Source organism: Nonomuraea sp. NPDC052129 (assembly GCF_040680095.1).
Classification (GTDB): Bacteria; Actinomycetota; Actinomycetes; order Streptosporangiales; family Streptosporangiaceae; genus Nonomuraea.
In genome coordinates this window covers 167,790-225,460 of record NZ_JBFAVX010000007.1, presented here as the reverse complement: position 1 = coordinate 225,460, position 57,671 = coordinate 167,790, and the positions used below count along the sequence as shown (strand labels likewise).

The 57,671-nt window shown below is 69.5% G+C and carries 47 protein-coding genes (2 of these 47 cut by a window edge); 23 read left to right on the top strand and 24 right to left on the bottom strand.

Going from position 1 to position 57,671, the window contains the following annotated elements:
• The 4 genes from AB0L53_RS19055 to AB0L53_RS19040 all read left to right on the top strand — a co-directional run.
• Nucleotides 1-752 carry the 3' portion of a S8 family serine peptidase gene (locus AB0L53_RS19055; RefSeq protein ID WP_363995123.1) on the top strand. Its footprint begins 121 nt before the window's first position, so 752 of the gene's 873 nt are visible here — the last part of the coding sequence; the start codon falls outside the window, past its left edge; the stop codon is at nucleotides 750-752.
• Nucleotides 742-1,362, top strand: a complete 621-nt coding sequence (locus tag AB0L53_RS19050) for a GAF domain-containing protein (protein ID WP_363995120.1) — start codon at nucleotides 742-744, stop codon at nucleotides 1,360-1,362. Before AB0L53_RS19055 ends, AB0L53_RS19050 begins: the two co-directional genes overlap by 11 nt.
• A gap of 258 nt (nucleotides 1,363-1,620) precedes the next feature.
• The gene (locus AB0L53_RS19045; RefSeq protein WP_363995117.1) at nucleotides 1,621-4,299 is read left to right on the top strand and encodes a LuxR C-terminal-related transcriptional regulator; all 2,679 of its coding nucleotides are present in this window, start codon (nucleotides 1,621-1,623) and stop codon (nucleotides 4,297-4,299) included.
• A gap of 84 nt (nucleotides 4,300-4,383) precedes the next feature.
• Nucleotides 4,384-4,851: a GNAT family N-acetyltransferase gene (locus AB0L53_RS19040; protein WP_363995114.1), complete on the top strand. Its 468-nt coding sequence runs from the start codon at nucleotides 4,384-4,386 to the stop codon at nucleotides 4,849-4,851.
• 128 nt (nucleotides 4,852-4,979) lie between these two features.
• Here the strand turns inward: AB0L53_RS19040 and AB0L53_RS19035 are convergent, their stop codons facing one another.
• Both AB0L53_RS19035 and AB0L53_RS19030 read right to left on the bottom strand, forming a co-directional pair.
• Entirely contained in the window at nucleotides 4,980-5,288 is a 309-nt protein-coding gene (locus AB0L53_RS19035) for a helix-turn-helix domain-containing protein (protein ID WP_363995111.1), read from the bottom strand.
• A complete protein-coding gene (locus tag AB0L53_RS19030; RefSeq protein ID WP_363995108.1) occupies nucleotides 5,285-5,629 on the bottom strand; it encodes a type II toxin-antitoxin system RelE/ParE family toxin in 345 nt (114 codons plus the stop codon). Before AB0L53_RS19030 ends, AB0L53_RS19035 begins: the two co-directional genes overlap by 4 nt.
• A gap of 32 nt (nucleotides 5,630-5,661) precedes the next feature.
• Here AB0L53_RS19030 and AB0L53_RS19025 point away from each other — a divergent pair, with 32 nt between their 5' ends.
• On the top strand, nucleotides 5,662-5,847 hold the full coding sequence (locus AB0L53_RS19025; RefSeq protein WP_363995105.1) for a hypothetical protein: 186 nt from the start codon (nucleotides 5,662-5,664) through the stop codon (nucleotides 5,845-5,847).
• A 121-nt stretch (nucleotides 5,848-5,968) separates the two neighbouring features.
• On the opposite strand, the gene AB0L53_RS19020 is transcribed toward AB0L53_RS19025, so the two are convergent.
• The 4 genes from AB0L53_RS19020 to AB0L53_RS19005 all read right to left on the bottom strand — a co-directional run bounded on the left by AB0L53_RS19020 (nucleotide 5,969) and on the right by AB0L53_RS19005 (nucleotide 11,064).
• Nucleotides 5,969-6,232: a hypothetical protein gene (locus AB0L53_RS19020; protein WP_363995102.1), complete on the bottom strand. Its 264-nt coding sequence runs from the start codon at nucleotides 6,230-6,232 to the stop codon at nucleotides 5,969-5,971.
• Nucleotides 6,233-6,893: 661 nt separating this feature from the next.
• Entirely contained in the window at nucleotides 6,894-9,731 is a 2,838-nt protein-coding gene (locus tag AB0L53_RS19015) for a vitamin B12-dependent ribonucleotide reductase (protein WP_363995099.1), read from the bottom strand.
• Entirely contained in the window at nucleotides 9,728-10,183 is a 456-nt protein-coding gene (gene nrdR, locus AB0L53_RS19010) for a transcriptional regulator NrdR (protein ID WP_214636146.1), read from the bottom strand. The genes AB0L53_RS19015 and nrdR overlap by 4 nt, the downstream gene beginning before the upstream one ends.
• A gap of 422 nt (nucleotides 10,184-10,605) precedes the next feature.
• Nucleotides 10,606-11,064 (bottom strand): LysM peptidoglycan-binding domain-containing protein, encoded by a 459-nt coding sequence (locus AB0L53_RS19005; RefSeq protein WP_363995095.1) that lies wholly within the window; start codon nucleotides 11,062-11,064, stop codon nucleotides 10,606-10,608.
• 856 nt (nucleotides 11,065-11,920) lie between these two features.
• Here AB0L53_RS19005 and AB0L53_RS19000 point away from each other — a divergent pair.
• The 3 genes from AB0L53_RS19000 to AB0L53_RS18990 all read left to right on the top strand — a co-directional run bounded on the left by AB0L53_RS19000 (nucleotide 11,921) and on the right by AB0L53_RS18990 (nucleotide 14,340).
• Nucleotides 11,921-12,175: a hypothetical protein gene (locus tag AB0L53_RS19000; RefSeq protein ID WP_358544902.1), complete on the top strand. Its 255-nt coding sequence runs from the start codon at nucleotides 11,921-11,923 to the stop codon at nucleotides 12,173-12,175.
• A 28-nt stretch (nucleotides 12,176-12,203) separates the two neighbouring features.
• A complete protein-coding gene (gene lexA, locus AB0L53_RS18995; protein ID WP_363995092.1) occupies nucleotides 12,204-12,914 on the top strand; it encodes a transcriptional repressor LexA in 711 nt (236 codons plus the stop codon).
• A gap of 316 nt (nucleotides 12,915-13,230) precedes the next feature.
• Complete coding sequence (locus AB0L53_RS18990; RefSeq protein ID WP_363995089.1) at nucleotides 13,231-14,340, top strand: aminotransferase class I/II-fold pyridoxal phosphate-dependent enzyme; 1,110 nt, start codon at nucleotides 13,231-13,233, stop codon at nucleotides 14,338-14,340.
• Here AB0L53_RS18990 and AB0L53_RS18985 read toward each other — a convergent pair.
• The gene (locus AB0L53_RS18985) at nucleotides 14,337-15,410 is read right to left on the bottom strand and encodes a hypothetical protein (RefSeq protein ID WP_363995086.1); all 1,074 of its coding nucleotides are present in this window, start codon (nucleotides 15,408-15,410) and stop codon (nucleotides 14,337-14,339) included. The two genes, AB0L53_RS18990 and AB0L53_RS18985, sit on opposite strands and share 4 nt — an antisense overlap.
• A gap of 556 nt (nucleotides 15,411-15,966) precedes the next feature.
• Nucleotides 15,967-19,149, bottom strand: a complete 3,183-nt coding sequence (locus AB0L53_RS18980) for a PDZ domain-containing protein (RefSeq protein ID WP_363995083.1) — start codon at nucleotides 19,147-19,149, stop codon at nucleotides 15,967-15,969.
• Between the two features lie 128 nt (nucleotides 19,150-19,277).
• Between AB0L53_RS18980 and AB0L53_RS18975 the strand changes: the two genes are divergently transcribed.
• Both AB0L53_RS18975 and AB0L53_RS18970 read left to right on the top strand, forming a co-directional pair.
• Nucleotides 19,278-19,697 carry a hypothetical protein gene (locus AB0L53_RS18975; protein ID WP_357940144.1) on the top strand — a complete coding sequence of 140 codons (420 nt, stop codon included), beginning with the start codon at nucleotides 19,278-19,280 and terminating at the stop codon, nucleotides 19,695-19,697.
• A 50-nt stretch (nucleotides 19,698-19,747) separates the two neighbouring features.
• Nucleotides 19,748-20,713 carry a TIGR03557 family F420-dependent LLM class oxidoreductase gene (locus tag AB0L53_RS18970; protein WP_363995080.1) on the top strand — a complete coding sequence of 322 codons (966 nt, stop codon included), beginning with the start codon at nucleotides 19,748-19,750 and terminating at the stop codon, nucleotides 20,711-20,713.
• A 47-nt stretch (nucleotides 20,714-20,760) separates the two neighbouring features.
• Here the strand turns inward: AB0L53_RS18970 and leuS are convergent, their stop codons facing one another.
• Complete coding sequence (gene leuS, locus AB0L53_RS18965) at nucleotides 20,761-23,241, bottom strand: leucine--tRNA ligase (RefSeq protein WP_363995077.1); 2,481 nt, start codon at nucleotides 23,239-23,241, stop codon at nucleotides 20,761-20,763.
• Nucleotides 23,242-24,308: 1,067 nt separating this feature from the next.
• On the opposite strand from leuS, the gene AB0L53_RS18960 reads away from it, so the two are divergent.
• Nucleotides 24,309-25,574: a hypothetical protein gene (locus AB0L53_RS18960; RefSeq protein ID WP_363995074.1), complete on the top strand. Its 1,266-nt coding sequence runs from the start codon at nucleotides 24,309-24,311 to the stop codon at nucleotides 25,572-25,574.
• Nucleotides 25,575-25,619: 45 nt separating this feature from the next.
• Here the strand turns inward: AB0L53_RS18960 and AB0L53_RS18955 are convergent, their stop codons facing one another.
• Nucleotides 25,620-26,861, bottom strand: a complete 1,242-nt coding sequence (locus tag AB0L53_RS18955; protein ID WP_363995071.1) for a cytochrome P450 — start codon at nucleotides 26,859-26,861, stop codon at nucleotides 25,620-25,622.
• 244 nt (nucleotides 26,862-27,105) lie between these two features.
• Between AB0L53_RS18955 and AB0L53_RS18950 the strand changes: the two genes are divergently transcribed.
• Entirely contained in the window at nucleotides 27,106-28,197 is a 1,092-nt protein-coding gene (locus AB0L53_RS18950) for a methyltransferase domain-containing protein (protein ID WP_363995068.1), read from the top strand.
• A 53-nt stretch (nucleotides 28,198-28,250) separates the two neighbouring features.
• Here the strand turns inward: AB0L53_RS18950 and AB0L53_RS18945 are convergent, their stop codons facing one another.
• Nucleotides 28,251-29,084, bottom strand: coding sequence for an alpha/beta hydrolase (locus tag AB0L53_RS18945; protein WP_363995065.1), 834 nt, complete (start codon nucleotides 29,082-29,084; stop codon nucleotides 28,251-28,253).
• A 124-nt stretch (nucleotides 29,085-29,208) separates the two neighbouring features.
• Nucleotides 29,209-29,895: a TetR/AcrR family transcriptional regulator gene (locus AB0L53_RS18940; protein WP_363995062.1), complete on the bottom strand. Its 687-nt coding sequence runs from the start codon at nucleotides 29,893-29,895 to the stop codon at nucleotides 29,209-29,211.
• Nucleotides 29,896-29,930: 35 nt separating this feature from the next.
• Here AB0L53_RS18940 and AB0L53_RS18935 point away from each other — a divergent pair, with 35 nt between their 5' ends.
• On the top strand, nucleotides 29,931-31,346 hold the full coding sequence (locus AB0L53_RS18935; RefSeq protein WP_363995059.1) for an FAD-dependent monooxygenase: 1,416 nt from the start codon (nucleotides 29,931-29,933) through the stop codon (nucleotides 31,344-31,346).
• Here AB0L53_RS18935 and AB0L53_RS18930 read toward each other — a convergent pair.
• Nucleotides 31,321-32,574 (bottom strand): cytochrome P450, encoded by a 1,254-nt coding sequence (locus AB0L53_RS18930; RefSeq protein WP_363995056.1) that lies wholly within the window; start codon nucleotides 32,572-32,574, stop codon nucleotides 31,321-31,323. The two genes, AB0L53_RS18935 and AB0L53_RS18930, sit on opposite strands and share 26 nt — an antisense overlap.
• Nucleotides 32,575-32,607: 33 nt before the next feature.
• Nucleotides 32,608-34,152 carry a GMC family oxidoreductase N-terminal domain-containing protein gene (locus AB0L53_RS18925; RefSeq protein WP_363995053.1) on the bottom strand — a complete coding sequence of 515 codons (1,545 nt, stop codon included), beginning with the start codon at nucleotides 34,150-34,152 and terminating at the stop codon, nucleotides 32,608-32,610.
• A gap of 175 nt (nucleotides 34,153-34,327) precedes the next feature.
• Between AB0L53_RS18925 and AB0L53_RS18920 the strand changes: the two genes are divergently transcribed.
• Complete coding sequence (locus AB0L53_RS18920; protein ID WP_363995476.1) at nucleotides 34,328-35,863, top strand: long-chain fatty acid--CoA ligase; 1,536 nt, start codon at nucleotides 34,328-34,330, stop codon at nucleotides 35,861-35,863.
• 60 nt (nucleotides 35,864-35,923) lie between these two features.
• On the opposite strand, the gene AB0L53_RS18915 is transcribed toward AB0L53_RS18920, so the two are convergent.
• A complete protein-coding gene (locus AB0L53_RS18915) occupies nucleotides 35,924-37,015 on the bottom strand; it encodes a glycerophosphodiester phosphodiesterase (protein WP_363995050.1) in 1,092 nt (363 codons plus the stop codon).
• Nucleotides 37,016-37,132: 117 nt separating this feature from the next.
• Between AB0L53_RS18915 and AB0L53_RS18910 the strand changes: the two genes are divergently transcribed.
• From AB0L53_RS18910 to AB0L53_RS18890, 5 genes are all read left to right on the top strand, one after another.
• Complete coding sequence (locus AB0L53_RS18910) at nucleotides 37,133-37,777, top strand: HAD family hydrolase (RefSeq protein ID WP_363995047.1); 645 nt, start codon at nucleotides 37,133-37,135, stop codon at nucleotides 37,775-37,777.
• Between the two features lie 51 nt (nucleotides 37,778-37,828).
• Complete coding sequence (locus AB0L53_RS18905; RefSeq protein WP_363995044.1) at nucleotides 37,829-38,239, top strand: hypothetical protein; 411 nt, start codon at nucleotides 37,829-37,831, stop codon at nucleotides 38,237-38,239.
• A 197-nt stretch (nucleotides 38,240-38,436) separates the two neighbouring features.
• Nucleotides 38,437-38,652: a GntR family transcriptional regulator gene (locus AB0L53_RS18900; RefSeq protein ID WP_363995042.1), complete on the top strand. Its 216-nt coding sequence runs from the start codon at nucleotides 38,437-38,439 to the stop codon at nucleotides 38,650-38,652.
• A 674-nt stretch (nucleotides 38,653-39,326) separates the two neighbouring features.
• Entirely contained in the window at nucleotides 39,327-40,169 is an 843-nt protein-coding gene (locus AB0L53_RS18895; protein ID WP_363995039.1) for a hypothetical protein, read from the top strand.
• Nucleotides 40,163-42,856: a PQQ-binding-like beta-propeller repeat protein gene (locus tag AB0L53_RS18890; protein WP_363995036.1), complete on the top strand. Its 2,694-nt coding sequence runs from the start codon at nucleotides 40,163-40,165 to the stop codon at nucleotides 42,854-42,856. Before AB0L53_RS18895 ends, AB0L53_RS18890 begins: the two co-directional genes overlap by 7 nt.
• Before the next feature lie 415 nt (nucleotides 42,857-43,271).
• On the opposite strand, the gene AB0L53_RS18885 is transcribed toward AB0L53_RS18890, so the two are convergent.
• Nucleotides 43,272-43,913, bottom strand: a complete 642-nt coding sequence (locus AB0L53_RS18885; RefSeq protein WP_363995034.1) for a hypothetical protein — start codon at nucleotides 43,911-43,913, stop codon at nucleotides 43,272-43,274.
• Between the two features lie 565 nt (nucleotides 43,914-44,478).
• Between AB0L53_RS18885 and AB0L53_RS18880 the strand changes: the two genes are divergently transcribed.
• Nucleotides 44,479-46,389, top strand: coding sequence for a S8 family serine peptidase (locus tag AB0L53_RS18880; RefSeq protein ID WP_363995031.1), 1,911 nt, complete (start codon nucleotides 44,479-44,481; stop codon nucleotides 46,387-46,389).
• A gap of 255 nt (nucleotides 46,390-46,644) precedes the next feature.
• Nucleotides 46,645-47,232 carry a hypothetical protein gene (locus tag AB0L53_RS18875; RefSeq protein WP_363995028.1) on the top strand — a complete coding sequence of 196 codons (588 nt, stop codon included), beginning with the start codon at nucleotides 46,645-46,647 and terminating at the stop codon, nucleotides 47,230-47,232.
• 283 nt (nucleotides 47,233-47,515) lie between these two features.
• Here AB0L53_RS18875 and AB0L53_RS18870 read toward each other — a convergent pair whose 3' ends face one another.
• From AB0L53_RS18870 to AB0L53_RS18855, 4 genes are all read right to left on the bottom strand, one after another.
• Nucleotides 47,516-48,775 carry a cyclopropane-fatty-acyl-phospholipid synthase family protein gene (locus AB0L53_RS18870; protein ID WP_363995025.1) on the bottom strand — a complete coding sequence of 420 codons (1,260 nt, stop codon included), beginning with the start codon at nucleotides 48,773-48,775 and terminating at the stop codon, nucleotides 47,516-47,518.
• A gap of 4 nt (nucleotides 48,776-48,779) precedes the next feature.
• Nucleotides 48,780-50,129: an FAD-binding oxidoreductase gene (locus AB0L53_RS18865; protein ID WP_363995473.1), complete on the bottom strand. Its 1,350-nt coding sequence runs from the start codon at nucleotides 50,127-50,129 to the stop codon at nucleotides 48,780-48,782.
• A 130-nt stretch (nucleotides 50,130-50,259) separates the two neighbouring features.
• Nucleotides 50,260-51,243 (bottom strand): NAD(P)-dependent oxidoreductase, encoded by a 984-nt coding sequence (locus tag AB0L53_RS18860; protein WP_363995022.1) that lies wholly within the window; start codon nucleotides 51,241-51,243, stop codon nucleotides 50,260-50,262.
• A complete protein-coding gene (locus AB0L53_RS18855) occupies nucleotides 51,240-52,775 on the bottom strand; it encodes a serine/threonine-protein kinase (RefSeq protein ID WP_363995019.1) in 1,536 nt (511 codons plus the stop codon). The genes AB0L53_RS18860 and AB0L53_RS18855 overlap by 4 nt, the downstream gene beginning before the upstream one ends.
• A 140-nt stretch (nucleotides 52,776-52,915) precedes the next feature.
• On the opposite strand from AB0L53_RS18855, the gene AB0L53_RS18850 reads away from it, so the two are divergent.
• Both AB0L53_RS18850 and AB0L53_RS18845 read left to right on the top strand, forming a co-directional pair.
• Nucleotides 52,916-54,037 (top strand): CaiB/BaiF CoA-transferase family protein, encoded by a 1,122-nt coding sequence (locus tag AB0L53_RS18850; RefSeq protein WP_363995016.1) that lies wholly within the window; start codon nucleotides 52,916-52,918, stop codon nucleotides 54,035-54,037.
• Between the two features lies 1 nt (nucleotide 54,038).
• A complete protein-coding gene (locus AB0L53_RS18845) occupies nucleotides 54,039-55,196 on the top strand; it encodes a cytochrome P450 (RefSeq protein WP_363995013.1) in 1,158 nt (385 codons plus the stop codon).
• Here AB0L53_RS18845 and AB0L53_RS18840 read toward each other — a convergent pair.
• The 4 genes in view from AB0L53_RS18840 to AB0L53_RS18825 are tightly spaced (each overlapping or abutting the next) and all read right to left on the bottom strand, a layout consistent with a single transcriptional unit that may run on beyond the window.
• Nucleotides 55,159-55,917 (bottom strand): hypothetical protein, encoded by a 759-nt coding sequence (locus tag AB0L53_RS18840; RefSeq protein WP_363995010.1) that lies wholly within the window; start codon nucleotides 55,915-55,917, stop codon nucleotides 55,159-55,161. The two genes, AB0L53_RS18845 and AB0L53_RS18840, sit on opposite strands and share 38 nt — an antisense overlap.
• Nucleotides 55,914-57,047: a glycosyltransferase family 4 protein gene (locus AB0L53_RS18835; RefSeq protein WP_363995007.1), complete on the bottom strand. Its 1,134-nt coding sequence runs from the start codon at nucleotides 57,045-57,047 to the stop codon at nucleotides 55,914-55,916. The genes AB0L53_RS18840 and AB0L53_RS18835 overlap by 4 nt, the downstream gene beginning before the upstream one ends.
• Nucleotides 57,047-57,391, bottom strand: coding sequence for a hypothetical protein (locus AB0L53_RS18830; RefSeq protein WP_357940089.1), 345 nt, complete (start codon nucleotides 57,389-57,391; stop codon nucleotides 57,047-57,049). The genes AB0L53_RS18835 and AB0L53_RS18830 overlap by 1 nt, the downstream gene beginning before the upstream one ends.
• A protein-coding gene (locus AB0L53_RS18825) for a hypothetical protein (protein WP_363995004.1) crosses the window boundary here: on the bottom strand, nucleotides 57,388-57,671 show its 3' end. The gene runs 427 nt beyond the window's last position; 284 of the gene's 711 nt are visible here — the last part of the coding sequence; its start codon lies beyond the right edge, outside the window; it ends in the stop codon at nucleotides 57,388-57,390. Before AB0L53_RS18825 ends, AB0L53_RS18830 begins: the two co-directional genes overlap by 4 nt.

Sequence of the window (57,671 nt, the reverse complement as noted above, 5' to 3'; positions counted from 1 at the left end):
CCAGGGAGTGGGCATGGGGTGGATCCGACGGTACCGGAGTACGCGTGTGCGTCGTGGACACGGGCGTGGCGGGCGACCACCCCAAGATCGGCGGCCTGGATCGGTCGGTCGAGGTCGTCAGCGGGGACGAGGGCAGACTGACCGTCGCCGAGTGCGCTCCCGTCGACCCGGCCGGGCACGGCACGGCCTGCGCCGGAGTGATCAGGTCGGTCGCCCCCGGAGCGGCGATCACCTCCGTGCGCGCGCTCACCGACGGAAAATCCGGCACCGGTGACGCCCTGGTGACCGGGCTGCGCTGGGCCATCGACCAGGGTTACGACCTGGTCAACCTCAGCCTGTCCAGCACGAGGTCGGGTTTGCGCGAATCCCTGCACGAGCTCGCCGACCGCGCGTACTTCCGGCGTTGCCTCCTGGTCGCCGCCGCGCACAACATGCCGGTGCTCAGCTACCCGTGGACGTTCTCCTCGGTCGTCTCGGTGGCCAGCCACGACGAGGCGGACCCGATGACGTACTACTACAACCCCGCGCCGCCGGCGGAGTTCCTCGCGCGAGGGGTCAGGGTGCCGGTCGCCTGGCCCGGCGGCCGGGAGATCCGCAGCACCGGCAACAGCTTCGCGGCGCCGCACATCACCGGCATCTGCGCGCTCATCCTGGGCAAGCATCCGTGGCTGACGCCGTTCCAGCTCAAGACGGTCCTCTACCTGGCCGCGGACAACACCATGACGCAGAACGGAGAGCCCCATGTCCGCTGACTTCCCCGACTCTCCCGATTCGCTGGACGGCACCGAGCGCAGGCTGCTGCAGTCGATCGTCGAGGTGGCCCGCCACATGTTCGGCGCCGCCGCCGCCTCCATCTTCCTCGTGGACCCCGACACCGGTGACCTGGTCTTCGAAGCCGTCTCGGGCGAAGGCGAGAAAGAGCTGGTCGGCAGCCACTTTCCGGCGGGAACCGGGATCGCCGGCTGGGTCGCGGCGAGCGGGCAGCCGATGGTCGCGGACGACGTGTCGGCTGTGACGCAGTTCGCCCAGGACGCCGCGGAATCCACCGGTTACGTCCCGCGGACCATCATGGCGGCACCGCTCATCCGGTTCGAGGAATGCGTGGGGGTTCTGGAGGTGCTGGATCGCACGGCCTCCCGCAGCGATCTGGACGACATGGAGCTCCTGGGCATGTTCGCCACGCAGGCCGCCTGCGCCCTGGAACTCCTGCTTCGCGTTCGGCGGAGTGATGGCCGGGAGCCGGAGGCCGACCCGCACGCGCTGCTGCGGCGGATCGGCGAGAGGCTGCGGGGCAGGGACCGGTCGTCGGACGCGGCAGCCGTACGCCTGCTCGCCATCGCCGACGACCTCCTCGCACCGTAACGAACAGCCCGTCCACACCACCCCTTTGGGCCTGGGCGGCCTCAAGTGGGTGGCCGTTGGCGTGGCCGGACACCATCACGCGCGGTCACCGTCCCGCTACGCCTGTTTGAAGGGTGCCAAAGGGGAGCACGCTTCACGTGGAGAAGATCAAGGACCTGCCTGAGTCTCGGGCGGGGGGACGCGGCATGAGAGTCGCCGCTGGGGGCATCTCCGGTCAGGGCACGACGTCACAGTGTGACGACATCCGGAAGGGACGACATGGCAGACAGCCGTCCGCACGACGGACGCCCCGGGAACCTTTGGCCACTCGTCGGGCGCGCCGCGGCGCTGCGCACGGTCCTGTCAGCGGCGACGCAGGCGGACGTCGGCGGCGTGGTGATCGTGGGACCGCCCGGTGTGGGCCGGACGCGCCTGGCCAAGGAGGCGGTCGCGCGGCTCGCGGCGGCCGGTCACCCGACGGCCTGGGCGACGGGGACCCGTGCCGCCGGGGCGATCCCCTTGGGACCATTGCTGCATCTCGCGCTCCCACACGACGCCGCGGGCCCCGTCACGGCGCACATCTTCGGCCAGATCGTGGAACGTTTCACCGTTCCCACCGGGAAGCGGCCGGTATTCGTCGTGGACGACACCCATCTGCTCGACGACGTCTCGGCCGCGCTCGTGTACCAGCTCGCCGTGCACACAAGGACCTTCGTGCTGCTCACCGTACGGCAGGGGCACACGGCGCCCGATGTGATGACGGCGTTATGGAAGGAAGGGGTGGCCCGCCGCGTCGAGCTGCGGCCGCTGAGCGACAGCGAGGTGGACACCCTGCTCGAGCGCGGCCTGGGCGGTCCGCTGGACGCCGTCACGCGGTACACGTTCCGCCGGCTGTCCGCCGGCAACCCGCTCGTGCTGCGCGAGCTCGCGCAGTCCGCGCTGGAGGGATCCGCGCTGCTGCGCCGCGACGGACTCTGGCATCTGAGTGGCGAGCTGCGGATCACCGGCCGGCTCGGTGACCTGATCGAGGCGCAGATGCAGGTCGACGATCCGGCCGTGCTGGCCGTACTCGAGGTGCTCGCCTGTAAGGAGCCGCTCGGCCAGCCCGTGCTCGAGGAGCTCACCGGGCACTCCGCCGTGGTGCGGGCCGAACGGCAGGGGCTGGTGGTGGTCGAACCCTCCGGAGCGCGGCACCAGGCGCGGCTCACGATACCCGCGTACGGGGAGGTCATCCGCGCACGCATGCCACGTGCCCGAGCGAACGAGATCTGGGCGCGGCTGGCCGAGTCCCTTGCCGCCTCGCCACGCCGTCGCGCGGACGACGCGTTCGAGCTGGTCATGTGGCGGCGCACCGCGGGCCTCAACTCCTCCGGCCAGGAGTTGCTGGCCGCCGCCGAACGCGCCGCCGAACGGTTGGAGCTCGAGGTCGCCGAGCGGCTGGCCACCGCGTCCGGTGCCGCCGACGGCGGGGTGGACGCGAACCTGACCCTGGCCGAGGTGCTGGCGTTGCAGGGCCGCTTCGCCGACGCGGCCGACGTACTCCCTGATCCGGGGGAATGCGACAACGAGGAACGCGCCGACCGGCGGGCGATAGTCAGGGAGAAGATCGAATACTGGCAGCACGAAGCAGCGCCGGCCCAGGGGAATCAGACCGGCGAGCGGGCAGCGGAGGCGGTGCGGGCCTGGACGATGCTGATCGAGGGACACGTCGCGGGATCTCTCGCCATCGGTACGGCGCTGCTCACCCGGCCGGGACCGCGGCTGCCGGCGGAGGCGACGGCACGGGCGGCCACGGCGGTCGTGCTCGCCGCGGGTCTCATGGGAGACATCCGCCTCGTCGAACGAGCGAGCGCCACCGGTCTGGAGGTCGCCTCGCCTTGGACAGAGGCTCAGGTCGGCGCCGCCAGATGCGTCGCCCTGGCGCTCGCGGGCGCTCTCACCACCGCGGCCAAGGACGTGGACATCGCCTATCGAGAAGCCGTCGAGACGCGGCTGGCGGCACCCATGGTCGGCATGTGGGCGATCGTACGTGGCTTCGTGGCGAAGGCTCAGGGACGCGTGAAGCCGGCCCAGCAGGCGCTGCGCGAGGCGGTGGTGTTACTCGGCGAACACGACCCGCTGCGATTACCGGCTGTCTACCTGGCCGAGCTGGCCGGCGCGTACGCGATGGCGGGAGACACCATCCAGGCGGACGCGTGGCTCTGCCGAATGGACGCCTGCCCCCCACCACGGGGCGCGCTCTTCGATGCCTGGATCGAGCGCGACCGCGCCTGGGTCGCCGCCGCCGCGCTCGATCTCTCCAGCGCCGCCGGCCACGCCCTCGGGGCCGCGAAGACCGCGGGCAAGGCCGGAGTGCCGATGATCGAGGCCCTGGCGTTGTTCGACGCCGCGCGATTCGGCGCCGCGAAGGAGGTCTGCGACAGGCTGCACCAACTCTCCAGGAACACCGCCGCACCCGCGACGGCGGCCTTCGCCACAATGGCCACCGCACTCGCCACGGACGACGCTCACCTGCTCGCGGAGGCGGCCGAGCGGCTCCATCGCCTCGGCCATCTGCTGCCCGCCGCGGAGGCGGCCGCGACAGCCCACCGGCTGCATGCCGGGGCGCGTCGGCGTACGGCGGCCAAGGCCGCGCTCGTGCTCGCCCGTGAGCTGCTCACCGAGTGCGACGGTGCCCGCACGCCGCTGACGGACCTGACGGGGACTCTCGATCTGTCGTTGACTCCTCGAGAGCTGCAGGTGGCGAAGCTGACCGCGGCGGGATTGCCCGGCCGCGCCGTCGCCGACCGCCTAGGCCTCTCGCTCCGAACCGTCAACAACCATTTGGGCCGGGTGTACGCCAAGCTCGGGGTGTCCGGGCGCGACGCACTCGCGCAGTTGCTGGGCCAGCCTGATGCGCTCGGCCAGCCGAGTCGCGAGGAACCCCACTCTCAAGAGCTCCTCCAGAATGAGGCCTGATTTTGCTGTTGAGTAGCCAGCAGCGTTTGTCAGTCCGGCAGCACGGCTTCTCTTTTGAGAGCGGTCAGGATCTAGGGTGCCTGCATGAAGATCCGCGCAGCCGCAGCAGCGGACGCCAGCAGCCTGGCCCTGCTGAATCCTCACGTTCATGCAGGCCACGCCGCCCGCCGCCCCGACATCTACCGCGTCGACCCACCCGAACAGGAACTGACCGACTACTTCGCGGTTCTCCTGGCCAAAGACGTCACGCGTGCGTTCATCGCCGAGATTGATCGTCCAGTCGGATATGCCGTGGCTGCCATCGTGCGTCGCGAGGAAAACCCGCTCCTCCACTCCGAATCCTTCATCCTCCTCAATCAGCTGGCGGTGGATCCACAAGCCGCCAGACGCGGAGTTGCGAGTCAGCTGATCGAGGCCGTGCGGGATGCGGGCCGGCTGGAGGGCTGCCGGCGGCTGCTGACCGACGTACTGGACTTCAACGAGGGCGCCAAGGCCTTCTATGCGGCGGCCGGATTCGCTGAGTTGAAACACGTGCTGGAGCAGCCGCTTTGATGCTTCTTGCCAAGCGGCCAGAGCACCAATCCACCTCCCCTCACCATCGACTGGGCGGATCCGCGGTTCTGACGACCAGGGAAGGGCGAACTCACCGAGCCCCGGCATTCGACGCCATCGGGCCCGGATCATGCCGCCCGGTGAGGAAGGAACTCGATGGTCAGGTCCGCGTCCAGCGCAGCGGCCAACCGTCTCAGGGACGCCACGGTGATGTTGCCGCCGCCCGTCTCCAAGCGGGACACCTGTGGTTGAGTCATCCCCGCGCGCTCAGCCAGCTCCGTCTGCGACAGGCCAAGAGCGACGCGCCGGTCGTAGACAAGCTGGCCAAGTCGCAGCTCGGCTTCCGCCTCTTCGTAAAGCCTGGCGTACTCAGGGTCGTTCACCTCACCGGCGAGGCGTCGATGCCGGGTCGTCTGCCACTTACTGTGCCCGCTCACAGCTCCTCCTTGAACTCTCTATGGAACATCTGGCGCGCCGGACCATGACCACTCTCACAGACGATCTGTGCCCGCTCCGCCCGGTCGATCTGCGTCGTCTCCTTGCGCCTGGTCTTGTAGAACATCGTCAGCAACACCACCCGGCGGCCAGGAGCCAGCCAGTACGTAATGCGCACCTGGCGACGTGACAGCGTCAACCGCAGCTCACGCACCTTCCCGCGCAGGTGTTTGGAATAGGGCTCGTCCAACGTCTCCGCCTCGGCGGCAAGCCTGCCGACAAGGCCGTCCACCTTGACGTAGTCGACCTTGGTCAGCGGAAGCCTGCCGCGGCCTGCGCACACTCTCCCGAGCCGCACACATAGGCGCGGCAGCGGTGCTCGGCACGGCGATCTACGGACCACCGGCCCTCGCCGAACCCATGCTGCTGTGGCTACGCGTGCTGGTCCTGCCCGCGCTCGGGCTCACCCGGGCTCGTGCTCTCGCCCATCAGGCCGCCGACGGCATCGACGAGGCCGCCGCACCGCCGATCGTCAGCGACAGGTCCGGCACTGGCCGGTGAGTGGGCCGTCGGCGTCGAGCCCGATGCCACGGGTTCACCACCGAGATCCACTTGGTGGTGAACCCGGATCAGGTGCCGTCATCGGACGTCCCCCACCAGCCATTCACGCAACTGATCGTCATTACTGAGGCTGATCAAAGGTCGCACCGTCCGCGGCGACCGGTAGCCCCGGGATGAAAATCGACCAACCGTCTGCCTCAGGAACCACCTCCGCACGAGAAGGAATGCCCATCGCGAGATTGTGACGCAGTCTTTCAACGTCCACGAGGGCCGTCAGAGCCGACTCGCGCCGCACTGTGGCCACGCAACCCCGTTCCGCCGCGTCCAACAGCGCCTTGAGATGCGTACGAGCTTCGGTGTAGCTGTCGAAGTGGATGACGGCCATGGCGGTACCTCCAGATTCCGTGATCAGTACAGCCAGATGGCGTTGCGACGGTGTCGCGCGGGGTGGACTTCGAGATCACCGATAGCCTCGGTGGCCAGAGGGCCACCGCTTGTGGCGTTGATGCTCTGACGGATGGCTTCGAGCCTGAGACGCAAGCGCTGGCGTGCCCGGCGCTCCTCGTTGCCGGCCCACTCTGATACCCACTGGTCTCGGGGATCGGCCCTGGCCCAGGAGTAGACGTCGGCCCTGTGACGGAGGGGCGTCGGACGTGGCCGGTGGCCGGCCTGCCGTGCCTGTCGCAGGCATGCGGCACTGTAACGGAGATCGACTATCGCCACCGATCGCCATGGGGCTCCCCCGTCGAGAACCGGGCGAACGATGTGATGGGCAGTGCGGGACATGAGGCTCCCTGGGTAGCACCGCCAGGTATTTCCTGGCGCGCTACTTGAAGCCGGTCGGTCCCGTTGATCGCTGTTGAGCCATGATCGGACCATAGCATCGTGGGCGGTCAGGTCCTCGGCCCGAGTCGTTGACGCGGCGGGTCAGCAGGGGCCCGCCATCACCTTGCCCAAACGCGTCGAGGGGGATCTGGAACCAAGTCCAGATCCCCCTCGCGACCAGGGCCTTAGCTGCTCAGGCCGAGTGTTGCGTCAGCCTGCTACTAGCTGCAACCGCTGGTCGAGCCGCAGCCCTCACAGACGTAGCAGCTGCCCGCCGGGCGCATCTTGGTGCCGCAGGTCATGCAGAGCGGGGCGTCGGCGGTGATGCGCTGGTGGTTCTCCAGCGTGAACTCCTGCACCGGCTCAGGCGCCGTCTCCTGCTCCGCTTCCTGCTTGGCCTCGATCGGCGCCGACTGGGCGAGCGCCTCACGGTCGACCGCCTCCTGGAGCGCGGCCGGGTCCTCACCGCGCTGCTGCGCGGCGCGCTCGGCAGCCGAGAAGATGCCCAGCGCCGCCCGCTCGTCGTAGGGCAGGTGGTCGAGGGCCAGGCGGCGGAAGATGTAATCCATCACCGAGGTGGCCATCCGGATGTCGGGGTCGTCCGTCATCCCGGCGGGCTCGAAGCGCATGTTGACGAACTTGCTCATGTACGTCTCGAGCGGCACGCCGTACTGGAGCCCTATCGAGATCGCCACCGAGAAGGCGTCCATGACGCCCGCCAGCGTCGAGCCCTGCTTGGACATCTTCAGGAAGACCTCGCCGAGCCCGTCGTCGGGGTAGGACGAGGCGGTCATGTAGCCCTTGGCACCGCCGACCGTGAAGCGGGTGGTCATGCTCGGCCGCTGGTTGGGCATCCGGCGCCTGGTGGGCCGGTTGACCTCGATGACCCGGACCTCAGGCTCGGCGACCTCGGCCGCCTTGTCGGCCTTCTCGGCTTCCTTCTTGCTGCCGCCGGCCGACAGCGGCTGGCCGACCTTGCAGTTGTCGCGGTAGACCGCCAGCGCCTTGAGGCCGAGCCGCCAGCCCTCCAGGTAGACCTGCTCGATGTCGTCGATCGTGGCCGACTCCGGCAGGTTGACCGTCTTGGAGATCGCGCCGGACAGGAACGGCTGCGCGGCGGCCATCATGCGGACGTGACCCATCGGGGCGATGGCCCGCTCGCCCATCGCGCAGTCGAACACCTCGTAGTGCTCCCTGCGCAGGCCGGGGGCGTCGACGACATGGCCGTGCTCGGCGATGTACTCGACGATGGCCTCGATCTGCTCCTGCTGGTAGTTGAGCTGCTTGAGCGCGCGCGGGATCGTCTGGTTGACGATCTGCATGGAGCCGCCGCCGACGAGCTTCTTGAACTTGACCAGCGCCAGGTCGGGCTCGATGCCGGTGGTGTCGCAGTCCATCATCAGGCCGATGGTGCCGGTGGGCGCGAGCAGGCTGGCCTGCGCGTTGCGGTAGCCGTTCTTCTCGCCGACCTTGAGGCACTCCGACCACTGACGGGAGGCCTCGGAGTGGATCTTGGCGTCCATCGAGCCGACCGTACGCAGGTCGTCGTTGGCGGCGGCGTGCTTGCGCATGATCCGCTTGTGCGGCTCGGCGTTGCGGGCATAGCCGTCGTACGGGCCGACGACCCCGGCCAGCTCGGCGCTGCGCCTGTAGGACACACCGGTCATCAGCGACGTGATCGCCCCGGCGACCGCGCGGCCGCCGTCGGAGTCGTAGGCGTGGCCGGTGGCCATGAGCAGCGCGCCCAGGTTCGCGTAGCCGATGCCGAGCTGGCGGTAGGCGCGGGTGGTCTCCCCGATCTTCTCGGTCGGGAAGTCGGCGAACGTGATCGACACGTCCATGGCCGTGATGATCAGCTCGGTCAGCTTGACGAAGTTCGCGACGTCGAAGGTGTCGTCGTCCTTCAGGAACTTCAGCAGGTTGATGCTGGCCAGGTTGCAGGAGGAGTTGTCGAGGTGGACGTACTCGCTGCAGGGGTTGCTGGCGGTGATGCGCCCGGTCTCCGGGGTGGTGTGCCAGTCGTTGATCGTGTCGTCGTACTGGACGCCGGGGTCGGCGCACTCCCAGGCGGCCTTGGCCATCTTGCGGAACAGCTCGCGCGCGTCGACCTTCTCGATCACCTCGCCGGTCAGACGGCCGCGCAGGGCGAAGTCGTCACCCTTCTCGACCGCGTGCATGAACTCCTCGGAGACGCGCACCGAGTTGTTGGCGTTCTGGTATTGGACCGAGACGATGTCCTTGCCGCCCAGGTCCATGTCGAACCCGGCGTCGCGCAGCGCGCGGACCTTGTCCTCCTCGCGGGCCTTGGTCTCGACGAACTCCACGATGTCGGGGTGGTCGACGTCGAGCACGACCATCTTGGCCGCCCGGCGGGTGGCACCGCCGGACTTGATGGTGCCCGCGCTCGCGTCGGCGCCGCGCATGAACGAGACCGGCCCGCTGGCCGTACCGCCGCTGGACAGAAGCTCCTTCGAGGAGCGGATGCGGGACAGGTTGACTCCCGAACCCGAGCCGCCCTTGAAGATCACGCCCTCTTCCTTGTACCAGTCGAGGATCGACTCCATCGTGTCGTCCACGGCCAAGATGAAGCAGGCGCTCACTTGCTGCGGGCTCGCGGTGCCCACGTTGAACCACACCGGCGAGTTGAACGCGAACACCTGGTGCGTCAGCGCGTGCTTCAACTCGTGGTCGAAGATCTCGGCATCCTCGTCGGTGGCGAAGTAGCCGTGCTCCACCGCGGTCTTGGTGTAGACGCCGACGACCCGGTCGACCAACTGCTTCAGGCTCCACTCGCGCTGCGGGGTGCCCACGGCGCCGCGGAAGTATTTGGTCGTGACGATGTTGGCCGCGTTGACCGACCAGAACTCAGGAAACTCGACGCCCCGCTGCTCGAAATTGATCGAGCCGTCGCGCCAATTGGTCATGACGACGTCGCGGCGCTCCCACTTGATGTCGTCATATGGGTGCACACCGGGCTTGGTGAAGATGCGCTTCATCTTGAGCCCTTTACGCAAACGCTTACCTCCGCGCGCGACTGAACCGCTGGCCGTCTCCGTCATGACTCCCCCTTCTCCGCCTTCAACTGTTCGATCTCGGCCTCGAAGTCCGCCAGGCTCTCGAAACCGCGATATACCGATGCGAATCGCAAGTAGGCCACCTCGTCCAACTCCCGCAACGGGCCCAGGATCGCCAGCCCCACCTCGTTGGAGGGGAGCTCGGCGGCACCCTTGGCCCGGATGGCCTCCTCGACGCGCTGGCCCAATTGAGCCAGCGAATCCTCGCTCACCGGCCTGCCCTGGCAGGCCCGTCGCACGCCCGCGACGACCTTGTCACGCGAAAACGGCTCCGTTACTCCGCTGCGCTTGCTCACCATCAGCAGTACGGTCTCCTGCGTGGTGAACCGGCGCCCGCATTCCGGACAGGTACGGCGGCGCCGAATGGCCGCGCCGTCCTCTGTCGAGCGGCTGTCGATGACCCGCGTGTCGGGATGACGACAGAACGGACAGTGCACGTTTGCTCGCCCTCCTCGACCGTGTGGTCACCACAGGCGTAAAGCGCTCTTCTGCGTACGCTCGCGCACGCCCCACGGCTTGCCATGGTGCGGTCAGAGAAACACAATTTGTGGTGAACTACATCGGTGTAACTACTAGATGTTGTGGTCCAACCGTAGAAGCGAGCGACCATGAACGCAAGTTGGACGGGGGCTTGCCGCCGAAGTCGCTGATCAGCGCAGCCACCTTGGTCCGGCTCGGGCGTGTCGTCGTCAACACCGGCCGGCGGGGGTGTGTTCCTCGCCTCGCTGGTCACGTTGGTTAGCCGGTCTCACGTGGGTGAACACGGCTCACAGGCATCTCGTACGGCACATCCGTACGCGCTCGTCTCCATGCTTTCGGTTGGGGACGGACCGTATCGCTACTGGTTGAGGCTCGAGGCTTACGGCAGGGCGCGGGCGCTCGGGATGTACAGGCGGCTGCCGGGGCGGATGAGCGAGCCGGGCAGGCCGTTCAGCCGCTTGATCTCGGTCACCACCGCTGCGGGGTCGCCCTCGTCGGGAGCCACCGCGTCGGCGATCGTCCAGAGCGAGTCCCCCTCGTGGACGGTCACCCAGGGCAGGCCCGCGTGACTCGGCACGACAGGCGCCGCGGACGCCTGGCCGACCGCGCGGGTGCCGAGCCAGAAGCCGCCCAGGGACAGCAGAGCCATGGCCATCACCAGTACGGCCCGCCCCCGTCGCGTGAGCCGTACGGGAGGATTACGCCGCCCCCGTCGAGCGACGCCGGCCTGCCTCCTGGACAGATGGGTCCGATCGGCGGGCAGACCGCCCTTGCGCCGGGGACGGCGCGTGTACGAGCCCGGCACCTCACGGACCCGGCCGCCGGAACGACCGGCCACTTCCCGAGCCGGGCCCCCGACACGCCCACCCACACCCCGAGACCGCGCACCGTACCGGCCGCCCGCCCGGCGCGAGCGCCCCTCCGACCGGCTCTCTGCCTCACGGGACCGAGCGCCCGCATCGCGCAGAGGGCTCTCCGCGCGGCCGTCGCTCGCCCGAACCGACGAGTTCCCGAACTCCACCGATCGCCCGACTTCCGCCGAGCCTGCGGGCTCCACTGGGCGCCCGGTCGCGTCCGTGGGTCGCACACTTCCATCAGACCGCGGTGTGTCGTCGGAGTCAGGGCGTGGCGCGGGCACCAGCCACAGAAGCGGTCTTCCCTGTGCTGCGGCCCGACGACTGAGAGGCCCTCTGCCGGCCGATCCGCCCCTCGTACGTTCGCCCCCTCCCCCCGGCCGGCCGCCGCTGCCGTATTCGGGACGACCCCCGCCCCCGCGTGCAGGCCGCGCCCCGCCTTCCCTGCCGAAACGGCCTCCGTCTCCACTCTCGCGAACGCTCCCGCCCCCAGTCCGCGAACGACCCGCACCCCCGGTTCGGGAACGAGCCCCGCCCGCTATCCCGAGACGGCCTTCCGGCCCCGGAACAGCGAACCCCGGGCCGCCAGACCCCGAACCGGTCGATCCCGGACCAGCGGACCCCGTGCCGACGGTCCCCGGACCGTCAGGCGCCGGGCCAACAAACCCCGGACCGGCGGACCCCGGAGCCCGGTTGTCGGAGTTGTCACGGGTAAGCGGGGGTTCGCGATCTGGCCGGTCGGCGGAATCGCCGCCCCGACAACCATCCCCCTGGTCGTCACCCGTGTTGCCGCCCCCCGCCACCGGTCGCCGGGTGGCGTCTGCCAGGAGGGTGAGTCGCTTGACGTCGTCGCTGGTCGCATCTGTGATGGTGGTCGCTCGCATGTGTGACCTCCCAGCCGTCCCGGCCCGAAAAAAAGACCCAATAAAGATCGGCAAATCGAACACGGTGTCGATCGAACTCCCGTACGATGTTGTACACCACGCTGCCAACAATTTCGAGGAAGACTCGAACAATTGTTTGAAGATGATCTTCAACAGCGATACGGTCGCTGTGTGCGACACGAAGACCACGGACCGGGAGATTCGCCGGTGAGGCGGGCCGCCGGGCGAGGAGGCAGATCATGAGCGATCGGGATGACACCAACGGGGTCAGTGACCTCGCGGTGCGTCGGCGTGACTCCCTGGGACTGACGCCCAGGCAACGCAAGATCCTCGAGGTGATTCGCGACTCGGTCCAACAGCGGGGCTACCCGCCCTCCATGCGCGAGATCGGCGAGGCCGTGCAACTGACGAGCACGTCCAGCGTGTCGCACCAGTTGACGGCGTTGCAGCGCAAGGGCTACCTGAGACGCGACCCCCACCGGCCCCGCGCGCTCGAGGTTCGCCTGCCCGGCGAGCCCGCGCTCTGGGTCGATCCCGACGCCGCCAACGAGTCCGACGCCCCGGTGAACAGGCCCACGGCCGCCTATGTGCCGCTGGTCGGCCGGATCGCCGCTGGTGGCCCGATCCTCGCCGAGGAGAGCGTCGAAGACGTCTTCGCCCTGCCCAAGCAGTTGGTCGGCGAAGGCACCCTCTTCCTCTTGCAGGTCGCCGGCGATTCGATGATCGACGCCGCCATCGCCGACGGCGACTGGGTCGTCGTCCGCCAGCAGCCGGTCGCGGAGAGCGGCGACATCGTGGCGGCCATGATCGAGGGCGAGGCTACGGTGAAGACGTTCAAGCGCAAGGACGGCCACGTCTGGCTGGTGCCGCACAACGCCAACTACGACCCGATCCCCGGTGACGAGGCCAGCGTCCTGGGCAAGGTCGTAGCGGTCCTCCGCCGCCTCTAGCACCGCACGCATGTCCGGGCGTATGGCAGGGTGATGCGCCAGACGTACGCCATCGGCTCCGTACGCATGCAACAGAGGGCATGGCAGGCAACACACCTGCCATGCCCTCTGTTCGTGTCCTCTTGAGGAGTACGGTCATCAGCCATTCGGGCCAGACCACCGGCCTCAAGACAGGGACCAGATCGTAGGTTGCCGGTCTCCGCGACCGACTGCCGGCGGAGATCGGCGTACCAAAAGAGACATCTGACCGAAGGTGAAGTCGCCTGGCCAAATGAGACGGGCTGGCCAGAACAGCGGTGGTTTCTAGAATGGCCGCGTGACCGACACAAAGCGGGCAGAAGACCTCAAGGCAACACACGACGGATTCAAGTGGGCCAAAGCCGCTCCCGGTGTCATCCCCGCCTGGATCGCCGACATGGACCTCCCCACCGCCCCAGAAGTCGTCAACGCCCTCCAACGGCGGGCCCAAGGTGACCTCGGCTACCCCACCTGGCTGGACAATCCCCGCTGTGGCCCCCTGGCTGAGGCGTTCGTTGAGCGGATGGCCGGTCGGTACGGCTGGGAGCCGGAGCTTGAGTATGTGCGGAGTTATTCCGACATCAACCAAGCGCTTCAAGTGCTCCTCCACGTATGGACGCGCCCAGGCGACGGCGTGGCCGTGCACACCCCCGCCTATCCCCCGTTCCTCGGCACGCTGGAGACCATGAACCGGCCGCTGCATCCCCTCCAGCTGATCGCCGACGGGGACTCGTGGCGGTTTGAGGTGCCTGATCTGTCCCCGTGCAAGGTGTTGCTGCTGGTCAACCCGCACAATCCCACAGGTCGGGTCTTCACCCGCGAGGAGCTGACCGAGCTGGCGGAGCACGTCGAGCGTCATGACCTGCTCGTCATCTCCGACGAGATCCACGCCGACCTCGCGTACGCCCCCAACCAGCACATCCCGTTCGCCACCATCCTGCCTGAGCGGACCGTCACGCTCACCTCTGCCACCAAGGCGTTCAATCTTGGCGGCATCCGGTGCTCGGTCGCCCACATCGGATCGCCGGAGCTGCGTAAGGCTCTGGACGCGCAGCCGCCCTTCGTGTTCGGCTCGGCCAATCTGTTCGGGGTGGAGGCGACGGTGGCGGCCTGGCGGCACGGCGACGCCTGGCTTGAGGAGACCCGCGCCCTGTTGGACAGGAACCGCCGGACGATCGCCGACCGGCTGCCCGAGGGGATTGGCTACCGCATCCCGGAGGCCACCTACCTGGCCTGGCTCGACTACGGCCGCCCAGGCGTACAGGAAACGCTCGAACGTGACGCGAAGGTCATGCTGAGCGATGGCGCCACGTTCGGGCCCGGCGGCGCGCACTGTGTACGGCTGAACTTCGCCACCACCGAGCCCATCCTGACCGAGATCCTGGACCGCATCACACAAACAGGCTAGAAGCGAGGGAAGTCCGTTTCCTCGACCCCCGCCGGCCCGGCGCCCACCGAGTCCTTCTTCAAGGACTCTCCCGCCAGGTACTCCAACCGCGCGGTGATAGCCCCCTGAATCAGTACAAGGGCGAGCGACAACCGCCACCCCACCTTGATGCTCGCCAGCCGAGCAGCCGGGTTGACGGACGCGACCAGGCGCAGCGCCGCGATCACCCCCAGCTCGCCCATGGTCGTCCAGAACGCGTACGAGTGCAGCCGGTTCAGCTGCTTCACCGCGTCCTGCAACCCGACGGCCCGGCCCGCGGCGTAGTCGGCGAGCTGGACACCCGCGGTGACGAAGTCTCGTAACTTCTGGTCGGCCACGTCCTTGGCGCCGCCGTGCCATGCTGCCGCCAGTGCCTCCAGCTTCATCGGGTCCCCGGCCCCGAAGATCTCGCCCAGGGAGTTGGCGGCGTGGCGCCAGGCCGCGATGGCCTCGTCGACCTTGTCGTCGTTCCAGGTCACGGTGGCCAGCCAGAGCATGAGCCCGGTCGCAGCCGTGATCGACATCGTGGCGGCGACCTTGAGCATGGACAGCGTGCGCTGGCTCAGGTTCGCCATCTTCGCCGCCTCGGCCGACAGGTTCGCGAGCCCGGCGGCCGAGCCGCGCTGGAGGTAGGAGGACGCCTCCGCCAGCCGGACGAGGGTCACGCCGGTGGTGCCGAGCGACGTGAGGCCATATCCCAGGCCGTTCCGGACTTCCGACTCCGGCGAAGGTGCCTTCCCGCGTACGAGAGGCTGCCGGCGGCCGCCAACGGCGAGGACCGCGCGCATGACGTCATTGGAGGCCCGCACATACCCGTCGGCGGTGAGCTTCAGGTTGCGCGAGATACCCTCGGCCGACTCCACACCGCGCCGCGCCCGGCCGTTGAACTCGTCACTGGCCTGGTTGTGGCGATCTCTCGCCGCACCACCGGCCATGCCGAACGTCCCCAAGGGGAGCTCTGGAACGGCGAGCTTTTCCAGGGCCTTCCGGATGTCCTGGGCATTCAGCCCGGTTTCCCGGATACCGCTCTGACGATAGGCGAGAGGATCCACCGCCTTACGCCTGAAGAAAGGAGATAGCGACCACGCCCTGCCCAGCGGCGTCACTCTGGCGATACGCGAGGGACTTCATGGGATCAAGCGTCTTCCGCTCTCTGTGTTTACGTGAGTAAAACGGACATCAGCGTAGCCTCGTCGCCTGCTGGCCGAGGCCGGAAGGCGATCTGGTGGAAGCCGATACCGCGTCCGTCCGGCGAGCCGGGCGGACCGTGGTTGAGAACCGCGTTGTCGGGGCCTGACCCCGCATTCCTGGAGAGAGTGCGGCTCTTGGGCCACCGCCCCGCCGGACGCTGTCCCGTCGGTGCGGACACCAATGGGGGCGGGGACCGAACGCCAGTCAGGCACCCGGCTGTGACTGAACATTGCCATCTGATTACCTTCAGTCGCGGTCGATCAGAAACCAACCACAGTTCTTCTGGCAACCACCAGCTGGCACAGCGAGCGCCGACAACAGTTCTTACTCTGCCGACAGGATCCGCTCCGATCATCATCGGAGCGGATCCCGTGATGAGTCCGTTATGTCGCGAGCGAGGTCAGTAACGCCGCGAGGTCATGTCGCCAGCGGCGGCAGGTCCGGAGGTGTGGCCGCCGGGTGCTCGGCCAGGGCGGCGAGCGCGAGTTCGACCGCCTTCTCCAGCTGCGGATCGCGCCCCGCCACCCGGTCCTGCGGCGTGATGACCACCTCGATGTCGGGGTCGACGCCGTAGTTCTCCACGCCCCAGCCCGGCCCGGCCAGCCAGAACGAGTAGCGGGGCTGGGTCACCACCGTCCCGTCCACCAGCGAGTAGCGCGAGTCGATGCCGATCACCCCACCCCACGTCCGGGTGCCCACCAGCGGACCGATCTTCCGGTTCTTGATGCCCGCGCTGACGATGTCGCCGTCCGAGCCCGCGAACTCGTCGGTGACGGCCACGATCGGGCCGCGCGGCGAGTCCTCTGGGTAGCGCATCGGCTCGTAGCCGCGGGCGTGGTTCCAGCCGGTGACCCGGCGTGACAGCTTCTCCAGCACGAGCTCGGAGGTGTGCCCGCCGCCGTTCTCGCGTACGTCCACGACCAGCCCCTCGCGGGCCATCTCCGTACGCAGGTCGCGATGGAACTGCGCCCACCCCGAGGCCACCATGTCGGGCACGTGCAGGTAGCCGAGCCGCCCGTCCGACGCCTGCCGGACGAAGGCCCGGCGGCCCTCCACCCAGTCGTGGTAGCGCAGCTGCGTCTCGTCCGAGATCGGGGTGACCACCACCCGGCGCGTCTCGCCGCCCGACGCCGGTCGTACGGTCAGCTCAATGGGCTGGCCGGCCGTGCCGGACAGAGAGGCGAGCGGGCCGCGTACGGGATCGACGGGCCGTCCGCCCACCGCCACGATCGCGTCGCCCGCGCGCACGGCGACGCCCGGCGCGAGCAGCGGCGAGCGCGCGTCGTGGTCGGACGACTCGCCGGGCAGGATCCGTTCGACGCGCCAGACGCCTTCCGCGTCGCGGACGATGTCGGCGCCGAGCAGGCCCTGACGCCGCCGCGAGTCGTAGCCCCCGCCGACGGGCCGGGCGTAGGCGTGCGAGGTGCCCAGCTCGCCCTGTACCTCCCAGAGCAGGTCGATGAGCTCGGAGTAGGCGCCTATCCGGTCGACCAGCGGCGCGTAGCGGTCGAGGGCGCCCTGCCAGTCGACGCCGTTCATGTCCGCGCGCCAGAAGTGGTCGCGCATCAACCGGCCGGCCTCGGCATAGCCCTGCCGCCACTCGGCGACCGGGTCGATCTGGACCGTGATCCGGTCGAGGTCGATGGTGACGACCTCGTCGCCCTCGCCGCTGGTGCGGGTCTGCAGGCCGTTCTTGCCGTTGAGGACGAGCCTGCTGCCGTCGCCGCTCACCTCGAAGGCGCGCGTCTCCCTGCCGAGCTCGGCCTTGGCGCGCTTCTTGAGGTCGTAGCGTTCGAGGACGGTCTCGCCGGTCGGCTCCGTGCCGTCGCCGAGCAACCCGGCCATCGGGTGGCGTAGCCAGAGCAGGGCGTCCTTGGCGGTGCGCAGGTTGCGGTAGTGCGCGGCGGGCACGGGCACCGGCACCACGCGCGAGGCCAGCCCTTCGAGGTCAACCTCGGTACGCGGCGGCTCGGCGTCCTTCTTGTCCGAGTTCTTCTTCTCATCCGAAGCAGAGGACGAGGACGAGGCGGGCTTGTCGTCCTCGCCGTTGAACCCGCGCCCCTGCAGGCTTGGGTCGAACGGCGAGGGCGTCGTAGCCTGCAACGGCACCAGGTACGGCCGGCAGCCCGCCGGGAACGACAGGTCGAACACGTGCGCGTCGTAGATCGGATCGAAGGTCCGTACCGACAGGAACGCCAGATGCTTTCCGTCCCTGGTGAAGACCGGGTCGAAGTCGACGAATCGCAGCGGCGTCACGTCGATGACGGAGGTCCCGTCGAGGCGGCCCATCCTGATCTGCGACAGCCGCTCGTCGTGCGGGTGCACCCACGCCAGCCAGGACGAGTCGGGCGAGAACGTCAGCCCGCTGATGTCCCCCTGCGTCGTGCGATCCAGCTCCCGGACATTTCCGGATTCGAGGTCGATGACCAGCAGCCGCCCGTCGTGCGTGGCCACGGCCGCGTGCTTGCCGTTGGGTGCGGCGGCCAACTGGAGCACCCGGCCGAGCTCGCCCGCGGCCAGCGTACGGATCTCGCCGCCGGGCGTACCGATCTCCAGGCCGTCCTCACCGCTGGCGTCCGAGACCCAGACCGCCCGGCCGTCGGCGTCGAGCGCCCGCGGCAACCGTACCCGGACGCCCGGCTCCACCCGCAACGCGCCCGCGGGCCCGTCTCGGTGAGTCACCCAGTGGGCGGTGCCGCGGATCTCGACCGCACTCGCCCGCCCGGTCTCGTCCGGCGAGAACCCGCCGACGCGGGCCGGCGCCGGTCGCCGCGCGCGAGCCGGACGCGGCCCGCCGAGCTTGACCTCCAGCTTGTACGGCTCTGCGTCCAGGCTCTCCAGCAGCCACAGATCGCCGGCGTGGCTGTAGATCACCCGCTCCCCGTCGGTCGAGGCGTGGCGGGCGTAGAACTCGTCGTGCCCGGTGTGCTTGCGCAGGTCGGAGCCGTCGGGCAGGGCCGAGTACACATTGCCGGTGCCGTCGATGTCGGCCAGGAACGCGATGCGATCACCCGCCCACATGACCGACCAGTACTGCGCGTCGCTGTCGGCGAACAGCCGGGCGAACTCGCCGTTCCCCTCGGCGTCGACCCAGAGCTTGCCGGCCGTACCTCCCCGGTAGCGCTTCCAATGTGACGGCTCGCGGTAGACCGGCGACACGGTCGCGACCCGGTCGCCGCTGACGGCGGCCTCGCTCACCCACCCGTACGGCAGGCGCGCCGCCGGGCCGCCGTCCAGCGGCACCGCGTACGCCCACGTCCTGGAGCGCGAGCTCTCTCCCGTCGCGCTGACCGCGAGCACATCCCCGCCGGCGGTCCACCCGCGCGCGCCGGTCGTCGCGCTGCCCCAGTGGGTCAGCCGCTCGCCCTCGGCCCCGTCGAGCTCGGCGGCGAACACTTCGGGCGGTCCCTCCCGATGGCCGGTCCACGCGATGCGGGCGCCGTCGGGCGAGAACCTGGGGTACGACACGGGTGTACGGTCAGCGGTGAACCGCCAGGCCCGTCCGCCCGCCACGGGAGCCAGCCAGACATCGTCGTCGGCGACGAAGGTGACCAGGTCACCGTGCAGGTGTGGAAATCTCAGGTATGCGCCAGTTGTCACAGCTGCACACTAGTGCGCGTCCGGCCGCGAAGTCCGCCCTTGAAGTCTTGGTCAAGGCCGCCGCCGAGCAGAGTGTGACAGATGGTGATGGGGCAGAAGCCGTACGTGACGTCATTTCTGGAGAAAACGTGAGGATTCTCGCCCGCCCCCACCAGTGGCCGCCCCGCATCGCGGCGGGCGCGTACATCCTGGACTCCGGGCTGACCCTGGCTCAGGCCGACCGCGAGGCCGCCACCGGCGTGCACGGCATGGCGGCCACGGCCTTCCCGTTCCTTCGCCGGCAGGATCCCGAGACGTTCGTGCGGCTGCTGTCGAAGTCGCAGATCGCGGTCGGATCGGCGCTGCTGCTCCCGGTGGTGCCGTCGCTGCTCGCGGGGGCGGCGCTCACCGCGTTCGCCGGCGGGCTGCTCGCCTTCTACGTCAAGACCCCCGGGCTGCGCCAGGACGGCACCCTGCGCCCCTCTCAAGAGGGCGTCTCGGTCGCCAAGGACGTCTGGCTGATGGGCATCGGGCTGGGCCTGGTGGTGGAGGAACTGACCCAACGTTGATCTCCGGCGCCTGGTAACTAACGTGTGCAAGCCCGGGTAGTCGGCACACCATGGCAGAAATCGGCTACACCTTGATGTGCGAGCAGACTCCGGCCCGGCAACTGGTGGACGACGCGGCCACCGCCGAACGGACCGGATTCGATTACGCGGTCATCTCCGACCACTACTTCCCATGGCTTGAGGAGCAGGGTCACGCGCCCTACGCCTGGTCGGTCCTGGGCGCGGCGGCGAACGCCACCGAACACCTGCCCCTCATGACGTACGTGACGTGCCCGCTGATGCGCTACCACCCAGCCGTGGTCGCGCAGAAGGCCGCCACGATGGGCGTGCTCAGCCAGGGCCGGTTCACGCTGGGGCTGGGCTCCGGCGAGAACCTGAACGAGCACGTGATCGGCGAAGGCTGGCCACCGGTCAACACCCGGCACCGGATGCTGCGCGAGGCCGTCCAGATCATCAAGAAGCTGTTCTCCGGCGAGTACGTCACCTACCAGGGCGAGTTCTACGATGTGGACTCGGCCAAGCTCTATGACCTGCCCGAGCGCCGGATCCCGATCGGGGTCGCCGCCTCCGGTGGGCAGTCGGCGGACCTGGCCGCCGAGTTCGGCGACCTGCTGATCGTCAACGAGCCGATGCCGGAGGTGGTGGACCAGTTCAACGCGCTCGGCGGGTCGGGCAAGCCGGTGTACGGCCAGCTGGCCATCTCGTACGACACCGACGCCGAGGCGGCCAAGGAACGGGCCCACGAGCTGTGGCGCTGGTCGGCGGCCGGGTGGAAGGTGATGGCCGAGCTGCCGGGGCCGGTCAACTTCGGCGCCTACGCCGACTACGTACGGCCCGAGGACGTCGCCGGCAGCGTGCCGTGCGGCGACGACGTGGACGCGGTGGTCGAGGCGGTCCGGAAGTACACCGACGCCGGGTTCACGCACGTCGCGCTCGTCCAGATCGGCCACGACCAGCAGCAGCCCTTCTTCGGCTGGGCCGAGAAGGAGCTGCTGCCCGCGCTGCGCCGCCTCTGACTCGCGGCGCCGTCTCTGAGTCCGACAGGAGTCCGGCGGGTCACTCGTCAGGGGACGATGTTGACCAGCTTCGGCGCCCGCACGATCACCTTGCGCGGCTCGCCCGTCAGGTAGGAGCGGACCTTCTCCGAGCCCAGGGCCAGCGCCCTCAGGTCGGCCTCCGAGATGTCGGGCGACACCTCCAGGCGCTCGCGCACCTTGCCGGCCACCTGGACGACGCAGGTCACCGACTCCTGCACCAGCAGCGCCGGGTCGGCGGTGGGCCAGCCGGCCCGGCTGACGCCGCCCTCGTGCCCCAGACGCTCCCAGCCCTCCTCGGCGGTGTAGGGCGCCACCAGTGACAGCATGACGGCCAGCGTCTCGGCCGCCTCGCGGACCGCCGGGTCGGCGGCGCCGGGACCGGAGTCGATGGCCTTGCGGGCCGCCGAGGTCAGCTCCATCATGCGCGCGATCGCCACGTTGAAGCGCTGGGACTCCACCAGTCTGGTGACCTCGTCGATCGCGTGGTGCGTGGCCCGGCGCAGCTCGACGTCGCCGCCCTCGAACGACACGCCGGGCTCGGCGGCCACCTCGTCCATCACGCGGAAGGCGCGGGCCAGGAACTTCTGCGACGCGGCCGGCGACATGTCGGCCCAGTCGATGTCCTCCTCGGGCGGCCCGGCGAACAGCATGGTCAGGCGGACCGCGTCGACTCCGAAGTCGTCGATCTGCTTGCCCAGGTCCACGCCGTTGCCCAAGGTCTTCGACATGGCCTTGCCGCCGTTGATCACCTGGCCCTGGTTCAGCATGCGCAGGAACGGCTCGGTGAAGTCGAGCATGCCCATGTCGTGCAGGACCTTGGTGAAGAAGCGCGAGTAGAGCAGGTGCAGCACCGCGTGCTCGATGCCGCCGACGTACTGGTCGATCGGGCCCCACTTGCGGACCTGCTCGACGTCGAACGGGCCCTCGGTGTAGCCGGGCGAGGTGTAGCGCAGGTAATACCAGGACGAGTCGACGAAGGTGTCCATCGTGTCGGTGTCGCGCTGGGCCCGGCCGCCACACTTGGGGCACTCGACGTTGACCCAGTCGGTGGCGCTGGCCAACGGGGACACGCCCTTCGGCGCCAGGGCCTCGCCACGCAGGTCGGGCAGCGTGAGCGGCAGCTGGTCGTCGGGTACGGGCACCTCGCCGCAGTCGGGGCAGTGGATGATCGGGATCGGCGTGCCCCAGTAGCGCTGCCGGGACAGCAGCCAGTCGCGCAGCCGGAAGTTGATCGCGCCCGTGCCCCTGCCGTCCGTCTCCAGCACTTCGATGATCTTGGAGATGGCCTCGGTCTTGGTCAGCCCGTCCAGCGGGCCGGAGTTGACCAGCTTGCCCTCGCCCGGCGTGGCCTCGCCGGTCTCGCCGGGGTCGGCCAGGCCGGTGTGCACGACGACCTTCACCGGCAGCCCGAACTTCAGCGCGAAGTCCAGGTCGCGCTGGTCGTGGGCGGGCACGGCCATGATGGCGCCGTGGCCGTAGTCGGACAGCACGTAGTCGGCCGCCCAGACCTGGATGCGCTCGCCGTTGACCGGGTTGATCGCGTAGCGGCCCAGGAAAACGCCGGTCTTGTCCTTGTCGGTGGACAGCCGCTCGATGTCGCTCAGCTTGGCCGACTCGGCCCGGTACGCCTCGAAGGCCGCGCGCTGCTCGTCCGTGACGATCTCGTCGGCCAGCGGCGCGTCCACGGCCACCACGAAGAACGTCGCGCCGAACAGCGTGTCGGGCCGCGTGGTGTAGACGTGGACCGGCTCCTCGCGGCCCTCGATCTCGAACAGCACGTCGGCGCCCTCGGAACGGCCGATCCAGTTGCGCTGCATGGTCAGCAGGCGCTCCGGCCAGCCGTCCAACTGCTGCATGTCGTCCAGCAGTCGCTGCGCGTAGTCAGTGATCTTGAAGTACCACTGCGTCAGCTCACGGCGGATCACGTCGGCGCCGCAGCGCTCGCACTTGCCCGCCACGACCTGCTCGTTGGCCAGCACGGTCTGGTCGTTGGGGCACCAGTTGACCAGGCCGCCCTTACGGTAGGCCAGGCCGCGCTCGAAGAAGCGGATGAACAACCACTGGTTCCAGCGGTAGTAGTCGGGGTCACTGGTGTGCAGGCGGCGCGACCAGTCGAAGGAGATGCCGTAGCGCTTGAACGAGCCGGCCTGCGTCTCGATGTTGGCGTAGGTCCACTCGGCGGGGTGTGCGTTCCGCTTGATGGCGGCGTTCTCGGCCGGCAGGCCGAAGGAGTCCCACCCGATCGGGTGGAGGACGTTGTAGCCCTTCTGGAACCAGAAGCGCGCGACCACGTCGCCGATCGCGAACACCTCGGCATGGCCCATGTGGAGGTCACCGGAAGGATAGGGGAACATGTCCAGCATGTAGCGCCGCTCACGCGTGTCGGCGGCGTCATCGCTGGCCCGGAACGGGTCCTGCTCCTCCCATCGCTGCTGCCACTTGGCCTGCAGCGCCTGCGGGTTGTACTCACTCACGGCGGTTGTCCTTTTGGATTGACTCGGACCCATAAGAAAACCCCTCGTGCGCATGACGAGGGGCAGCCGCGACGGCGAGCTGATCAGAGCCGTCGCGGCCCGCTAAGAAGCAGGGTCGCGGAACGCATAGGTCAAGCCTAGCGCACGTCTTCGGCTGAATGCGGGTCGTCGAGCCGGGTCAGTGGGCACAATGGACTCTTCAGGTCTGGTGAGATCTGATGGTGATGTATCCGTTGTGACCTCTAATGTCCCATTAGAATACTCTCGTCGCCGTGGTGTACCCAGTAGAGCCAGAACGTCCAGATGGTGGCCTGCCCATGCAGGACCCACCGACGGATCCGCACGGCTTCGCGCGTTTTACTGCGGAACCCCTGGTCTCGCGTGAGATCATGCCGGATGCGTTAAATCCGGACATAACCTCGGGAGGTACGGCAGCAATGGCAACGGAGAATTCCGGAGCACCCCATCTGCCACCGTCCTGGCCCGAGGCGCCTAAGCCGGAGGTGCCGACATCCTGGCCCGAGGCGCCCCGGCAGGACGCGGCATGGCCTGACTCTTCACGGGGCGGTGCCGCCCAGTCGTCATGGCCGGACTCGTCGCAGTCCTCGCCGTCGTGGCCCGACCCATCGCAATCCTCACCCTCGTGGCCGGACCCGGCGCAGTCTTCGCCGTCCTGGCCCGACCCCTCACAGTCCTCGCCTTCGTGGCCGGACCCCGCGCAGTCCTCGCCGTCCTGGCCGGATCCGTCGCAGTCCTCGCCGTCGTGGCCCGATCCGTCGCGGCAGGGCTCCGCGCCCTCGCAGGGGTCGCAGCAGTCCTGGCCGGACTCCGGGCCCGCCTGGTCGGACGCCCCGCCATCCTCGGACGCGTGGTCGAACCTCGGCCAGCCTGACAGCCGGCCGCAGTCACGTCCGGGTGACCCGGCCTCCTATGGCCAGGGCTCTCCGGATAATCAGGCCACGGCGTACCACCAGTTCCCGAATCCGCTCGGCGAGCGGGCGTACCCGCCCGCGGACGACCGAGGCGCGCCGCGGTCCGGCTCTCCGCTGGACGGCCCCCGCTCCGGCTCTCCGCTGGACGGCCCCCGCTCCGGCTCCCCGTTGGACGGCCCTCGTTCCGGCTCGCCGCTGGACGGCCCGCAGGGCGGCTCGCCGCTGGACGGCCCGCGAAACGTCACTCCGCTGGACAGCCGGCGCCGTGGCACTCCCCTCGACGAGCGTGCGGTGCCGCGTTCCGCGCCTTCGCCCGACGACCGGCTGGTCGCGTACGGCCAGGTGCCGGTCGGCCAAGCACCGCCTGGCCAAGCACCGCCCGGCCAGCCGCCGATCGGCCACGGGCCAGGTGGCCACGGTCCAGGTGGGCAAGGACCAGGTGGGCAAGGACCAGGTCGCCACGGGCCGGGTGGCCAGCCGCCGGGTGGCCAGCCGCCGGGCGAGCAGCCGCCGACCGGGGAGGACCAGCAGGGCGAGCAGGGCAGGCCGGGCTCTAACCTGAGCCGCGACCCGTCCGACCCGGACCACCGGTTCGTGACGGCCGGTCAGATCAGCGGCTCCCGCACCCCGCCGCCCGAGCGCCAGCAGGAGCTCTGGAACACCGTCTTCGGCGACGACTACCAGGCGATGGGTGAGCCGGAGTCGCTGGACAACCCCGGCAAACCCCTCTGGATCTACGCCCTGGCGGGCTCGGTGGCCATCGCCCTGGTCGGCGCCGTCCTCTGGGCGTTCCTGGCCGGACCGCTGGCCAGCAACACGCCGTCCGCCACCAACACCGCGGCCGCCAAGCCGAGCACGGCGGCCAGCACCGCCCCCACCAAGGCGGCGAGCTCGATCCCCCGCCTGCCGCGGTGGTCCGGCAAGGCCGCCCCGGTGACGGGCATAGTCGCCAACCCCTCGGCCGGCATCACGATCCCGCGCCTCGGCGGCACCTGGCAGCAGGACCAGCGCGCCACCGTCAAGACCACGTACGGCTTCGACACCCGCCAGTACGTGATCACGGGCACCAACAGCTCCGCCCAGATCCTCACCGGCCCGCTCCCGGCCAAGCTGGCGTCCGCGTTCACCAGCGAGGACGACCTGGAGCCGGTGATCAAGCAGGTGGTGCTGAACGCCCGCAAGCGCTTCTTCCCCGAGGGCAACACGGTCAAGAAGATCGCCCAGCAGCCGATCAAGGTCGGGCAGTCCTCGGGCCGGGTCATCGCCTACGCCCTGACCTCGGGCACCGAGAAGGCCACGATCGTCACGGCCGCCATCAACACCGGCAAGGACGTACCGGCGATCGTCTACATGTCGATCCCGTCGACCAGCAAGCAGCTCCTGCCGGACGTCAACACGGTCATCAAGCAGATCAAGGTCACCCCCACCTCCTGACCCTGTCCCCCGGCCCCCGGCATCCCGGGGGTCGGGCAGGCGGTTCTAGAAGGTGCACTCCAGGTGCTTGATGCCGTTGATGAAGCTGGAGTGCAGGCGGTCCGGCTTGCCCGCCTGGATGCCGGGCACCCGGCGGAGCAGTTCCCGGTACATCACCGTGATCTCCCGCCGGGCCAGGTGCGCCCCCAGGCAGAAGTGCGGCCCCGGTCCGCCGAACCCCACGTGCGGGTTGGGTGAGCGGGTGATGTCGAACCGCTCCGGCTCCTCGAAGACGGCCTCGTCGCGGTTGGCAGCCCAGTAGTACAGGACCGCCTTGTCGCCCTTCCGGTACAGGTGGCCGTTCATCTCGTAGTCCCTGGTCACCTTGCGGCGCATGAAGTTCACCGGTGAGGCCAGCCGGACGATCTCCTCCACGGCCCCCGCCGCCCGGCCCTGGACGTCCTCCAGCCACAGCGCCCGCTGGTCGGGGTTGTTGGTGAGCAGGCGCAGGCCGTACGAGATGGCGTTGCGGGTGGTCTCGTTGCCCGCCACCACCAGCAGGATGAAGAACGACCCGAGCTCCTGCGACGTCAGCCGCTCGCCGTCGATGTTGGCGTTGACGAGGGAGGACGTCAGGTCGTTCGTGGGCTGGTCGATGCGGTAGGCGGCCAGGTCCTGGACGAGCCGCTGCAGCTCCATCCCGGCGTTGAGCAGGAGCGGGACCACCTGGGTGACGTCGTCGCCGGTGTATTCGGGGTCGAAGCCGCCCAGGATGACGTTCGAGCGCTCGAAGACGAACTGGTAGTCGCGCTCGGGGATGCCCATCATGTCGCAGATGATCTTCAAGGGCAGGCGGGCGGCGACCTCGGTGACGAAGTCGCAGCCGGAGCCCGTGACCAGCAGGTCGTCCACGATCTTGGCGGCCGCGGTGTCCACGTCCGCCTCGAACTGCTTGATCATCTTGGGCGTGAAGGCCCGGGAGACGATCCGGCGCAGGCGCGCGTGCCGGGGGTCGTCCATGTTGATCATCGAGCCGAAGTATTCGGCGAACTCGGCGGGCATGTCGAGGATGTTCGTGGCCCCGCCGTCGCCCGAGGAGAAGACCTCGGGAGTGCGGCTGGCCTCCAGGATGTCGGCATGCTTGACCAGCGCGTAGTAGCCGGGCCCCTGCGGGGCGAAGTCGACCACGGGCTCGGCGAAGAAGGCCGGCGTATCTCGCTCCCGCAGCCGGTCGAAGGCGGCCCTCCGCTCCGCCATCGGCTTGGCCCAGAAGTCACGGTCCGACAGGTCGAAGTCAAGCACGTCCATGAACACCATCATTCGGATAGCGGCCTATTCACGTCAACGCGATCGAAGTACACCGTACGTCTCCGTGGCCGGGTGCGCGCGGAAAATCGATTGCCTCTGGAAGCGGATGATCTATAGCGTGGGCGCATGAAGTTCTTCTTCTTCCTGCGCTAGCGACCCGCCGGCGGGCCGTGGATGACCCACCGCCGGTGATGCGGGACGGCCGGCCGCCGTCCCGGGTCGCGACGTGGGAGAAGAAGGACACGTGCATACGCTTGCCGTGGCCAGGGCGGTGCGTGGCATCGAGCCCCTGGTGGCCGCGGAGATCCGACGTGCCGGGCTCGGGGTGGTGCGCGGGGTGCGCCACCGTGAGGTGTGGTTCGAGACGGCCGATCCCGGGCCGGAGCTGCTGGGGTTGCGGACGGCCGACGACGTGCTGCTGGTGGCGGCCGTCGTGGAGGGGATCGGGCGCGACAGGGAGGCGCTGGGGCGCCTGGCGCGGGCGGCCCGCGAACTCGACGCCGAAAGCCTGACGAAACTCGCCCACCAGATCACCGGCCGAGCCACCGACCGCCCGTACGGCGTGCGGGGCGGTGGGGTGGAGGTGTCGGCGTCGTTCGTCGGGCGGCGGAACTACAGCCGGTTCGACATCGAGGACGCCGTCGGTGCCGAGCTCGCCCGGCCACTGGGCCTGCCGTATCACTCGCGCCGCGACGGCCGGGTGCCGCCCGAGGGCTCGACGGCGTGGCGGGTCACGGTGGAGGACGGGCAGGCGGTCATCGCCCTGCGGGTGCCCGCCAGACCGCTGCACCGCAGGCCGTACAAGACGGAGTCGATCCCGGGCACGCTGCACCCGCCGGTGGCCGCCGCCATGGCCGGGCTGGCGCGGCTCGACCGCGCCCGCACGGTGCTCGACCCCTGTTGTGGCGCCGGCACCACGCTCATCGAGGCCCGCGCGCTCGCGCCGCACGCGCGCCTGATCGGCTTCGACCACGTCCCGCGTGCCGTCCACATCGCCGCCGCCAACGCCGCCCGCGCCGCAGCCGACGCCATCGCCTGGGGGGTGGCCGATGCGGGGCGGATTCCCCTGTCGGACGGCAGCGTGGACCGGGTTCTGGTGAATCCACCCTGGGACCGTCAGGTCGCCCCGAGCGGACGCCTCCGCCGCGACCCAGGCCGCCTGTGGCGCGAGATCCACCGTGTCCTGGCCGTGGGCGGCACCGTGGTGGCGCTCGTTCCAGAGGCGTGGCGGCCGCCCGGATTCGGGGTGGACAGGGTGATTCATCTCACCCTGTCAGGCCGCCATCCGGTCGTGGCGGTCCTCAGGAGGTCAGCCGGTCGAGGGCGAGCCGGTTGACCTCCGCCCTCTGGAGGCCAGCCGGTCGAGGACGAACCGCTTGACCCCCGCCCTCAGGAGGCCAGCCAGTCGAGGACGAGCCGGTTGACCTCCGCCGGCTTTTCGAGGTGGAGGAAGTGACCCGCGCCGGTCACCTGCTCGGTCCGCGACCCGGCCGGCAGGTGGCTCAGCGCGTCCTTGACCAGGTCGGCCGAGAGGCAGCCGTCCTGGGTCCCGTGCAGGTAGAGGATCGGCCCGGTGGTGGCGGGCTCCGGTGCCGGGTAGCGGCCGGTGGGCGGGGTGGTGCCGAGCATCGCCCGGTAGTAGCCGATGGCCGCCGCCAGGTTCGCCGGTGCGCCGATGCTCTGCCGGACGAACTCCAGGTCCTGCTCGGCGTCGTATCCGGGGGACCAGTCGCGCCAGATGCCCTCGAGGAAGCCGGGGGCCGCGGCGGCCGTCTCGGCCAGGGCGGTCTGGAAGAGGAAGACGTAGAACGAGCGCTTGAGCTGCTCGTAGTCCAGGAACCCGGTCGCCAGGGCGGCCGCCGGCGGCACGGCCATGGCCACGGATCTGCGGAAGCGGTCGGCGGTCGCGTAGACGGGGAACGCGCCCCAGTCGTGACCGATGAGCACCGCGGCGGAGTCGCCACCGAGCTCCTCGTGCAGCGCCCGTACGTCGGCGACGAGCGCGCCGGCCTCGTAGGCGCCGTCGGCGGGGATCTCGGTCGGCGCGTAGCCGCGCAGGAACGGCGCGACCGCGCGGTAGCCACGCTCGGCCAGCGCCGGGAGCAGGTGACGCCAGGTGTGGGCCGTGTCAGGGAAGCCGTGCAGGCACAGGGCCAGCGGCCCCTCCCCTACGGCCAGATACGCGAACTCCACCCCGTTGGCGTGGACTGTTCTGATCTCCATGACTGCGAAACCTAGCAGTCGGCTCTCCGCTGGAGTAGCAATCCGCTCCGCGATCGGAATCAGCCGCCCTCCTCGACCCCCACAGCAGGCAGCCCAGCCCGAACTTGAACCGATCGGGTCGTGATCACTTTGCCGTCCGCTGAGAGGCCGCGATCCCGGTGAGGATGCGGCGCAAGCCGTACGAGAACTGTTCGGCCGGGCTCAGGTCGGCGGACTCGGTCATGCGCGAGACCCGGGGAAACGCACCGCTCTCGATGACCTTGCGCATGTAGGGGGCGACGTCGGCGCGCCACTCGTCCTCGGTCTGACCGGTGCGTCGCTGGGTCTCCTTCTCGGCGAGCTCGCGCATGACCGCGCCGCGCACGTAGTCTCTGATCAGCCCGACGGCCGAGCCCGCGTCGGCGATGTCGGAGGTCAGCGGGGCGGCCGCGGTGAGGGCGTGCTCCAGGCCGCGCAGCCAGTTGGGGCCGAGTGATGGCCGGGTCGCCAGCAGCGGGGCGAGCCAGGTGTGCCGCAGCCACAGCTCGCGCTCGTGGTGGGCGTACGCCTCGAGGTCGGCGCGCCAGTCTCCCGTCAGCGGCACGTGGTGGTCCTGCACCGCGTCGGCCATGAGGTCGAGCAGGTCGTCGCGGCTGTCGACGTAGCGGTAGAGCGAGGTCGTACCGGTCGACAGCTCGGCGGCGACGCGGCGCATCGACAGCGCGTCGAGCCCCTCGGCGTCGGCGATGGCGACGGACGCGTCCACGATGCGCTCCACGCTCAGGGCCTGCCTTTTCGGCTGGTACGGCTCGCGCTCCCAGATAAGCGGCATGGACAGGAGTCTACAGTTGTGGGTACAGTGTTCCCATGAATGGGCACACTGTTTCCACAGATGTTTTGATCGCCGGCGGCGGATCCGTCGGGCTGATGCTCGCGGTGCTGTTGCGCCACCACGGCGTCAAGCCCCTCGTCGTCGAGGAGAAGCCGGAGCTGTCGCACCACCCCAGGGCCAACGGCATCGGGCTGCGGTCGGTGGAGATCCTGCGCGAGGTCGACCTGGAACAAGCGGTCAACGAGGCCGCGGTCGACCTGCGGGCGGGGAAGATCAGGGGGCGCACGCTCGCCGAGGCCGACTTCACCGAAGGCGAGGCGTGGAAGACGAGAGGCGAGGCCGAGTTCACCTACACGCCGGCCCGGATCCGCGGCACCTGCGCGCAGAACCGGTTCGACCGCGTGCTGATCACCAAGGCGGGCGACGTGGAGTTCGGCGTGGCGCTCGACTCGTTCGAGCAGGACTCCGACGGCGTCACGGCGACCCTGTCCGACGGGCGTGTCGTGCGGGCGCGCTATCTGGTAGCGGCCGACGGTGTGCGCAGCCGGGTTCGGCAGATCCTCGGCGTCGGCCTCACCGGTCCCGGTGTGATCGGCCAGGAGACGACGAGCGTCCTGTTCCGCGCTGATCTGCGCCCGTGCAAGCCGTTCGCCATGTGCGACATCGAGCATCCGGACGCGACCGGGCTGCTGGTGACCGTCGACGGCGAACGCGAGTGGGTCTTCCTCACCCGCCTCGACACGGAGCCGACTCCGGAGCTCATCCGCACCGCGCTCGGCGACCCGTCGATCGAGGTGGAGATCCGCAGCGTGCTGACGTTCCGGGGGCGCGGCCAGGTGGCCGATCGCCTCCGCGTCGGGCGGGTCTTCCTGGTGGGCGACGCGGCGCACGCCATCCCTCCGCTGGGCGCGTTCGGGCTGAACACCGGCATCGCCGACGCGCACAATCTGGCGTGGAAGCTCGCGCACACGCTGCGCGGTGAGGCCGGGCCCGAACTGCTGGAGACCTATCACGCGGAGCGCCATCCGGTGGCCCTCATGACGATGCAACAGGCGCTCCTGCGGTTCAACGATCCGTCCCTGCACTGGGGACAGGACATGGCGGAGGCGCGCAAGGCGGCGGGGGCGATCAACGCGCCGGTGGTGCACATGGGCTACCGGTACGGCGGCGCGGAGCTCCCCTCCACCGAGGACGTCGCCCTCGACCTCGACGGGTCGCCGGGATCCCGCCTGCCGCACATGTGGGTGGCCGACGGGGTGTCCACGCTGGATCTCGTGGGATCGCGGTGGTGCGTGCTCACGGCCGATCCCGGCGTGGCGGCCGACGTTCCGGTGCACGTCGTGGACGGCTGGCCGTACGGGACGGTGCTGGTCCGCCCTGACGGGTTCGTGGCCTGGCGCGGCGAGGAGGGCCTGGCCGAGGCCCTCAGAAGGTGTACTTCAGGTGCTTGATCCCGTTGATGAAGTTGGACAGCAGGAAGTCGGGCTCCCCCTCTGACCTGATGCCCGGCAGACGGGTGAACAGCTCGCGGAACATCACGGTCATCTCCCTGCGCGCCAGGTGGGCGCCCAGGCAGAAGTGCGGGCCGGGACCGCCGAAGCCGACGTGCGGGTTCGGATCGCGGGTGATGTCGAACGTGTCGGGGTCCTTGAACACCGTCTCGTCACGGTTGGCCGAGTTGTAGAAGAGCAGGACCTTGTCCCCCTTCTTGTAGCGCATGCCGTTCATCTCATGGTCCCGCGTGAGCGTGCGGCGGAACTGGATCACCGGCGTGGCGTAGCGCACGATCTCGTCGCACGCCTTGGTGACGCGGCCGTCGAAGTCGTCCAGGAGCAGCCGCCGCTGCTCGGGGTGGTCGGTGAAGAGCTTGAGCCCGTACGCGATCGCGTTGCGGGTGGTCTCGCTGCCGGCCACCACCAGCAGGATGAAGAACGAGCCCAGCTCCTGCGAGGTGAGCCGCTCCTCGCCGTTGACCAGCAGGCTGACCAGGTCACCCGTGGGATTCTTGCGCCGCTCGTCGCCCAGGCGGGCGGCGAGCCGGTTCAGGGAGAAGCCGGCGTGCAACAGCTTGGCCAGGCCGCGGGCCACGTTGACGCGGCTGAACTCGGGGTCGATGCCGGTGTACTCGGGGTCGGCGTTGCCGAGGATCACGTTGGTCCGCCGAAGCACCATGTCATGAAATGTCGCCGGAATGCCCATCATGTCGCAGATGACGCGGACCGGGAGGCGGGCGGCGATCTGCGCGACGAAGTCGCCCGGCCCCTCCTCGATCGCCCGGTCCACGATCTCGGCGGCGGCCGTGGCCAGGTCCTCTTCCATCTTGGACAGGATGCGCGGCGTGAACGCCCTGGACACGATCCTGCGCAGCCGGGCGTGCCGCGGGTCGTCCATATTGATCATCGACCCGAAGTACACGGCCAGCCAGCGCGGCATGTCGGGCACGCTGTTGGAACACGGCTCACTGCTGAACACGGCCGCGTTCCTGCTGGCCTCGGTCACGTCCGCGTGGCGCACCAGGGCGTAGTAGCCGGGACCGCCCTTGATGAACGGCACGGCCTGCTCCGTCAGGAACACCGGCTCGTCCAGCTGGCGCAACCGGCGGAAGGCGGCCATGCGCTCGGCCTGGGGCAGCCCCCAGAACACCAGTTGCGAGATGTCCAGGTCACTGGAGAGCGTCATGAACACCAAGCCTTCTGCAAGTATTCACTTACGTCAAGAGCGCTTGGTGATGAGCTCGGCTCCCTTTTCGCCGATCATGATGGCCGGGGCGTGCGTGTGTCCACGGTTGAGGGTCGGCATGATCGACACGTCCACGACCCTGAGCCCGTCGAGGCCGCGTACCTTGAGCTCCGGGTCGACGACCGACTCGGCGTCAGCGCCCATGCGGCAGGTGCCGACCGGGTGGTAGAGGGTCTCGCCGCGCTCGCGTACCCACTGAGCGAGCTCGGTGTCGCTCTCGGGCCCCTGGTAGGGGGCCATCGGGCCGCCCGCGTACTCCTTCATCGCGGTGGTGGCGAAGACCTGCTTGGCCGTCTTCAGCCCGGCGACCAGCCGCTTGACGTCGGCCTCCCGGGTCAGGTAGCCGGGGTCGATCACCACCTCGCGGCCGCTCAGCCCGACCCGGCCGCGGCTCTCCGGCTGCAGCAGCACCACGCCGACGGTCAGCCCGTGGCCGGTCGGCGGCGTGAGGCCGTGGTCGATGAACGGGCCGGGCGCGAAGATCAGCTCGATGTCGGGGGCGGGCTCCTCCGGCGACGTCCTGATGAAGGCCACCGCCTCGCCCACGTTCGTGGTGAGCATGCCGGAGCGCAGCACGATGTAGCGCAGGAGGTTGCCGATCGACTCCGCCTTGGTCAGCGTGACCGGCTGCTTGGACTGCACGTACACACCGGTCGACAGGTGGTCCTGCAGGTTCTTGCCGACCTCGGGCAGGTCCCGCACGACCGTGATGTCCTCGTCGCGCAGCTCGTCGGCCGCGCCGACCCCCGAGCGCATGAGCAGGTATGGGGAGCCGATCGCCCCCGCCGACAAGATGACCTCCCGCTTCGCCCTGATCTGCGCGCCGCCGTCGTGCTCGACGCCGACGGCCCGCGTGCCGTCGAACACCACCCGGTCCACGGTCGCGCCAGTGATCACCGTCAGGTTGGGCCGTTTCAGCACCGGGCGCAGGTACGCGTCGGCGGAGCTCCACCTCCTGCCCCGGTTCTGGGTGACGGGCGTGGCGCTGTAGCCCTCGTTGGAGCGGCCGTTGAGCTCGGCCAGCCGCTGTAATCCGAGCTCGTCGCAGGCTTTGAGGAAGGCCGCGGTGGTGACGTTGGGGCTGCGCAGCTCGGAGATGAACAGCGGCCCGGACGAGCCGTAGACGCCGCCGTTGTTGCTGCCGACGCGGTGCTCGGCCTTGATGAAGTACGGCAGGACGTCGTCGTAGGTCCAGCCCGGGATCCCCCACTGGTCGTAGTCGCGCGCGCAGCCCCGTACCCACATCTGGGCGTTGAGTGAGGACGAGCCGCCGAGCACTCTGCCCCTGGGCCAGTAGAGTTCGCGGCCGGACATCTCGCTCTGCTTGGCGGTGGTGTAGTTCCAGTCGTAGTCGGTCTTGAACAGCTTGGCGAAGCCCGCGGGCATGCGGATCTCCAGCTTGTCGTCCTTGCCGCCCGCCTCGATCAGGGCCACGGACACCCCGGGATCGGCCGACAGCCTGTTGGCCAGCACACACCCCGCCGACCCGGCCCCGACGATCACGTAGTCGTACTCCATGGCCCCTCCCAGGTGTAAGTAATCTGGTACTTGCTTACTCCAGGCGATGTACCGCGTCCATACGCATCTGTAACCGCCCTATGAGGTGACCCTAGGGTGCTTAGTTTGCCCCTACCGGTCGGTATGTCTTGCTGCCATGATGACGCGCAAGCCGTACACAGGGAGGAAGGCGCTCATGCTCAACCTGTCGATCGTCCTGGAGGACAGTGCCAGGGCCACGCCGGACGGCACGGCCATCGTCTTCGGGGACATGCGCCTGCCGTACTCAATGATCGACACCGTGGCCGCGCAGGTGGCCAACCTGCTGGTCTCGCGCGGCATCGGCAAGGGTGACAAGGTCGCGCTGGCCTGCCCCAACCTGCCGTACTTCCCGTTCGTCTACTACGGCATCCTCAAGGCCGGGGCGACGGTGGTGCCCCTCAACGTGCTGCTGCAGTCGCGGGAGATCGCCTACCACCTTGACGACAGCGACGCCAAGGCGCTGTTCTGCTTCGAGGGCACGCCCGAGCTGCCGCTGGGCGAGCGCGGGAAGGCCGGCTTCGAGGCGGCCGAGGGGTGCGAGCACTTCTTCGTGCTGCCCGCCACGCCGCTGGCGACCGAGTCCGTGTACGGCGAGTCGATCTGGGCGGCGCTCGACGGCATGTCCGGCGTGTTCGAGACCGTGCAGACGGCGGCCGAGGACACGGCGGTGATCCTCTACACCTCCGGCACCACGGGCCAGCCCAAGGGCGCCGAGCTCAGCCACCAGAACATGCTGATGAACGCCATCGTCTGCGACCGGATGTTCCCGAGCGCCGAGGGCGGCGACGTGATGATGGCGGTGCTGCCGCTGTTCCACTCGTTCGGGCAGACGGTCGTGCTGAACCAGGGGTTCCTGCGGCGGGCCGCGATCGTGCTGATGCCGCGCTTCGAGCCGGGCGACGCGCTGGCGCTCATGGCCAAGGAGGGCGTCACGTTCTTCGCCGGCGTGCCGACCATGTACTGGGCGATGCTGTCGAAGGTCCACGCGGACGGCGTCGCGCCGCCCGCGAACCTGCGGACTGCCGTGGCGGGCGGCTCCGCCTCTCCGCTCGAGGTGCTGAAGGACTTCGAGAAGACGTTCGGCGTCGCCATCCTCGAGGGGTACGGCCTGTCGGAGACCTCGCCGGTGGCCAGCTTCAACCAGCCGGACCACCCCGCCAAGCCGGGCACGGTCGGAACCCCGATCTGGGGCGTGGAGATGAAGCTCATCGACAGCGACTGGAAGACGGTCGAGGGCGAGGGACCGGGCGAGATCGCGATCCGCGGCCACAACATCATGAAGGGCTACTACGGCCGTCCGGAGGCCACGGACGAGGTGATGCGCGACGGCTGGTTCCGCAGCGGCGACATCGCCACCCGCGACGCCGACGGCTACTACGCGATCGTCGACCGGTCCAAGGACATGATTATCCGTGGCGGGTTCAACGTCTACCCGCGCGAGCTCGAAGAGGTCCTGATGACCCACGAGGCCGTCTCGCTGGCCGCCGTCGTGGGCGTACCGCACGACTCGCACGGCGAGGAGATCAAGGCGTACATCATCCGTACGCCCGGCTCGACCGCGACCGAGGACGAGCTGATCGCCTGGGCCAAGGAGAACATGGCGGCCTACAAGTACCCGCGCGTCGTGGAGTTCCGCGACGCCCTGCCGATGACCGCCACGGGCAAGATCCTCAAGCGCGAGCTCCGGTAGCCCTCAGAACCCGACCGGCTGTGACGGCGCCGCGCGTGCGCCGCGCCGTCACTCCCGGGCCTAACTTGTCCGCTTCGCCACCACGGCCCGGCCCATGGCCGGGTCGTCGCAGAACGCGCCGTCCACGCCCAGATCGAGCAGCCTGGTCAGCCAGCCCATCACGTCGCCGGTGGCGCGCGGGAAGGCGGGGCTGGCCGGGTTGCCCAGCCGGTAGTCGAGGGGGAGCTGGGAGTTCTCGTTGCGGATGGTCCAGACATGCACGTCCAGCCGCCTGCGGTGGGCGTCCTGGACGAGCGTGGTGGGCTCCGTCAACTTGCCGTCCGCTCCCACGGGCACGACGCGGCGGGTGTCCACGCCGATCCCGTTCGCGTACGAGGCCACCTCGCGCAGCCCTTCGGGCTTCACCATGTCGTCATAAGTACGCTGATCACCGGCGGCGACCCAGTCATACGGTGCCCCGCCGAACGTGATCAGCTGGATCAGCGGCAGCCTGGTCTTCTTGCGCAGCTCCCGCAGGTTCGCGGTCTCGAACGACTGGATGTACACCTTGCGCATGTGGTTGCTGTTGAGCGTCTCCAGCAGCGGCTCCTCCAGCGACAGGCCGATGGAGTCGAAGTACGTCGGATGCTTGGTCTCGGGATAGACACCCACGCCGTGACGCTGCGCCAGCCGCACGACCTCCTCGAACGTCGGGATCTCCGCCACCCCGTCGAAGGCCGTGTTGTCGGGCCGCAGGTCGGGCACGCGTTCCTTGGCCCGTAGCGTCTTCAGCTCGGCCAGCGTGAAGTCCTCGGTGAACCACCCGGTGATCGGCCGCCCGTCGACCGTCTTGGTGGCGCGCCGGTCGGCGAACTCCGGGTGCGCGGCCACGTCGGTGGTGCCGGTGATGTCGTTCTCGTGCCTGGCCACCAGGATGTGGTCCTTGGTGGAGACCAGGTCGGGCTCGATGTAGTCGGCGCCCATCGCGATGGCCGCCTCGTACGAGAGCAGCGTGTGCTCGGGCCGGTGGGCGCTGGCGCCCCGGTGCCCGATGACGACGGGGGCCTGGGCGCGGCGTTCGGCCGCGGCGGTGTGGGGCTGGAGCAGCACGACCGCGACCGTACCACCGGTCAGGACGGCCAGAGCGCTCGCGAATAATCTGCGCGTCAGCATGCCGCGTACGTTAGACCGGCAAAGTGGCCGGTGAGTGACGATGGGGCGCACAACCGTTGATCGTCTGTTCCGCGGAAGGCCGCCGCGCGTCATCGAACACCTGTATGGTCCTGAGGCGTGCTGGCACTCTTCGACCTCGACAACACCCTGATCGACCGCCTGGACGCCTTCAAGCGCTGGGCCGCCGAGTTCGCCGCCGACAGGGGACTGGGCGCGCAGGATGTGGCCTGGATGATCGAGCTGGACGCCGACGGCTCCATCCCGATGAGCACGTTCTTCACCCACGTCCGCGAGCGGTTCGGGCTCGCCGAGTCGGCCGACTCACTCTGGCAGGGCTACCGTGACCGCCTGCCGCACCTCGTCACCTGCCGCCCGGCCGTACTCGAGTCCCTCGATCGCCTGCGCATGTCCGGCTGGCGGGTCGGCATCGTGACCAACGGCATGGCCGACAACCAGTCCGGCAAGATCCACCACAGCGGCCTGGTGGACCGGGTGGACGGCTGGGCCATCTCCGACGCCGAGGGCTTCAGAAAGCCGGACCGCGAGCTGTTCGAGATCGCCGCCCGCCGGTGTGACACCACGCTCGCGGACGGGGACTGGATGATCGGGGACGACGTGGAGAAGGACGTGGCGGGCGGACGCGGCGCCGGCCTGCACACGATCTGGATCGACCGCGGCCTGTCCCCGGGCTTATCCCCGGGGGCGGACCACAAGGTGACCGACGTACTGGAAGCGATCGCCCTGCTCGATGTCGACTATTAGCGGCTCTTCACGCCGGGACCCCGTTCCCCACGAACAACGGGAGCGATAGGTATGCGGCGATGGGTCCTCCGGCTGAGCGCGGCGCTGCTGATCCTGCTCGCCGCGGCCGCCGTCACGCCGCCACTCACCGGGCTCGGCCGGCCGAGCGAGGCGGAGGTGCGAGACCGGATCGTCATAGGCGAAGCTCCCGCCGATGTCGCTGGCCACCGCAGCGGCATCGCCGCCCTCCTGCCCTTCGACGACACTGCGCTGTTTCTGATCGGCGCCGCCCTCGCGGCAGTCGCGATACTGCTGCTCCTGGTCGGCCGCCGTCAGGGGATCGGCTCGCGCGAAGTCCTCCCGGTGCGGTGGCGGCTGTCGCTGACGCTGTGGAGCATCGCGCTCGCGCTGGTGAGTACGCGAGCTTCCTGTTCTCTTCGACCACGACATGTTCGCGATGTGGGGCGGCTGTCCCGGCTTTGAGCTGTACCTGTCGGCCGACTTCCTGCTGTCCCCCTTGCGCCTCGTGCCGCAACCCGCGGTGGTAGCGGTGGGCTTCGGAGTGTGGGGGCTGCTGGTGCGCAAGGACTACCGGCGGTGGGGGCGCGCGGTCGGCTGGGCCACGGTGATCCCCCGCGAAGCTCCCGAAGACCGATCCGAACGGTCCGGACCTGGTCTACATGATCATTGCCGACCACATCGCCGGGCAGATCCAACAGGGAGAGCGCCCTGTTGGATCTCGATTGCCGTCGGAACTCGACCTCTCGAACGCATGGGGAGTCGCCCGGATGACCGTCCGGCGTGCGATTCAGAACCTCACCGAGCGGGGCATGGTCCGCGCCGTTCACGGCAAGGGGACGTTCGTGACCGAGCCCCCTGCCGCAGCGGCCGAATGAGTGCCGCCCATCTCCGCCTGGACGCAGCGCGAGGGTTCCAACAACCGCCTGTATGACCTTGGATGGTCTGTTTGGCGAAGGATCTCGATTCCCCTGAGATCACGGGCAGGACGTTGGGACGAAGGCCACCGCGTCGAAGACGACGCCTGACCTCACCGACAACTGCCCCAACGTCGGGCTGACGTTCACCCGGGTAGACGACGTCTGAACCCGGCAGCGCACCGGGAGACGACGGCCGCCCATCCGTGCCCGGCCATGATGCACCGCACCCGTGCCATCCTGGTCGAGCACTGCCAGCACGGCTTGCACAGATTCGGCTACATGACCATCCCGTAAGGGTCGACGGAGTTCACCAGATGGCGCGCGGGGATCGTTCATGACGTGTGCAAGCGACGACCGCCCCCATCGGCCCCTCCACCCGAACGCACGAACACCGATGGGCGTCACCGATTGTCTGCAGTAGTGAAAGGGGCTGCCGGACAATCGTCGGGTCCCCGAGACCGGCCCGTCGGCTGAGCATACGTCTGGTCCTCCTCCCGCACGAGCGGGCAGAGGATCTGCAGGACACGCCGGACACGCTCGCCGACAGTCGTGAATAGCCGCAATCCGCTCCTGCGCGCTCGAGCTCGTGCCTACTCTGGTCTCGACGATCGGTCGTGGAGGGACACGTCCCCATGGGCAGAGCGCGCCGGAACAAGCCCACATCGGTCGGCCGCGACGTCGCGGCACAGCAGCAGGGAGGCGAGGCGTCTGATCCTGCCCGGTCGAAAGGGCTGCTTGCGTGGCTGGCGGGGATCGCCAGCGCCGTGGTTTTGGCCGCGTTCGGCGTCGTGTTCACCGAGTGGTACAACGCGCACGGCTCCGACACGGTCGAGCAGGTACGCGGCACCGCCCCGATCACCGTCGGTCAGGTGGCCGTCGACTATTCCGAGCGCGACACCGTCCTGCGCGAACCGGTGACCGACCCCGAGGACCGGGCGGTCATGCTCGCCGCCCACGCGGACAAGCAGCGTGAGACGATGCTGGCGCGCCACCGGATGGCCCCGATCGGCGGCATGAACGTCACAGTCGCGCTGACCGGCAACCGCAGCAGCCTGCGCATCGTGAACATCGAGCCGCAGGTCCTCGCCCGCATGCCGGTGTCGGAGGGCGCCCGCCTGATCGTCATCAAGGGCGGCGAGGCGGGCACCGTCGAGATGGCCGCCGACCTCGACCGTCCCACGCCCCGGTTCACGAGCGGCGGGGACACCCCGTACTTCCGGAAGAAGCAGATCGACCTCAAACGGGACGAGCCGGTCACGCTCAGCCTGAGCTTCTCCGGCAAGAAGGCGTACTACGAGTTCGATCTCCGGGTCACGGTGCTCGCGGACGGCCGTACGGAAGAGGTCGTGATCAAAGGGCCGGACGGAGGGCCGTTCCGGTTGAGCGGCGAGGCCGCCCGCTACCGGACCTACTACCGGCAGGCGCCGCAGGGAGGCTGGCAGCCGGTCTCCTGTCAGGGGCGCCGGACGTGCTGATCACCCGTTGCGTCAAGGCCCTGACGGCGCTCTCGGTGGCCTTCGCGCTCGCGGTCGCCGACGACGGGCGGCCTGCGCCGGAACTCATCGGGTGGAAGGCGGCCTGGTCGGTCCCCGCCGGGGAGGATGCCCTGCAGTCCCTCCTGTCCGGCGACAACCTGCTCTTGGAGACGCCAGGGACGGTGACCGTGCGCGACGCCGATACCGGCGCGATCCGGCGTACCGTCTCCACCGCGGTCACGAACCCTACCGTCCTCTCCACCGAGGCCGGGATCCTCTTCTTCACCGATTCGACGAAGGGAGTGACCAACTGGGTCGTGCACGCGTACGATCTCGCCTCCGGCAGCGTCTTGTGGCGGCACGCGGTACCCGCGTCGGACAACGGCGACCTCCCGCAGATCCAGGTGGTAGGGCGCGCAGCCGTCCTCTACCAGCGGAGATCCGGGCTGCTCTCGCTCGACGCGCGAACCGGCGGCGTCCACGCACGCGCCGGCGACCTGCCGGACTGCGACGGGGTGATCACCGGCACCTCCCGGTCCGTGATGCTCCTGACCCACTGCAAGAACGGCGGCGTCCAGCTCGCCTCCTACGACCCGCGCACGCTGCGCCGGAACTGGACGCGTCCGGTCACCACCCGGCACACCGCCGCGGACGACGGCGCGCGGCTCGGCTACGAGCAGCCGCCGGAGGGCTTCGTCGTCGCGGACGACGGCGCCCGGCTCGGGTACGAGCAGGCGCCGGAGGGCTTCGTCGTCGCGGATGTACACGACGAGCGGTTCCTCTTCGCCGAGGACGGCACGCCGCGGCCTATCTCTGACCTGCCCATCTCTCACGGGCTCGGCGGCGACGGCCGCTGGAGCATGCCGTTGGAGGTCGGCCGTCATCCCGACGTCGAGGACTCCGCCGGATTCGACTCGAACAACGCGTGGCCGCTGCCCGGCTTCCTCATCTCGCGCGACCGCGATACCGGCCGTCTCGGCGCATTCCCCCTGGACAGGCCGCTCCCTCACTACATCACTCTCCTGGGGTCGACCTCGCACCTGGCCCTCATCCACAGTGACGCCCATGTCACCGCCTTCCGTCCCGTCTACGGACGTCCCACTGGGCCCGTCGCGCTCGGCGGCGTCCCGCCGGGCGACTGGCCGGACGCGTGCTCCTTGCTCACTCCGCGCGACGTCGCCCCCGGCGCCCGCTTCCTCCCCGGCCGCAGGTCGCTGGGCCGCCTCACGCTGCCCAAGCCCGTGACCTGCGACTGGGTGCCGCCCGAGGACGACCGCGGAGTCGTCTCGCTCTCCGTGAGCTGGGTGTCCCCGGACGCCGGCGCCCTCTTCGCCGCCGCGGCCGGGCAGATCAAGGGGCACGAGAGCTTCGACTACGACCCCACGATCGAGGGCGAGGGCATCTTCTCCTACACGGCCCACGGCCCCCGCGGGACCTTCGGCGCGACGCTCGTCAACGTGGGCCCGGTCATCGTCCATCTGACGTCGCCATCCAGGCTGGTCCAACGCCTGGCCGCGGCCCGGGTGCGCGACAACCTGATGGCCCGCTACCGGCCAGGGGAGCGCGTCCGTCCTCCGGCGCGGACGGGCGGCTGGACCCACCTCGCCGACGAGGGCGTCCGCGCCGACCCCGTGGTGGACGGCGATGTCGTCTACGCCGGCGCCGACGACGGGCTGTACGCCCTGGACGCCGCCACCGGCCGTATGCGCTGGAGGTCAGGACCGGCCGCGCCCATGCTGGTGGACGGCCTACTCTACGGCGCGAGGAGCGACGGGGTGGCGGCCGTCGACGCCGCCACCGGCCGGATGCGATGGAACCGCCAGTTTGACGCCAGTGACATCGTGATCCAGGCCGGCGGCGTGTACGCGGGCGTCGGCTTCACCCACGTCATCGCGCTGGACGCCGCCACCGGCAAGCAGCGGTGGCGATTCCGCGTCCCCGGCTCCCTGGGCAACGTGGCCGTGGCCGCCGGCACCGTCTACGTGAGCAGCCAGGAAGGTCGCGTGGGCAGCGAGCAAGGCCTACTGTCCGCCCTCGACGCCAAGACGGGCGCCCTTCGCTGGCGCTCCCGTCTGGGCGCCGCCAACTCCATCCCGGCCGGTTACCTCACCGCGACCAAGGAGGCCGTCTTCGCGGTCACCGGCGCGAGGGTGGTCGCGCTCGACCCCGCCACTGGGAAGGCGCGATGGCGCGCCGGCTTCGGCGACCTCGTCCGGTACGACCCCCTCATGATCGGCGGCACCGTCTACCTCGGCGACCTCGCCGGACGCACGTACGCGTTGGACACCGCCTCCGGCCAGGAGCGATGGAGGCTCACCACCGCAGGCGACAGCGGCCTCTGGAGCGTGACCGAGTCACGAGGGACGGTCTACATCGGCGGCCAGGACCTGCACGCCCTCGACCCCGAAACCGGGCAAGAACGGTGGAGCAGGCCGCTCACCGCCAAAGTGTCGGTCCACGGGGACACTGTCTTCGCCCGAGACGAGGGTGGCATGCTGCACGCGCTGGACGCGGCCACCGGCGCGCCGCGCTGGCGCTTCCAGACCGGCGGCCATTTCCAGACGCTGCCGGTCGTGGCCGGCGGTCTTGTCTACGTCGGCAGCTCGAACGGCAACCTGTACGCGTTGCGCGCCACGGACGGACTCCCCGGGCCGAATCCGGCCGAGCTTGACCGGCGCCCCGGGTGAGTACGGGTCGTTCGGTGCGAATCGCCGGTGAGCCGGCCACCCGGCTCGCGCTGCTGGAAACCCTGTCCGCGACTGACCGCCTGTGCCGGGCCTGTGGCTATCGCGTGCATCGTCCGGGCGGCGGCGCGGCGCCGTCCTCCACACGCCGAAAACGCGTACACGCTGCCTGCCGGGATCAACTCCCGGCAGGCGTCCCACACATCCGGCTCCATCGGCCGCTCGGGAACCCCATCATGCCGCCGGCCTGACCCCCGACCTACATGATCGGAACCCTGACCAACAACATCATCAGAACACTCCTGGCTGCCGGGTCGCGACGTCGGTCGGGTCGCCCGCTACGTCCCCGTGTGACCGTCCGCCGGGAAGCGCGAGATCGCCGTCATCTGCGTCGTAAGGCATCGTGTGCGCACGCGCGTCACTCGTTCTGGGCGTCCCGGAGCTTCGGCACCGCCAGCCTCGCCGCCCGCTTGCTCAGACCGGGCTCGAACGCCCCGAAGAACCCGTCGCTCACCAGCAGCGTGACGGCGTTCTTGACTCTGATGAGCACGACATCCGCCGCCTGAAGCTCGGCGCTCCTCGTCGCCATCGTCTCCTTGTACCTGATCCCGTACACCCAGTTCCCGACCGTACCGATGGAGAGCCTGGTGGTGGTCGACTTGGCGCGTTTGGTCTTCGTCTTGGTTCCGGCGCAGTCCCGGACCATGACCTTGCCCACCGTCTGCCAGGCGGCCATCTTGGCCGGGGTGCCGCTGATGGCGAACTGCTTCACGCCCGACGGCAGGCCCTCTTTGTCGATGTAGACGGCCGCCGGACTGCTGAGGAGGGGCTTCAGCGCCCTCATCGCCCGTAGGCACTTCTTCGTGTGGGCCGAGTCGGCGTCCAACGCCTCGCGGATGTGCTTCGGGTTGGGGGCGTAGGCGTCGCCCAGGTCCTCGGGCGTGATGAGGGCCTCACTCAGCTGGGCCGAGGTCAGGGGCTTGTCTGGGGCGGCCAGCGCGGGAGTGGCGGAGGCCAGAAGGAGGGCGGCGGCAGTGCCGCCTAAGATCACGGAGCGCATGGCAACGCATCCTAGTGAGGTGCTCACCGGGGGTCCCCGGGGGTTTCGTCACACGACCGTCTCGATCTCTGTGACGGTCCGTGGTGGCTGAGGTCACTCCAGGGATACCCCATCCGGGAGCGCGGAAGAAGACGGTCCATCATGGCTGAGGTCTTTCGGAGTGGACATCCCTTCCGGGGGGCGCCGCATAGACCGCCTTTCTTCATTACGCCACTATGGCCGATAGGCGCCGCCTGCCGCGCGATTTACGGCACGCATGTGCATTGTCTGCCAAGGCGCCATATATTCGCCACAATTTCGCCATATGACTCCACCCACCTGCGCAGATGCGAGATTTCAGCATCTTGAGCGGCAATTTGAATATCTGCCTCGACCCAGGCCCTTGTTGACCAGGTTTCGATCATTTACTGTCCAGGTGATCAATTCACTCACCTTGGAGTGGCGGATGAAAAAGTGGGTTTTATCCTGCATCATCATGGCGTTAGCGGCCACGACAGGCGTGAGCGTGCCGGCCCATGCCACGTCGGCGAATCTGGCTGAGCAGCCCCCGTCGATAGAGCCCGGGTTGAGCGCGCGGCTTGCCGCCAGTGCCAAGATCAGGGTGAATGTGATCACCAAGAGCCGGGCGGATCTGCCGGAAGCATCGAGTGCCGGTCAGGTGCTGCAGACGATGTCCCGGTTCCCCATGGTCACCTTGCGTGTCGACGCGGCGGCGGTGGACCGGCTGGCCAAGCTGCCGAACGTGGTGAGCGTGTCGGAGGACCGGCCCGTACCACCGGTGCTCGCCGAGAGCATCCCGCTGATCGGCGCGGACAAGACGCGGGCGGCCGGGTTGACCGGCGCGGGCAGCGTGGTGGCCGTGCTGGACACCGGCGTCGCCGTCAAGCACCCCTTCCTGGGCGGACGGGTGATCGAACAGGCCTGCTTCTCCCCCATCGACGCCGACTACGGCGCCACCAGCCTGTGCCCGAACGGCACCGCCACGCAAACGGGAGCCGGCTCGGCCGACTCCGAGAGCGGGCCGTGCGCCGACGCGGCACTCGACTGTGATCACGGCACGCACGTGGCCGGGATCGCGATCGGCGACGGCACGAACGTAGCCGGTGCCCCGCCGGCCGGGGTCGCCCCGGGGGCCAAACTCGTCGCCATCCAGGTGTTCAGCAAGTTCACCACCGACGACTTCTGCGGGGTGGGCGCCGCGCCGTGCGTGCTGAGCTTCACCAGCGCCCAGGTGGCGGGGCTGGAGAAGGTCCTGCAACTGAAGGAGGCCGGTACGGCCCTGGTGGCCGCCAACCTGAGCCTGGGCGGCGGCCAGTACACCTCCGCGTGTGACACCGATCCGCGCAAACCGGCCATCGACGCGCTCCTGGCGGCCGGGGTCGCCACGGTGGTCGCGGCCGGGAACAACGGCTACGGCGACGCGGTCAGCGCGCCCGCCTGTGTGCCCTCGGCCATCACGGTCGGCAGCACCACCGACACGGACGAGGTGTCCGCCTTCAGCAACCGCGGTCCGCTGCTGGACCTGTTCGCTCCCGGCACGTCGATCGTCTCCTCGGTGCCCGGCAACTCCTTCGGGTCACTGAGCGGTACGTCGATGGCCGCTCCGCACGTGGCCGGCGCGCTGGCCGTGCTCCGCCAGGCCTTCCCCCAGGCGAGCATCGGGCAGCTGGAAGCGGCCATGGAGAGCGCGGGCAAGCCCATCGCCTATACCAGCGCCACCACGCCCCGCCTCCGGCTGGACAGCGCGGCCCTCCCGCCGACCCAGCCCACCGACGGCGCCCTCTGGCCGATGTACTTCTCCAACTTCAACGACTACGCCATCCCCGACCCGGGCAGTGTGGACTCGCCGATCGTCGTGAGCGACCTCCTCGGCAAGACCCCGTCCCAGGTGCACGTCTACGTCTCCATCCAGCACCCTTGGGTGGGTGATCTGAAGCTCTCCCTGATCAGCCCGGACGGAAAGGTATATGTGCTGAGGTCGCCGTCCTCGGACGGCAGCGATTTCATCGACGAGACGTACGACGTGGACATCAGCGCCGTGACGAAGCAGAACGGGACCTGGAAGCTCCGTGCCGCGGACGGCTGGTCACCCGGTGCCGGCATCATCGACGCCTGGTCGATGGACTTCCCCTACTTCGAGAACTGGACCGAATACGCCATCCCCGACAAGGGCGGCCTCGTCAAATCGCCCATCACGGTCACGGGCTGGCTCCCCGGTAACGCGCCCCAGAAGATGACGGTCTCCGTGGACATCAGTCATCCCTGGAGAGGCGACCTGAAGATCGATCTGATCGGCCCGACCGGCATCGTTTATCCGCTTCGCGCGGCGAACTCCAAAGACGACGCCGACCAGATCGAGGAGACCTATCCGGTGGATGGGAGATCCTCACCGGCCAACGGGACATGGACGCTTCGCGTCGAAGACGTCACAACCGGCGACACGGGCTACATCAACGGGTGGATGCTGAGGTTCTGACCGTTGTTCATGTGGTGGGTAGGCAGGAAGGTGCGGGCCGGGGGCCCTCACCCGCCCCATGTGCTCAGGTGCTCCATGTGCTCAGGACCAGTCGAGCGACGGGCGCAGCGGGACTCCGGCGCGTCCCTCCGCATCGACGATGTCCCCCCAGCACCTGGAGCCCCCGCTCCTTGCCGCGTGCGAACCCCACGCGGAAACTGTCGCCGCCGTAGGCCATGCTGAGCCCTGCCGTCAAAAGTGGGGAAGGGATGCCTCGTGCCGATCCAGGTCGCCAGCCGTCGTCGTTCGGCGGCCTCGCTCGCCAAGGCCTTTCCCGAAGCTCAGATCATCGACGTGACCTCCAAGGCAGCTGAGCCATGGGTGCGGCTGAGTCCGTTCTATCCGCACGGCGGCATCCCGGTGCCGCGGACGCCCGGCGTCACCGGCCAGTCGGTCGAAGGAATCTGGCAGGCACTCAAGGTCTTCGAAACCACCGACGTCGACCTCACCAAGCTCGACGTCACCTCCATGACCGGCCTCAAGCGCACCGTCCGCAGATACGGCCACGTGCGAGGCCATCGCGACGGCCTGCATGGCGAGCGGCTTCTGTCCTATGAAACGGCAAGGCGTCGCATCTACTTGCCGGCCTATCGCTGGGTCCTGGAGAACAAGACCCCCGACCTGATCGAGCGCCTTCGCGACCTCGCCAGTGAGCAGGAGGTCCTGCTGCTCGACTACACCACCAACGGCGATGTCACCGACCCCATGACACCGCTCTCCCACGCCGCGCTCGTACGCCTCCACCTGCATGACGAATGGCCTGACGAGGACGATCCATCGCTACGGCCGGATGGCCAGGCCTGAGACCGGCTGGTCGTCCCCTGGGCGCACGACCGGTTGGCGACCCGTCGGCTGCGCCGCTGATCGCAGACTCCGCCAAGGACAAGCCGGCCAACATCGGTCCGGCTGGCTCCTGGCCGACGCATCCCGCCGGTCCGGCGAAGCGTTCAGGAGGAGGGTCCGAGCGGAGCGAGGTCCTTCAGGGGGCAGGCGACAGCTCGCCCGGGGGCGTCCGGAGCGAAGCGGAGGCCCTTCAAAGGAGGGCCGTAGGTGTGAGAGGCCGGGTGGGCCTCTCACACCGGAAGCTCTAGGGCCAGTCGATCGACGGACGCAGCGGGACCCCGGAGTGTCCCTCCGAGTCAAGTTTGACGCCCAGCACCTGGTGCAGCTGCACCTTGTTGCGTTCGAAGCCCACGATGCAGCCCGCCATGTACAGGGCCCAGACGCGGGCGGTCCCCATGCCCACCTCCTGCACCGCGTCGGCCCAGTTGGCGTCGAGGTTGGCGCACCAGTGCCGGAGGGTCTCGGCGTAATGCTCGCGCAGGTTTTCCTCGTGGCGGATCTCGAACCCGAGGTCCTCCATCTGCCTGACCAGGTAGCCGACCGACTCCAGCTCGCCGTCGGGGAAGACGTAGCGGTTGATGAAGCCGCCCTTGTTGAACGTCTTCTCGGTGCCGGTCGGCCGGGTGATGCAGTGGTTGAGCAGGCGGCCGCCCGGCTTGAGCTTGCTGTAGAGGAAGGCGAAGTAGGACGGGAGGTTGCGCTTGCCGATGTGCTCCGTGAGACCGATGGAGCTGACCGCGTCGAAGTCCGACTCGACGACGTCACGGTAGTCCATGAAGCGGACCTCGGCCAGATCCTCCAGCCCGGCCTCGACGATGGCCTTCTGGGCCCACTCGGCCTGCTGCTTGCTGAGGGTGACGCCCAGGGCCTTGACGCCGTAGTGCTTGGCGGCGTGCATGACCATGCCGCCCCAGCCGCAGCCGACGTCGAGCAGCCGCATGCCGGGCTTGAGGCCGAGCTTGCGGGCCACCAGGTCGAACTTGGCGTATTGCGCCTCCTCCAGCGACGACTCCTTGGTGGGGAAGACGGCGCAGGTGTAGGCCATGGACGGGCCCAGGACCCACTCGTAGAAGCGGTTGGAGACGTCGTAGTGGTGGTGGATCGCCTCGGCGTCACGCTGCTTGGCGTGCCGGGAGCCGAGCTTGGCCAGCGTGCTCTGGCGGATCTCCTGCGGCGGCGCCGGGACGCGCATCATCAACGGCTTCAGGCCCAGCGATCGGACGGCCGCCACCTTCTCGGCGGTCGTCAGGTCGTTGGTGGTGATGTTCCACATGCGGTCGAGCAGTGTGTACATGTCACCGTGGACGTCGATGTGGCCGGAGATGTAGGCCCTGGCAAGGCCGAGCTCTCCAGGTGCCTGCGCGAGGTAGGCGACCGCTATCGGGGACTTCACCTCCAGGGCGAGGTCCGCGCCGTCCGGCCCCGCCTTGCTGCCGTCGTAGGCCATGAACGCGATGTTGGCCTGCGGACCAACGATCTTCTCAAAGATGGATGCGAGAGCCATCTGCTCACCTTCCCCGTACACACTTGTCGTACAGGTCAAGCATTCGGCCGTTCGGGTCGTATTCCTGCTTGACCGGCCAGTAAGCATCGCCGTTGTACAGCTGCCAGAACTGCTCACGGGCGTAGAAAGAAGTCGAGTAAAGCGACTTGTGCCCGTCGAGCTCGTGCACAGAGTTCTCGATGAGACGGTTGTAATAACCGTCGAACTGCCCCCGTGGCAGTGGCACCATTCCCCAGAAGCCGAAGTTCACGTACAGCTTGCCGGGCTCCAGGGGGTAGAGCGGCCAGCGGGAGGAGGCCCGCAGCGGGCACATCCACACCGGCGTCATGCCGACCTTGTCGTGGAAGAACTCCAGGAACTCCGCACCCCGCTCGACCGGGGTCTCGACGTCCTGGATGACCGATTCCTGAACGGGCTGGTCGCGCCATCTGTCGACGCGCGCGACCACCCCGTATTTCCGGTCGAGCGCGACCAGCCGCCGGTAGACGTCGGAGCGCATCCAGCGGCGCGGCATCAGCGAGCGGACCATCGGCTGCTGCACGCCGAAGGCACGCGAGCACCAGAACCAGTCGGTGTCCCAGCGCCACAGGTAGTCGCGGATGCTCAGCCAGTCGCGGTTGCGCTGCCTGATGGACTGGTAATAGATCCGCATGCCGGTGTAGTCGGAGGTGTAGGGCGCACGCTCGGCGAAGCGGCCGACCGTGAGATACATCTCCCCTGGCTCGAAGAAGACACCGTCGATGAAGTCGACGGGCTCTCCGTCATGCTCCATGCTGTCGCAGATCTCCTGCATGGCCAGCATGCACTTGTCGGCGTCGGTGAACTTGACGTGCGTCAGCTTGACGTAGGGCTGGACCTTCCTGAGCTTGATCCTGATGCGCAGGGCGTAGCCGAGCGTGCCGTAGGAGTTGGGGAAGGCCCGGAACAGGTCGCGGTGCTCGTTGTCGTCGCGGGCGACGACGATGCGGCCGTCGCCGGTCAGGATCTCGAGCTCCTCGACCGACTCGTGCGGCAGCCCGTCTTTGAAGCTGGTCGACTCGATCCCGAGCCCCGTCACCGCGCCGCCCAGCGTGATCGTCTTGAGCTGGGGCACCACATAGGGCATGAGCCCGTGCGGCAGCGTGGCGTCGACCAGGTGCTCGTAGGTCGTCATGCCCTGGACCTCGGCCGTCATCGTCACCGGGTCGACACTGATGACCTCGTCGAGCTCCCTGGCGGAGAGCTTGGCGGTCTTGCCCGAGTCGCGGAATCTGAAGAGGTTGGACGTGGCCTTGGACAGCCGGGGCGAAGCGTCCCCCGGGATCTCCGCGTACGACTGCCTGATGTGCTCTACTGCCCGTCGGTGTGTCGACATCGTTGTCGTCACGGAAGCACCCCCTTGAGCCGGTAGAGATCGTCCTGAAGAAGGTATCTCCCTGGACTGACATCGACCAGACCGGGGTCGTTAAAGACACGAAAACTGTTTATCGTGCCCGGTCGAATGCCTACGCGGTGGGCGAACTCGGAAATTTCCGGCGGATGATCGGCGATACACCGTTGATCACGTTGGCCACCTCGTGGCCGTCCAGCGCGGCCGTGAGGTTGGCCATCGTGGCCGTGAGCAGGCGTCCGGTGGACTCTGGCGTCACTCCGGCGACGTGCGGCGACAGCAGCACGCCGTCGATCTCGCGCAGCGGGTCGCCGTCGGGCAGGGGCTCGGTGTCGAACACGTCGAGCGCGGCGCCGCCGAGGTGCCCGTCGGTGAGCGCGCCGGCCAGCGCCGCCTGGTCGACGACCCCGCCCCTGGCCGCGTTGACCAGTAACGCCCCCTGCTTCAGCCGCCTGGGGTCGATCAGGCCACGCGTCTCGTCGGACAGCGCGATCACCACGACGACCACGTCGGAGTCGGACAGCAGCGGCGCCAGCTCCTGGTAGCCCGGCTCCGCGCGAGGCGTGCGGGTCCAGTAGGACACCTGGCAGCCGAACGCCCGGAACAGCCGGGCGCAGGCCGCGCCGATCGGACCGTAGCCGACGATGCCGACCTGCCGGCCGTGCAGCTCGCGGGGCCGCAGGTCCTGCTGCGGCCAGTGGCCCGCGCGGACGGCGGCGTCGGCCTCGGCGAGCTTGCGCGACAGTGACAGGGCGGCGGCCAGGCACCACTCGGACACCGCGACGGCGCTGACGCCCGCCGTGTTGGCCAGCGGCACGCCCGCGGCGGCCAGCGCGGCCAGATCGTGGCCGTCGACGCCGACCGAGGGCTGCTGGACGAAGGCCAGCCGGGGCGCGGCGGCCACCGCCTCGGCGTCGAGCGCCAGCAGCGCCGTCCAGTCGCCGAGCACGATCTCCGCCTCGGCCAGCGAGGCGAGGAGCGCGGCGCGGTCGCGGGCCGACGGCACCCGCACGGCCACCCGGTCACCGAGCGGCGCGAGCAACTGCCGCAGCACCTCCTCGGGGAGCGGCGCCAGCGCGAGCAGATTCCAAGGCGTCATGCCGCTACCGTAAAGCTGGCGATCACCTGCCGCATCAACCCCTGGTCTTGTTTCCACCGCGCCTCGGTGGCCGTCCACGACAGGACGTAGGCGGTATCCCCGATCGCCACCGCCCGCTGCACCTCGTGGTACTTCACGCCCTGCGTGCTCCACGGCGCGTCGCCGGTCGGACCCGCCGTGTAGGTGAACTCCCATTCCACGGCCTTGGTCCCCTGGTGGGTGACGGACCTGCGGCGCAGGGTCCGAACGTCCTGGTCGTTCTGCCCGGCGGTCTCCTGCGAGTCGCGGATGATCTGGTTCGGGTCGGGGTTGACGTAGATGGCCTGGACGCCGAAGTGCCCGCTCCGGTCCCGGCGCGTCCACTCGGTATAGGCCTCCTTGCGGGCGCCCCTCCAGCCGATGGGCCGCATGATGGACCAGCCGTCGGGCGACTTCCAGGCCCGTACCGTCGCCACCACCCTGGTCGGGGTGGGCGTCGGGGTGGGGGTGGGCGTCGCGCTGGTCTCGGTGCTGGGCGGTGGCGTGCTCGGCGGCGCGCTGGCCACGGCGCTCTGCGTGACGCGCGGCGCGCCTTCCGCCGACCCGCTGAGCTTGAAGAAGGCGAACCCGCCGCCCCCGACCACCAGCACCGCCGCCGCTGCCGCCGCGAGGAGGGTACGGCCGCCGCGCGGCGGCTTCGGCTCCACCACGACCCGGTCGGCGTTCGGCTGCTTGGCGGCGACGATGGCGGCCAGCAGCGCGTCGGCCTGCTCGGCGTTGACCCGTTCGTGCGGCTCCTTGCGCAGCAGCCCTTGCAGGATCGGGTGCATGATCGGCGGGATCCGGCGGTAGTCCGGCTCGTCGCTCAGCAGCGCGTTCAGCGTGGCCATGGGATCGCCGCGCTCGAACGGCGACCGGCCGACCAGCGTGGCGTAGAGCGTGGCCCCGAGCGACCACAGGTCGGAGGCGGGCCCGGACTCGGCCGCGCGCACTCGTTCGGGAGCCAGGAAGCTCGGCGAGCCGGTCACCATCCCGGTCTGGGTCAGCGAGGCGTCGCCCTCGGCGGTGGCGATGCCGAAGTCGGTGAGCACGGCCCGGCCGTCGTCGGTGAGCAGGATGTTGCTCGGCTTGACGTCGCGGTGCAGGATCCCGACCTCGTGCGCGGCCCGCAACGCCGACAGCACCTGCCGGCCCACGTCGGCCGCCTGCCGTACCGGAAGGGCGCCGGAGGTGGCGACGACCTCCTCCACCGAGGGGTGGCGTACCAGCTCCATGATGATCCACGGCCGGCCGTCCTCCTCGACCACGTCGTAGATCGCGACGACGGACGGGTGGTTCAGCCGTGCCGCCATACGCGCCTCGCGGGCGGTACGGAGCAGCTGCCGTTCCTGGTCGGCCCGGGGCAGTCCCTCGGGCAGGAGCACTTCCTTAACGGCGATCTGCCGGTTGAGCAGTGTGTCGCGGCCTTCCCAGACCACGCCCATACCGCCGCGCCCCAGTTCGCGCAGTAACTGGTAGCGCTTGGCCACCAGCTGGTTGCTATCCGAAACCATGTCCAACCCTTGTAGACCCACCCGAACAGTGGGCAAGTTTCCCATACCTCGCGTATGTCTGCCCGGAGGTCGGGAAGGCGTCTTGCCAGAGGTCACCGAATGTTGTTCTACTGAGGCCAGCCGAGTCGTAGGAGATGCCGATGTCTGAAGGCCGACAGGGCCCGCTCGCCGGGATCCGGGTGCTGGAGCTCGCGGGGCTCGCGCCGGGCCCGTTCGCCGGGATGATGCTCGCCGACCACGGCGCCGACGTGCTGCGCGTCGATCGCGTGGCCGCCGTCTCCGACGAGCCGCGCACGGACGTCATGGACCGCGGCAAGCACACCATCGGCCTGGACCTGAAGTCGCCCGAGGGCGTCGCCGCGCTCAAGGAACTGGCGAGGAACGCCGACGTCGTCATCGAGGTCTTCCGGCCCGGAGTGGCGGAACGGCTCGGCATCGGCCCCGCCGACCTCCACGCGGTGAACGAGCGGCTGATCTACGGCCGGATGACCGGCTGGGGACAGGACGGGCCGCTCGCCACCACCGCGGGCCACGACATCGACTACATCGCGATCTCCGGCATCCTGTCGATGCTCGGCCGCGCGGAGGACAAGCCGACGCCGCCGATCAACATCCTGGGCGACTTCGCCGGCGGCGGCCTCATGCTCGCGTACGGCGTGCTGCTCGCCCTGTTCGAGCGGGAACGCACCGGCAAGGGCCGGGTGATCGACGCGGCCATGGTGGACGGCGCCGCGATCCTGTTCGCGATGTTCTACCACGGCGTGCAGAGCGGCTTCTGGGGCCCGCGCGGCACGAACCTGCTGGACACCGGCGCGCCCCACTACGACACCTATGAGACGGCCGACGGGGAGTTCATGGCGGTCGGCTCGCTGGAGCCGCAGTTCTGGAACGCGATGGTGACCCGGATGGGGCTGACGGACCTGCCGGACCGCGGCGACAAGAAGCAGTGGCCGGCGCTCAAGGCCCGCCTGGCCGAGGAGTTCAGGTCGCGGACGCGGGCGGAGTGGGAGGCGGTGTTCGACGGCTCGGACGCGTGTGTGTCGCCGGTCCTGTCCATGAAGGAGGCCGTCCGGCATCCGCACAACGTGGCCAGGGGCGCCTTCGCCGACGTCGGCGGGCTCAGCCAGCCGGTACCCGCGCCGCGCCTGCTCGGCGTACCGGACCAGGACCTCTCACCCGCCACCCGGCTCGCCGACCTGTCCGCCTGGGGCCTGAGCGCCGAGGCCGCGGAGAAGCTGCGCTCCCAGGGGGTGCTGGCCTGACATGAACCCCGACCTGCTCGACGGCGCCCTGTACGCGGGCGACCCGGCACCCGTCTACGCCTGGCTGCGCGAGCACTCCCCCGTCCACCACGACGCCGCCAACGGGCTGTGGGGCATCTCCCGCCACGCCGACATCACGGCCATCGAGCGCGATCCCGGCCTGTGGACCAGCACCGGCGGCTACCGCCCCCAGCTGCCCTCCGATCCGTCGATGATCGGCATGGACGACCCGGAGCACGCCGAGCACCGCCGCCTCGTCTACCGCCGCTTCACACCGCGCTACGTTCACGAGCGCTACGCCGCCCGCGTCCGCGAGGTCGTCGTCGAGCTGATCGACCAGGCCCTGGAGGCCGGCACCGTCGACGCGGTGCCCGCCCTGGCCGCACCGCTGCCCGCCCGCATGATCGGCTGGCTGCTCGGCTTCCCCGACGCGGACTGGCCGCGGCTCAAGCACTGGTCGGAGACCACGATCGTGGCGGGCGGCGGCCTGCGCTACGTCACGCACGAGGCCGCGGTCGCCGCGGGCGAGTTCGGCGAGGCCGTACTCGCCCTGGCCGCCGAACGCCGGGTGTGCCCGGCCGACGACCTGGTGACCCTCTGGTCCGGCCGGGCCGCCTATGACGACGACCACCTGGCGAACGAGGCGCTGCTGCTGCTCGACGGCGGCGCGGAGACCACCCGTACGGTCATCGCGACCGCGATCGACGCGCTGATCCGGCACCCGGACCAGTGGCGGCTGCTGCGCGAGGACCGCGGCCTGATCGAGAACGCCGTGGAGGAGTTCATCCGCTGGACCACCCCGATCCTGAACATGTGCCGCTCGGCCACCCGCGACACCGAGCTCCACGGGCAGCGCATCGGCCGAGGCCAGCAGGTGCTGCTCATGTACGGCTCGGCGAACCGGGACGAGTCGGTGTTCGACCGCCCGGAGGTGTTCGACGTGACGCGCAAGCCGGGCGGGCACATCGCGTTCGGCCTGGGAACCCACTTCTGCCTGGGCGCGTCCCTGGCCCGGCTGGAGTTACGGATCTTCTTCGAGGAGTGGATCGACCGGGTGGGCTCGGCCGCCTGGGCCGACGACGCGGGCCCGCGCATCCTGCCCAACGCGTTCGTGCGCGGCGTCACGTCCTTTCCCGTCGTGCTCTCGCCGCGCGGGTGAACTGGTCGTCGAAGCGGCGGGGGAAGGGCACCATCCGATGCTTGTGCCGGTACGGCGCGGCCTGCCGTACCACGTTGAACCCGGCGGCGGAGACGATGCGGCCGGCCGTGGCGAACAGCGGCCAGGCCGGACGGACGGCGAGGTGCGCCACTCCGGCGGGCAGGCCGGGCGGCGCGGCGGGCGAGACGAGCACGAGGCGCGGGCTGAGACCTTCGAGGACGGCGCTCTCGCGGGCGTACGCCACCAGCTCCAGGATCTCGCCCGGCGGCCCGGAATGCACGATCAGCCAGTCCCCCGAAGCCGTCAGCCAGTCCCCCGGCGCTGTGGCGGGCGGGGCCGGTGGATCGGCCAGTGCCAGCGGGACCACCTCGTCCGACACCGACTCCAGGTAGGCCAGGTGGGAATCGCTCACCGGCTCGGCCAGCCACGTCCGGTGGAAGCGCAACGGCCGGGCCGGGATCAGCGGCCGGTAGGCGTCCCAGCGCAGCAGCCTGGCCAGGTGCACGACACGCGTCCCCGGCGGCACCGCCGCCTCGATCTCGCCGTCGAGCCCGGCGGGAAAGGCGTCCACCACGATCTCGTCGGCCCGCGCGAGCACGGCCGGGTCGCGCGGCCACTCGGTGCGGATCGTGGCCGCGGCGCCCGGATGGACCGTGTGCAGGTAGGCCCGGACCCGCGTGAGATGGCCGAGCCCGCCGCCTCTGGCGTAGCAGACGATCATGTGCGGTTCGGCGGGGCGGACAATCCGGTGCCGTCGGGCGGAGCGGCCAATCGGGTGCTCTCGCGGAAGACCCGCAGGTAGCCCTCCGTCTCGGCGGTCACCGTGAAGTCCCTGCGTACCCGCTCGGCCGCCGCCGTGCCGAGCTTGGCCAGTTGCTCGTCCGTGGCCCGCGCGGCCCGGTCGACCGCCGCCCGGCACTCATGTGGGTCCCCGGCGGCGAAGCGGAAGCCGATCTCGTCGTCGACCAGGTCGGCCAGCCCGCCCGCGTCGGAGGCGAGCAGCGGGACGCCGAGGGCCGCGGCCTCCAGGGCCACGTTCGGCAGCCCGTCGTAGAACGAGGGCAGCGCGACCAGGTCGCATGCGGCGTAGAGCGCGGGCAGCTCGTACCGGTCGAGAAAGGGCAGCCGCGTGTGCCCGGCCGGCACGGTCAGGTCCGCCTCCAGCTCCCCGACGAGCAGCAGGTGGAACAGGTCCGCGTGCCCGGAGGCGGCCAGCGCGTCGAGCAGGAAGCCGACGCCCTTCTTGTTCTTGAGCTGCCCGATGAGCCCGATCGTGCGCCGGCCGGCGGCGGCCCGCCTGGCCAGGCCCGCCGCGCGTTCGGAGGGCAGGATCTGCCAGCCGGCGGTGTCGATGCCGTTGGCCACCCACCGCACCCGCGCTTCCGGAACCAGCGCGGACACCAGCGGCGCGTGCCCGGAGGCCACCACGCACACCGTGGCCGAGGCCCGTAACGCGTCGAGCAGGGCGCCCCTGCGGCGCAGCGAGAAGACACCGGTGTCGAAGTCGTTGCCGCGCAGCAGCGTCACCAGCGGGACGCCGAGCCACGCGGCCAGGATCGGGGCACCGAGCATGGCGTACGTGCCGCCGAACGCCACCACGTGCGTGTACGACTCCCCCCGCAGCACGGTCCACAACCGGCGCAGCGCGTGCTCGGGATTGTCCTCCAGCGGCACGGTGAGCAGCCGCCCGCCCCGCTCGCCGCCGGTCTGCCAGGGCCGATCCCGCCTGGTCAGGTGCGCGACGTCGATCTCCACGCCCGCATCACGCAGGCCCCTGACGATCCTGTCGCAGGACTCGGCCATGCCGCCCCTGCTCGGCGGGTAGTGCTCGGTCAGCCACAGCAGCCGCATCAGCTGTCCACGAAATCGCGCTCGTCGCCATCGCCGAAGTCACCGAAGTCGCCCTGGTCCTCGGGGTCGAAGGCGCCTCTGTCGTAGTCGTCGAACGTGCCGTACCAGCCGGGGTCCTGGTAGGTGGAGGAGGTGCTCTGGTAGTGGTCGCGGCGGAAGCCGCTGGTCCAGAACGGGTCGTAGGCGGAGCCATAGCCCTGGGCGGTCGCGCACTCGGGACAGACGCCGCCAGGTCCGACGTGCCGGTCGCAGATCGGCCTGCCGCACCCGGCGCAGGCGGCGACCGGCGCCCGGCCGCAGCGGCCGAGCACGAAGAATCCGGTGCTCACCATGCACGGGATCACGCGGCCCGCCTCCTTTGCGTCCACCTGAACGGTTCGGTCGCCACCGTCATGATCGCCCCGAGCTGGTCACGCTCGGCGGGCAGCGGCACCTTGGCGGCGGCCCTGATCACGGTCTTCACGCCCGGACGGACCTTCACCTGGATCCACCACGGCGGCGGGCTGCCCGGCCGCGCCGGCACCTGACCCTTGGCCAGCGAGCGGCTGGTCCGAATGTGCTGTACGGCCTTCGTCTTGGTCTTGGTCTTGTGCTTGCCCCGCGGATTGACCTTGACGACCCGGC

Coding starts and splice junctions, on each gene's coding strand:
- AB0L53_RS19050 (WP_363995120.1), top strand. CDS start 742: ATGTCCGCTGACTTCCCCGACTCTCCCGATTCGCTGGACGGCACCGAG.
- AB0L53_RS19045 (WP_363995117.1), top strand. CDS start 1,621: ATGGCAGACAGCCGTCCGCACGACGGACGCCCCGGGAACCTTTGGCCA.
- AB0L53_RS19040 (WP_363995114.1), top strand. CDS start 4,384: ATGAAGATCCGCGCAGCCGCAGCAGCGGACGCCAGCAGCCTGGCCCTG.
- AB0L53_RS19020 (WP_363995102.1), bottom strand. CDS start 6,232: ATGGCCGTCATCCACTTCGACAGCTACACCGAAGCTCGTACGCATCTC.
- AB0L53_RS19015 (WP_363995099.1), bottom strand. CDS start 9,731: ATGACGGAGACGGCCAGCGGTTCAGTCGCGCGCGGAGGTAAGCGTTTG.
- lexA (WP_363995092.1), top strand. CDS start 12,204: ATGAGCGATCGGGATGACACCAACGGGGTCAGTGACCTCGCGGTGCGT.
- AB0L53_RS18970 (WP_363995080.1), top strand. CDS start 19,748: ATGGCAGAAATCGGCTACACCTTGATGTGCGAGCAGACTCCGGCCCGG.
- leuS (WP_363995077.1), bottom strand. CDS start 23,241: ATGGGTCCGAGTCAATCCAAAAGGACAACCGCCGTGAGTGAGTACAAC.
- AB0L53_RS18955 (WP_363995071.1), bottom strand. CDS start 26,861: ATGGACGTGCTTGACTTCGACCTGTCGGACCGTGACTTCTGGGCCAAG.
- AB0L53_RS18945 (WP_363995065.1), bottom strand. CDS start 29,084: ATGGAGATCAGAACAGTCCACGCCAACGGGGTGGAGTTCGCGTATCTG.
- AB0L53_RS18940 (WP_363995062.1), bottom strand. CDS start 29,895: ATGCCGCTTATCTGGGAGCGCGAGCCGTACCAGCCGAAAAGGCAGGCC.
- AB0L53_RS18935 (WP_363995059.1), top strand. CDS start 29,931: ATGAATGGGCACACTGTTTCCACAGATGTTTTGATCGCCGGCGGCGGA.
- AB0L53_RS18930 (WP_363995056.1), bottom strand. CDS start 32,574: ATGACGCTCTCCAGTGACCTGGACATCTCGCAACTGGTGTTCTGGGGG.
- AB0L53_RS18925 (WP_363995053.1), bottom strand. CDS start 34,152: ATGGAGTACGACTACGTGATCGTCGGGGCCGGGTCGGCGGGGTGTGTG.
- AB0L53_RS18920 (WP_363995476.1), top strand. CDS start 34,328: ATGCTCAACCTGTCGATCGTCCTGGAGGACAGTGCCAGGGCCACGCCG.
- AB0L53_RS18915 (WP_363995050.1), bottom strand. CDS start 37,015: ATGCTGACGCGCAGATTATTCGCGAGCGCTCTGGCCGTCCTGACCGGT.
- AB0L53_RS18905 (WP_363995044.1), top strand. CDS start 37,829: ATGCGGCGATGGGTCCTCCGGCTGAGCGCGGCGCTGCTGATCCTGCTC.
- AB0L53_RS18900 (WP_363995042.1), top strand. CDS start 38,437: ATGATCATTGCCGACCACATCGCCGGGCAGATCCAACAGGGAGAGCGC.
- AB0L53_RS18895 (WP_363995039.1), top strand. CDS start 39,327: ATGGGCAGAGCGCGCCGGAACAAGCCCACATCGGTCGGCCGCGACGTC.
- AB0L53_RS18885 (WP_363995034.1), bottom strand. CDS start 43,913: ATGCGCTCCGTGATCTTAGGCGGCACTGCCGCCGCCCTCCTTCTGGCC.
- AB0L53_RS18870 (WP_363995025.1), bottom strand. CDS start 48,775: ATGGCTCTCGCATCCATCTTTGAGAAGATCGTTGGTCCGCAGGCCAAC.
- AB0L53_RS18865 (WP_363995473.1), bottom strand. CDS start 50,129: ATGTCGACACACCGACGGGCAGTAGAGCACATCAGGCAGTCGTACGCG.
- AB0L53_RS18860 (WP_363995022.1), bottom strand. CDS start 51,243: ATGACGCCTTGGAATCTGCTCGCGCTGGCGCCGCTCCCCGAGGAGGTG.
- AB0L53_RS18855 (WP_363995019.1), bottom strand. CDS start 52,775: ATGGTTTCGGATAGCAACCAGCTGGTGGCCAAGCGCTACCAGTTACTG.
- AB0L53_RS18850 (WP_363995016.1), top strand. CDS start 52,916: ATGTCTGAAGGCCGACAGGGCCCGCTCGCCGGGATCCGGGTGCTGGAG.
- AB0L53_RS18845 (WP_363995013.1), top strand. CDS start 54,039: ATGAACCCCGACCTGCTCGACGGCGCCCTGTACGCGGGCGACCCGGCA.
- AB0L53_RS18840 (WP_363995010.1), bottom strand. CDS start 55,917: ATGATCGTCTGCTACGCCAGAGGCGGCGGGCTCGGCCATCTCACGCGG.
- AB0L53_RS18835 (WP_363995007.1), bottom strand. CDS start 57,047: ATGCGGCTGCTGTGGCTGACCGAGCACTACCCGCCGAGCAGGGGCGGC.